This window comes from Vibrio panuliri, from assembly GCF_009938205.1.
Lineage (GTDB): Bacteria > Pseudomonadota > Gammaproteobacteria > Enterobacterales > Vibrionaceae > Vibrio > Vibrio panuliri.
Map to the genome: position 1 here is coordinate 403,700 of NZ_AP019654.1, position 57,671 is coordinate 461,370.

The window sequence follows — 57,671 nt, forward strand, 5'->3', positions numbered from 1 at the left end:
AAGATTCTATCCTTACCGTTTTGCCATCAATAAGAGTGAGTGGCAGGCACCAGCAAGCCAGGGTGATGTGACTTATTTGAGCCAGCCGTTTGCGAATGTTGCTGTCAAAGTGGAAGCAGTGACTTTGGATAGTAAAAACGTCAAAAACTACGATGATTTTTCTAAACCTCTTCAAGCGAAATTCACGCTCTGGCAAGAGAGTAATTCATTCAAGAAAAATGAACTTCAGCTCAACGTCGCGGCTGGTCAATGGCGAGAGGATTCGGATAGCACAAGTCAATATTCTTATTGGGAGCTCGACGATTCGAATGCGAAAGTACTGAGGTATCGCACTTCAGCTCTAAGCGCCCCGTTAGCGACTAAAGAAAATGGTCCTTTTAACACGGGAGCATCTGAGGCGACCTTAACCGATTATGCATTGCAAGTCGATGGTATTGACCCGGTCTTTTTCCTCGATGAGGACGGAAATAAGCTCGACTACCAAGCATTTATCTATCAGCCTAAACTTCGTTATGGAAGAATGGTGTTGGGGCATTTGGGCGGCGTATCTGGGACTAATTTTAACGTACCGTTAAGAGTGGAGTACTGGAATGGATCCAAATTTGTTGTCAATCAATCCGATGATGCATCTGGATTTTTGACGGCAGATAACTATCAATGCAAAAAGCCATTATGGCAATCTACCCCTAGTAATTCGACATCGGAATTAGCGGGAGCAGATAGTTTTACTAAGGTTAAGGATGGTCTCTCCGATGCTCTAATGGCAAATGCTGACAGCGATAAGAGTTTACGAGAGCAAGTGCAGTTTTGGTTAAAGCTTGATGATCTCAGTGATAGTACGCATGCTTCGCCACAAACATTGGACTCAACAGTTAAATGTGGAAGTAAAGGGACAAACCAACCATGGTTGCAATATAACTGGCATGGGCTAGGTGATGAAGATCCATCCACGGTGGTCACCTTCGGTATATATCGCGGTAATGACAAGATCATCTTCCGCAGCGAAGAGGGGCTGACCGGGCTGTAATTTTTATTAAAAAGTGGCGCTACGTAAGGAAACTGTTAGAAATTGCGTGTTTCACTCCATCTTTCTTAGACAATGCCTTGCTGTGATGGCGAGGCATTGGTACATTTAGACCAATTTTTTATCTTCTAATTCTTTCAGGACGAACGAAGAATATGTTCAAAAAACTTCGTGGCATCTTTTCGAATGACCTATCAATCGATTTAGGTACAGCCAACACCCTTATTTATGTCAAAGGTCAAGGCATTGTCCTTGACGAACCTTCAGTAGTCGCAATTCGCCAAGATCGTAACCGCGCAGGAAAAAGCGTAGCGGCTGTCGGCCATGCGGCGAAGCAAATGTTAGGTCGTACGCCAGGAAACATTTCAGCGATCCGTCCTATGAAAGATGGCGTTATTGCCGACTTTTACGTTACTGAGAAAATGTTGCAGCACTTTATTAAGCAAGTGCACGACAATAGCGTATTAAAACCAAGCCCTCGCGTATTGGTTTGTGTTCCTTGTGGTTCAACACAAGTAGAGCGCCGTGCGATTCGTGAATCAGCACTCGGTGCTGGTGCACGCGAAGTGTATTTAATCGACGAACCAATGGCGGCGGCAATTGGCGCAGGCTTGCGTGTATCAGAACCAACGGGCTCAATGGTGGTCGATATTGGTGGCGGTACGACTGAAGTCGCGGTTATCTCATTGAACGGTGTCGTGTACTCATCTTCAGTTCGTATCGGTGGTGACCGCTTTGATGAAGCAATCATCAACTATGTGCGTCGTAACTACGGCAGCTTAATTGGTGAAGCGACGGCTGAGAAGATCAAACATGAAATCGGTTCTGCTTACCCTGGTGACGAAGTTCAAGAGATTGAAGTTCGTGGTCGTAACCTAGCTGAGGGTGTTCCACGCAGCTTTAGCCTAAACTCAAACGAAATCCTTGAAGCGCTACAAGAACCGCTAACAGGTATTGTTTCAGCCGTGATGGTGGCATTGGAACAGTGCCCACCAGAATTGGCGTCAGATATCTCTGAAAATGGTATGGTGCTAACAGGTGGTGGTGCTCTACTAAAAGATCTTGATCGCCTATTAACCGAAGAGACAGGTATTCCAGTCGTTATTGCTGAAGACCCGCTGACTTGTGTTGCTCGTGGTGGTGGTAAAGCTCTTGAAATGATCGACATGCATGGTGGCGATCTATTTAGCGAAGAATAATCGCTGTTGCCCAACCACTAGGTTGGGCAAACATTATAGAAATAAGGAACTCAAACTCAATGAAGCCGATCTTTGGCCGAGGACCTTCACTTCAATTACGCCTATTTTTCGCCGTGATTTTATCAGCCAGCCTTATGCTGGCTGATAGTCGTTTAGGTGCTTTTGCCCAAGTGCGCTATTTATTGAACAGCATTGTTGCGCCAATTCAGTATCTTGCTGATGTGCCCCGAGAGATGTTTGACGGAGTGTACGAACGGTTTAACACTAGCCAAGCGGCGATAGAAAGTAATCGTGCGCTTAAGCGAGAAGTGCTGCGTTTAAAAAATGATTTACTCCTTCTTGATCAATATCGAGAAGAGAACCAACGTCTACGTAAATTACTTGGTTCTTCCTTTGTGCGAGATGAACGTAAAGTCGTCGCAGAAGTGATGGCAGTCGACTCTTCCCCCTATCGCCATCAAGTGGTGATCGATAAAGGGCATATTGACGGCGTTTACGTCGGTCAACCTGTCGCCAATGAGAAAGGAATTGTGGGGCAAGTAACCTTTGTTTCCGCCCACAATAGCCGAGTATTACTATTAATTGACTCTAATAGTGCGATTCCAGTTCAAGTGATTCGCAATGATATTCGTGTGATTGCATCGGGTAACAGTAAAGTAGACAAGATCCACCTAGATCATATCCCAATTAGTACCGATATTCAGGATGGTGACTTATTGGTGACCTCGGGTCTAGGAGGCGTTTATCCTGAAGGATATCCTGTCGCTTATATCGACAAAGTTGAGCGCGACAGTCATCGAGAATTTGCACTGATCGAAGCCGATCCCGTGGTGGACTTTGAACGACTGCGCTACTTGCTATTGATTTGGCCAAGTGACTCTCGCCAAGAAAAAGTACAGTCGGCAGAACCAAGTAATATGGCAGAGGTAACCACCAATGGCGAATAGTGTACTGAAAGGTAAGATGGCAATCTTAGTGTCATTTATCATTGCCTTAACACTTCAGACCATTCCTTGGCCGGGAGTGTTGGATGTGTTGCGCCCGTCTTGGCTGTTACTGGTTACCTGTTATTGGGTATTGGCACTGCCACATCGCGTAAATGTTGGTACTGCTCTAATATTAGGGTTACTCTGGGATTTGCTGTTGGGATCTACCTTGGGTATCCGTGGCATGATGATGTCGATACTGATCTATATTGTGGCACTCAACTTTCTGGTTTTGCGCAATATGGCGCTTTGGCAGCAGGCGCTGGTGATTGGTTTACTCTCGATAGCCCTTGAAGTGATGATATTCTTCGGTGAGTACCTCATTCAAGATATTACTTTTAACCCAATGTCGCTGTGGGCTGGGTTAATTAACTGTATTTTATGGCCGTGGATGTTCTTGCTGATGCGCCGCATAAGACGCCATTGGCATGTGAGGTAGCCATGCAACCATCTATTTTATTGGCCTCTGGCTCCCCAAGACGTAAAGAACTGCTAGAGCAACTTGGTTATCAGTTTTCAATTGTTCGCACCGATGTTGAAGAGGTGCGTCAAACCGATGAAAGTGCTTATGATTATGTTGTGCGCTTATCTAAAGATAAAGCTCTAGCAGGTGTTGCTCTTGCGGCAGACTCGGTTGTCATTGGCTCTGACACCATAGTGGTCTGTGATCAGACTGTATTGGAAAAACCGAATGATTATCAGCATGCAAAAGAGATGCTGATGCGACTATCGGGACGCTCACATCAGGTGATGACGGCAGTAACGGTCGCAAGTAAACAAAAACAAGAAACGGTAGTTGTGACTACCGACGTATGGTTTAAGCCGTTGTCAGAACAAGAAATCGAACAATACTGGCAATCTGGAGAACCATGCGATAAAGCTGGCAGTTATGCGATCCAAGGTATTGGAGGGCGCTTTGTCACTCGAATCGAAGGCAGCTATTCCGCTGTCGTTGGTTTACCGCTATTTGAAACTGACCAGCTCTTGCACAAATTTTTATAATTCAAATTTGAGGTGCGCTCATGAGTGCAGAGTTGTTGATCAATGTGACCCCGAGCGAAACTCGTGTGGCGATGATCGAAGAAGGCGTTTTACAGGAAGTCCATGTTGAGCGCGAAGCAAAACGCGGTATTGTAGGGAACATCTATAAGGGTAAAGTCAGTCGTGTCTTACCCGGTATGCAAGCAGCTTTTGTTGATATTGGCTTGGATAAAGCGGCATTTCTCCATGCGTCCGATATCGTGCCTCACACCGAGTGTGTGGCAGAAAACGAAAAGCAGCAGTTCCAAGTTCGTGATATTTCCGAGTTAGTTCGTCAAGGCCAAGATATTGTTGTTCAAGTGGTGAAAGACCCTCTTGGGACAAAGGGCGCACGGCTAACAACGGACATCACCTTACCTTCTCGTTATTTGGTGTTTATGCCAGGAGCAAGCCATGTCGGTGTCTCTCAGCGCATTGAAAGCGAAAAAGAACGTGAACGTCTAAAGAAAGTCGTGGCGCATTATTGCGATGAAGATGGTGGCTTTATTATTCGTACCGCTGCGGAAGGTGCTGATGAGCAGGAACTATCTCAAGATGCAGCATTCCTAAAACGTCTTTGGTCGAAAGTGAATGAACGTCGTAGTAAGTATAAAACTCGCTCTACTCTGTACGGTGAGTTGGGCTTATCACAGCGTATTCTGCGTGATTTTGTCGGTACAGAACTAACCAAAATCCTCGTCGACTCTCGATTAGAGTTCGAGAATCTTAAAGAGTTTACTAGCGAGTACGTCCCAGAGTTGACCGAAAAGCTTGAGCTGTATGAGGGCGACAAGCCAATCTTTGATATGTACGACACCGAGAACGAAATTCAACGTTCGCTGGATCGTAAGGTGGATCTTAAATCTGGTGGCTATTTGATTATCGATCAAACAGAAGCTATGACCACCATTGATATCAACACTGGGGCTTTTGTTGGTCGTCGTAATCTCGAAGAGACAATCTTTAATACCAATGTAGAGGCGACTCAAGCGATTGCTCGTCAGTTACGCTTACGCAACTTAGGCGGCATTATCATTATTGATTTTATCGATATGCTGTCTGAAGAACATCGTAAACGTGTTGTGGTCTCATTGGAAAATGCGCTCGATAAAGATCGAGTGAAAACCAATATCAATGGATTTACCAGCCTAGGTTTGGTTGAGATGACACGCAAACGAACGCGCGAAAGTATTGAGCATGTTTTATGTTCAACCTGTCCTACATGTGAAGGGCGCGGACGCGTGAAAACCGTTGAAACAGTGTGCTATGAAATTTTACGCGAGATTACGCGCGTAAATCGTGCTTATGATGCTGACAACTTCGTGGTATACGCATCTCCTGCGGTTGCAGACACCCTGCAAGGTGACGAGTCGCATGCATTAGCTGAACTTGAAGTATTCATCGGTAAACAAGTGAAAATCCAATCAGAACCGCTCTATGTTCAAGAGCACTTTGACGTTGTAATGATGTAGAAGGTACGAGTGAACTCAAGATTAAGTCGTATCGCACAAAGCTTACTCTGGGTGTTATTGACAGTAATGGTATTGCTTGCCATTGCTGTCACAACACTGCGTATTGCTTTGCCACAACTGAACCACTTTCAAAAAGAGATCCAAACTTGGGTTAACCAAGGCACAGGCTTTGAGTTTGATATTGGTGATATCAGTGGTTTTTGGCGAAATACCCACCCCTCTATCTCACTGGTGCAAGTGAGAGCAAATACGCCAGAAGGAAGTGGCATCGGCTTTGCGGCTGAAACGGTCGAAGTTGAGTTTGATCTGATTCAATCGGTTTTACAGCTCGAGCCAGTTGTCGCTGACTTAAATGTGCATGGGCTTAAGATTGATATCCGCTCTATTCAATGGGAAAAAAATCTCAATCAAGCGCCAAAACTTGCCCCGAAGGGATCTCAAAAAAGCGTTGTTGAACAAATTGACAAGTTGCTTTTACGCCAACTGGATCACTTTACTTTAAGTGATTCAAGTGTGTTGTTTAACGCTCTCAATGGTGAGGAGCGCACGCTCAATATCGCGCAGTTGAAATGGCATAACCAAGAGAACCATCACGCTGCGGAAGGTGACATTACCATTCCTGAAGCGAAGATTAACTCGCTTAACGTTAAAGCCAACTTTATTGACCACGGCTCATTGGTGGATGTGTCGGGAGAATTCTACCTTTCTGCTGAAAACATTCTGCTAACCAACTGGTTGACTGAGTACATGCAGGATGAGACCGGCATCGAAAAAGGTGAAGTGAGCCTAAATGGTTGGCTGACGGTCAATCATAGTAAGCCTGTTAACGCTTATCTTGAAGTTCTCCCTTCAGAGCTAATTTGGCAAGAAGGTGGGCGACATGAGTTGATGTTTGAGTCAGGTGTGTTCGAACTTGAACCAAGCGGCAATGGTTGGCAAGTAAATGCTCACTCACTTAAATTGCGCACCGATGACACTGAATGGCCAGAGCTTGATATTGCTTTCAATTGGCAAGACGAACGCTGGCAACTCAATGCTTCGCAACTTGATATTAGTGCTATCTCACCGTTGGTTAAGTTAGCGCCCAACTCTAGTCAGATTACCGAGTTACTCCATACTTTCGCTTTAGGTGGAAGCCTAGAAGATATCCGAGTGCAAATGGGGAGTGAGATTGAGTCTATTAAATATTCGGCCAATCTTCGTCAGGGTCGAATGGCACAGTGGGAACTGCTGCCTGGCATTAATCACTTAGAAGCAAAAGTAAGTGGTGACTATCATCAAGCACGTGTGAAAGCGACGCTTCTTGATGACGTATTACCGTATGGCGATGTATTTCAAGCGCCGCTGCGTATTAAACAGGGTGAAGTGGATCTTGTTTGGCAAAACCTTGGTGAACAAGGTTGGCGACTATGGGCTGACAAAGTGACCGCAGCAACACCTGATTTGCAGGTATTAGGGGCGTTTCGATTAGACTTCCCAAGCGGGAAAAGTCCGTTCTTGTCGTTTTATGCTGAAGCTGATCTGTTTAATGCAGGGGAAACCTGGCGTTACCTGCCAACATTAGCGTTGGGTCAGGAGCTGACGGATTATCTCTCGACTGCGATTCAAGGCGGTAAAGTGAATACCGCAAAACTGCTTTGGTATGGTGAACTCAATGAGTTTCCATATGCTAATCACAACGGTATGTTCCAAGCTTGGGTTGGTTTAAAAGATGCGACATTTAGTTTTGATACCACTTGGCCTGCAATAACCAAGTTACAACTGGATTTGCTGTTTCAAAACGATGCAATGTACTTAGACTCACACAGCGCGGTATTGCGCGGGGTTAAGGCGAGTCGAATTACCGGTCGTATTCCAGAGTTGGCAGAAGATGGTCATATAGAAATCGAAGCATCGGTGTCCGGTGATGGCGACAAAGTGCGAGATTACATGATGGCATCACCTTTGGTTGATTCTGTAGGGGCGGCGCTAACCGCTGTGCAGGTAGACGGTAAGGTAACATCAGATTTTCAGCTTAAAGTCCCTTTTGATGATTTTGATACCCGAGCTTGGGGTTATGCGGAGTTGAGTGGTAATGATGTCACCATTGATGCGCCACCAATGGAACTGGATAAGGTCTCAGGTCGTATTGAGTTTGATAATGATGTGGTGAAAGCCGCAGGGCTTTCTGCCAATTTGCTTAGTCAACCTGTCGCGATTGATTTCAGTGGAGAGAGCGCAAAAACAGGCTATAACATTGATATTGATGTTGTAGGGGATTGGGCAACAAAACCTCTAGCACCTTATGTCGGTGACCAGTGGTTAAAACCGATATCAGGCCATGTTCCTTGGCAGACCAACGTCGCGATTCAACTTAACGATATCGGTTTTACTTACCAAATAGATGCCAGTGCCGATATGCAGATGCTGGCCAGCCAATACCCATACCCATTGGGGCGCAAAATTGGAGAGAAAGGTAAGGCAACACTACAGGCATCAGGTAACCAAGAGACTGTTACTGCTCGATTGCAAATGCCAAACTTTAAGTATCAGACTGAAATTGATATTCGACCAGAGACGCCAGTGCTGACTGCGACTAATTTGGTGCTTGGTAAAGGCAGCTTCAAAATTAGCCCAATCGTCGGTCATGATTTGCAAATTAGAACGCAATCCTTTGATTTGGATGCATGGTTAGCGGCTCTAACTCATCCGACAGCCAAACAAACCTATGCATTGGCACAATTAAATACACCGACAATCCCAACGCCTGAGCGGGTGAGTATTAAAGTCGATGAGTTAACGTTGGCGAATGTTGAGTGGAATGATGTTCGTTTTGATGCCAAGCGAAAAAATCTTGGCTGGCATATGGCTTTAAACAGCCAACAAGCGGTGGGTGAGGCGAACTATATATCACCTTATGATCTATCAGTTAAATTACAGCATTTGAACCTGTTCTTCCCTAAACTTGAAGAAGACGCGGTCAAACGACGCAGTCTATTTGAAGCTGAAGACCCAAGCTTACCGCTGGTGGACGATTTTGATCGTAAGTTACATAAACAGCTGCCTAACATCACTTTGTCAATTGATGAACTGTGGGTACAGGGATACAAACTTGGTCAGGCACATCTTGATTTGCAACGTCAAGGTAACCGTCTTTATTGGCGAGATATTTCACTCAAAAGTGGTAGCAGTGAAGTGAAAGTGACCGGCAACTGGTTGTTGGATGGGGATAAGAGTCAGACTAATATGGATTTACTTATCTCAGGCGACAACAACAGTGAAGTTATGGAGCGCTTTGGTATTACATCGGGGATTCAAAAAGCCCCGTTTGATATTGATGCAAAGTTGAGTTGGCGTGGTTCACCTTGGGGAATGCGTGTGAGCAGTCTTTCAGGCAGTGTTAGCACGAAACTTGGCAAGGGTTTGATTTCCGATGTTAGCGGTGCGGCTAGATTGCTGGGCTTATTTAGTCTCGATTCTATCATTCGCAAAATGCAGCTCGATTTTAGTGATGTGTTTGATAAAGGCATGGCGTTTAACTCGATTACCGGCAGCGGTGAGATTAAAAATGGCATTTTCCTCACCAACGATATTCGAATGGATGCCGTCGCGGGTGAGATGAATATCAAAGGCTTAGCGAATCTAAATAATAGAACGGTTGATGCGGAAGTGAATTTTGTGCCGGATATCACGTCAGGTATTCCGGTCTTAAGCGCCTTTGCCGTGGCACCGCAAACGGCACTCTATGTGTTGGCAATTACCACGGTGATCTCTCCGGTAGTTGAGGTCTTTACTCAGGTAGATTATGAAGTAAAAGGACCGTTGGACTCGCCGGTCGTAAAAGAACTCTCCCGCAGTAAAGGTGAGTTCAAACTGCCGAAGAAGTTGCTAGACGCCGTTGATTAAGGAGTACTGCTCATGGAAAGAGTTGGCTTGATTCAGATGACTTCAGGGCCCGATCCTGAGATTAATTTAGCGTACATTGAGCAGCAAGTGGCAGCGCTTGCTGAACAAGGAGCAAAATGGGTAATTACGCCTGAGAACTCAATCGTTTTTGGTTCGCGGCGTGATTACCATCAATATGCTGAGCCATTACAAAGTGGTGCTTTGCAAACTCGTATTAGTGACATAGCGAAGCGCTACGGAGTTTGGTTGTTGATTGGTAGTATGCCCATTCTGCGAGGCACAGATGTAACCACGACCTTATTGGTCTTCAATGACTTAGGTAATTTGGTCGCACATTATGACAAGCTACATATGTTTGATGTCGATGTTGCCGATAGTCATCAGCGCTATCGAGAGTCAGAGACTTTCAAACCAGGGGCGGAGATTGTGACGATAGAGACGCCTTTCGCCCACTTGGGGCTGACTATTTGTTATGATGTGCGCTTCCCACAACTGTATAGTGAGTTAGCTCGCAAAGGCGCGAATATTATCGTCGTTCCCGCAGCCTTCACTGCGGTGACTGGGCAAGCTCATTGGCAACCTTTATTGACTGCTCGCGCGATAGAAACACAGTCTTGGATTGTTGCCGTAAACCAAACAGGTACCCATCAAGGTGGACGACAAACTTGGGGGCACTCCATGGTGATCTCGCCATGGGGCGACGTGTTTGCAAGTTTAGATGACGCTGTGGGTAATCTATTGGTTGAGATAGATTTACAAGCAGTGACTGAAATCAGAGCGACGATGCCGGTGATGAGCCACAACCGCTTTGATAATCGAATTAAAATGTAAGAGCGAAATATGACAATTAATCACGTAGAAGAAGCCCTACTAAAACCTGCTGGTTTATCCGAGCAGGATATCGCGAGCACACTAGAAAGCATTGCGACTCGTCAGATTGACTACGCTGATATCTATTTCCAATCCAGTTGGCATGAGTCTTTGGTATTAGAAGATAGCATTATCAAAGATGGCTCATTCAATATCGATTGCGGTCTTGGTGTCCGTGCAGTGACGGGTGAAAAAACGGGCTTTGCCTACTCAGATCAGATTCAGCTTGAAGGCTTGAAGCAAAGTGCTATTGCCGCACGCGGCATTGCCCAGCAAGGCCAGAATGGCAAAGTGCAAGCTTTCAAACGTTTTGATAATCAAGCTTACTATGCGGCGGTAAACCCGTTAGAAACATGGCAGAAGCAGCAGAAAACAGCCCTGCTTAAAGAGCTTGATGCATACATCCGAACCAAAGAACCACTGGTGCAAGAAGTGTCGATCAGTCTAAGTGGTGTTCATGAGCAAATGCTGGTGGCCGCGACAGATGGCACCTATGCGGGCGATGTGCGTCCGTTGGTTCGCTTGTCTATTACCGTATTGGCACAGCGTGGTGAACGTCGTGAGCGCGGTAGTGCAGGTGGTGGCGGTCGCTATACTTACGATTATTTCTTAACTTCGCAGCAAGGTCAGCAAGTCGCGTATCAATTTGCAGATGAAGCGATTCGTATGGCTTTAGTTAATTTGGAAGCGGATGCGGCACCGGCGGGCACTATGCCAGTGGTATTAGGTTCGGGCTGGCCAGGCGTACTACTGCATGAGGCAGTTGGTCATGGTTTAGAAGGTGATTTTAACCGTAAAGAGTCTTCAGTATTTAGTGGCCGTATTGGTGAACAAGTCACTTCTAAGCACTGTACCATTGTTGATGATGGAACGTTGACAGACCTGCGTGGCTCACTGAACGTTGATGACGAGGGTGTTGCAGGTCAATACAACACGCTGATTGAAAATGGTGTACTAAAAGGTTACATGCAAGATAAGTTAAATGCTCGCTTAATGGGGGTTGCGCCAACAGGTAACGGCCGTCGCGAGTCATACGCACACTTACCAATGCCACGCATGACCAATACTTATATGTTACCAGGTGAGCATACGCCAGAAGAAATTATCTCAACGGTGAAGAAAGGTCTGTATGCGCCAAACTTTGGTGGTGGCCAAGTCGATATCACGTCCGGTAAGTTTGTTTTCTCGACGTCAGAAGCCTACCTTATCGAAGATGGTAAGATTACACGCCCTGTAAAAGGTGCCACACTAATCGGTTCTGGGATTGAAGCCATGCAGCAAGTGTCGATGGTGGGTAATGACCTTAGTATCGACCGCGGCGTTGGTGTGTGCGGGAAAGCTGGGCAAAGTGTACCGGTTGGCGTTGGTCAACCAACCTTGAAACTAGATTCAATCACGGTTGGTGGTACGGAGTAGCAGTTTTAGCAGCGAGAGCACTTCGTTTGATAATTGAAAAGTGCTTGTTCGATTTTCCGCTCTAACAACAAGGCTGACGTAATGACGTCAGCCTTGTTGTTTTTAAGGGAATAAATGCTCATTTTCTTGAATCTAGTTTTTTAGTGCTTCGCTCTCCATTCTAAAATCTCAGCTCTCAGCTCTCATTTCTTCAAGCGTAGCGCCTAAAAACTCAAATTCCCTCTCGCTCAATTGGGCAGCTCATACAGCGAGCGCCACCCCGACCTCTACCCAGTTCATTGCCTGGTATTGGCAATACGGTTATCCCTGCTTTGTCATATTTCTCATTAGTGTAGACATTGCGTTCATAGCCAATGACGACACCGGGTTTGACCGTCAGGACATTGTTGGCGTCATTCCATTGCTCTCGTTCGGCCTCGTAATTATCACCACCTGTTGTGATAATCTTAAGCGCATCTAAGCCAAGCGCTTTTTCGATCGAACCAGTAAGATCATTGGTTTGTTTTATCTGCAACTGACCATCTCCCTTTGGTGTTAAACACCAAGTATTCATATCTTTACGTACGATTTCAGGGTAGAGCGAGAACGTATCAACATCCATATGAGTCATCACAGTATCTAAATGCATGCAAGCGCGATTTTTGGGTAGCTCTGTGACTATCACTTGGTCGGCTTGGCGATGTTTAAACAGCGCAGCCGCCAAATTCTCAATCCCTTGTGAGGTAGTGCGTTCAGACATGCCTATTAGCACTGCACCTTTACCGATAACGAGAACATCTCCGCCCTCTATCGTTGCGTTATCATAATATAGGTCTTCATTGCCAAAGTATTTGATAAAATCTTGTCCGGAAAAAACAGGGTGCCAACGATAAATGGCTCTAAGATGATTGGTTTCACGTTGACGGGCGGGCATCATCATAGGATTAAGAGAAACTCCGCCATATACCCAACATGATGTATCTCGGGTAAAAAGATGATTAGGTAATGGTTCAATCGCGAAATCTAATGCACGGTTAAGTTTCGGTAAGATTGATGCGGATTTAAACGGTAGCTCAGAGTATGCCAACCCGCCGAGTAATACACACGCCAAATGTTCGTTATCCATTTCCGAGAGATAATCACGAAAATCACGTCCAAACATTGGACCGTAGCGAAAGTCTGAAATTTGAGTATCGAGTAACCATTGACGAGCCTCAGCGACTTCTAACGTCTCAACCAGCAAATCATGCAGTAGCAAGACTTCGACATCTTGTTGTTTGAGTGTATTTGCGAAAACATCGTGTTCATCACCGGCCGCATCCACTGCGAGCACATCATCAAACAGCAGCTCGTGGCAATTTGATGGTGTTAAGTGAGTGAGCGCACGCTCAGGTCTATGTAACAGAACTCGCTTTAGTTGACCAACTTCAGAGCCGACATACAACTTACTCATTTTGTATCCTTACTTTGATTCCTGTTCTATTTATGACAATGTTAATGAAAAGATGCAAGCTTGTTTTATGGAATTAACATCTGGCTATTATCGAAATTACAGAAACTTATATGGCAATTGGTGGCTATATTACGAATAAACCTACAGTTAGGATTTCGTAACAACTTAACTTTATGAGTACCTATGCTGGAATTGAATGGTATGGTTTTGCCAGTTTATCCTTGTGAAGTTAATCTTTACCCGGAAATTCTATCAATTGGCGGCAGTTTTTGTTTGATTATGCAAACTTGATGATCTGCATGAAATCGACGTTAGCGCTCATAAATAGGCATTTATCATTAAAATAGGACGATTTGCACAACGATACTTTATCCTGAAGTGGTTGATTCTCATAAAGTGAGCCTTTGATCGTTTTAAGCAGATAAAGCTCAATGAGACACAAGATCGTAAGAAAGATCATACCAAGCAGCGATTCTAGGTAGTATTTTTTGTTGAACCGTGCGATATTTCGTCGCGAGAAATCGTCAAATATTGTTATCACACTCTGGAGCACAACTATGTCTCACGAAGATGAATATCTATCAGTAGAAGAATTAATTGAGATTCAAAAGGAAGAGACTCGCGATATTATCCAAGCATTGCTAGAAGATGGCAGTGATCCAGATGCGTTATACGAAATTGAGCATCACCTTTTTGCTGAAGATTTTGACACACTAGAGAAAGCGGTGGTTGAAGCGTTTAAGATGGGTTTCGAAGTGCTAGAAGCTGAAGAAACTGAAGACGAAGACGGCAACAAGCTATTGTGTTGCGATGCAACAATGGAGTCGGCACTTAATCCAGAAGCAATTGATGCTCAAGTGGAAAAGCTGGTTCATCTGGCTGAAAAATACGACATCATCTACGACGGTTGGGGTACTTACTACGAAGGTGAAGACGCGCTTTATTCTGAAGAAGATGAAGACGACGAAGATTACTAAGTTTGTCCCACAGGTTTAGTGTAATGAATACCAGCTTTCGAGCTGGTATTTTTGTTTCTGGGAGCTATCTATTGAGACGTGTATTCTCTATAATCAACAAAATATTGATCTAGCGCAAGTTTGAATAAGATGGAACTCTCTCTCGCCGGTCTTTGGCAACTCTCTCCTTTGACTGATTTAACGATCCCTCAAGACGATATAACGTTTCCCGCGCCTTTAAGCCAGATTTTACCTAGCTCTCTTGCTCAATCGCAGATAGTGGAGCAAGAATGGCATTTAATGCACGACATTGAAGTTGATGAATCTATGTTGGCGTTCCCCGCTGTTGATCTTGTGATTGGTGGTGTCGATTACCATGCCGAGGTCAGAGTTAATGGCGTCGCTGTATTTGATTGCGATGGTACGCAATCGCTATATAAAAAGGATATCCGCCCATACTTGCAACTAGGACGTAATCGATTTGAAATACTGTTTCTCCATCAAGATGACGATTGGTTAGTTGACGATATCGAACTTGAACGCGTATGTAATTTGGGTAATAAAGATGTGGTTAAGCATGATGAACGTCTTGGGATTTGGGTTGCCCCTTATCTGCAGTTTATACGTCATGTCCGCTTAGATTACGTGGCGACAGAGCAGATTTGGCACCATGGTGGAGGGTGTGAGTTTAAGGTGGATCTCTACTACACCACTTATGCTGCGGGACTGGTATCAGCATCTGTTAAGTTCAATGGTATGACCTATCATCTGCCTATTGATGTGCGTAACAATCAGACCAGCGCATTGTTTCAAGTGGATGCACCTATCTATTTTGATCTTAACCAGCCCAATGCTGATCATTTGTATCAACTTGAGGTGGTTTTAGACGGTCAGACGCAACACTATAAAGTTGGCTTGAGTGAGGATTACTGTGTTCAGCATTACCCCGTTTAATTAATGGGCGCCAGTCAGTTGATAACGTTGCGATTGCTTACGTAACCAGACCTTCTCATGGAAGTAGTAGGCACAGGTGTTAATGGTGGGTTCTATCGCAGCCATAATACCGCCGACAAAGGCATCACCCGTTAATAGATATACTACGCCAAAGGCAACGCTAAAGTGAACGATAGCAAAGCTTGAGGTCTTGATTTTAGGGTTGCGCGAAAGTTGCGTTAGGGCTGGAGTTTTGCTCCACACCAGTTCATGGAAGTAGAAAGCGACAGTGTTCACGCTTGGTTCAAGCATGGCAATCATACTACCAATGATAATATCACCGGTCAGTAGGTATGCTACGGTAAAGGCGATCGAAAAATGAATGCTGGCAAAAGTAAGTGTCTTTTTCATAATTTAAAATCATTGGTCAGTGGTGATGAAACAATTATCACTGATGATTTTAAATAAAGATAATGGCTAGAAATGATTTGTTTGATAGGTATAAACTATTAAAAAGGCGCTCATGAGAGCGCCTTTTGTACTTAGTGGAGTTAACTCTGGGGTTTAACGACTAATACGTTGATCGGTGAAGCTTGTACCACTTTGCTCGCCACTGAACCAAGTACAGCCTTATCGATTTTAGAGCGTTTGTGACTTGGCATAATAATAAGGTCTGAACCGAGTTTTTCGGCATACTTCAAAATGGTTTTGTAAGTTTTACCCTCTGCAATATGCACACGATGTACCACATCAGCGTCAATATGCTTAGTGGCGAATTGTTTTAGCTGCTTTTCCACATCACGTTTCATCACATCGGCGGCATCTTTAGGAAAATAGCTCGCTACCATTGGCATATGAATGCCTGGCAGTACAGTCAACAAGTGCAGCTCGGCGTTTGATTGCTTGGCATGCCAGACCGCTATCTCGATAGCACGATCAGAAAAACCATTTTCATTTAAATCCACAGGGACAAGAATTTTTTTATACATCACTGATTCTCTTTTAGGTCTCGTGTTTGACGTTAAGCATTCAACGCTTGCTTACGAATTCGACGTCTTTGGTTGGCTCCCAAAGCAATCACGATGAGCAGACATGGTAAGAATACCCACTCTTTCATTGGGCGATCGGCATCCTGAACTACCCACTTTATCTGCCAGTCGAAATCGATACCTGATGCCTCGGCTGGGCTGCCAAACTCCACCATATCGACAATCATTTTGCCTTGATTGTCGGTTAACATTAGCCCCATTGAGCTGATGCGTTGCTCGGCAGTCGTTGCTTCATCCTCAAAGGGTAATCTGACAGTTTTTTCCACCATATCACCTTCAAGTGTTTCACCTGCCACGCGCAGTTCTAATGTTTGCCCAATATCGAGTTTTTCGACAATTTGAGCGATTTCCGTCCCAGGAGAAAGCACTTTTGCTGGATAGACCATATCCCACCAAAAACCAGGGCGGAAGAAGGAAAAGGTAAGTGCGAGTAGTAACAAGGTTTCCCACCATTTATTACGGGTAAACCACCACCCCTGTGTGGCTGCGGAGAAGAGCAGCATGGCGATAATAGAAGAAAATACAGTCAGCATTAAATGCCACCATGTATCAATGCCCATCATTAATAGTTGAGTATTGAAGATAAACATAAAGGGCAAAATGGCGGTTCGAATATCGTAAGTAAAGCCTTGAATACCAGTACGAATTGGGTCCGATTTAGCAATAGCTGCGGCAGCAAAAGCAGCCAAGCCTACTGGTGGGGTATCGTCTGCCAAAATACCAAAGTAGAAGACGAAAAGATGGACCGCAATTAATGGAATAATCAAGCCATGTTGAGCGCCCAAGGTGACAATCACTGGCGCCATCAACGTAGAGACGACAATATAGTTAGCTGTAGTCGGCAAGCCCATACCAAGAATTAGACTGATCACTGCGGTGAACAGCAGCATCAGAATAACGTTACCACCGGAAATAAATTCGACGAACTCCGTCATCACTAACCCGATGCCAGTTAATGTCACGACTCCTACCACAGTACCTGCGGCAGCGGTTGCTACACCAATACCAATCATATTGCGAGCGCCTGTGACTAAGCTTTCTGCAAGGTCAACAAAGCCTTGTTTGGTTTGCTCTGTTACGTCACCCGTTTTGCCCATTAATGCTAAGAGTGGGCGTTGCGTGATCAAAATAAAGATCATAAATACGGTTGCCCAGAAAGCAGACAGACCGGGAGAGAAACGTTCAACGGTTAAACACCACACCAGCACGACGATTGGTAACAAATAATGCAAACCAGATTTAACGGTCGGGCCGGGATCTGGAACCTCCGTCAGTTCTGCATCGATCTCGATATTACCGGCATCGGCATATTTTGCTGAGATGCTGAGTAGCCCCAGATAAGCCACAAACAATGCAACTGTCACAATCGGCGTAGCGGCATCACCAAACACATCTTTGGTCCAGCCAATACCGTAGTAAACCACAGCACTGATCACGACTAATCCGAGTATGGTTCCGGTAAATGAAAGTAGATTTTGCAAAAGGGTTGGATTGTGGCGTCGTGGTAAGCCAGTCATGCCAGCCTTACAGGCCTCAAGATGAACAATATAAATCAAGGCGATATAAGAGATTAGCGCTGGTAGTAATGCTGCTTTGATCACTTCTACGTAGGAAATACCGACATACTCAACCATCAAAAACGCGGCAGCGCCCATAATAGGTGGTGTTAACTGACCATTGGTCGAAGCCGCTACCTCTACAGCGCCAGCTTTTGTTCCAGGGAAACCAACTCGTTTCATCAAAGGAATCGTAAACGTACCGGTTGTGACTACGTTGGCAATGGAAGATCCTGAGACTAACCCAGATAGCCCTGATGCCACCACGGCGGCTTTTGCCGGACCACCTTTCATATGACCGAGCATAGAAAAGGCGACTTTAATAAAGTAGGCTCCTGCCCCAGCTCGCTCTAACATGGCACCAAATAGGACAAACAAGAATACAAAGGATGTCGACACCCCTAGAGCAACACCAAATACCCCTTCGGTTGTCAGCCATAGATGAGACATCGCCTTATTCAGGCTCGCCCCTTTATGGGCAATAACATCTGGCATATGAGGGCCTGCAAAGGTATAGAGCAGGAATACTGCAGCGACAACCATCAATGGTGGTCCCAAAGCGCGTCGAGTTGCTTCAAGCAGCAATAACATGCCAATGACGGCTACGACAATATCGGGTTGGGTTGGGGCACCGGATCGTTCGGCAAGACCGGTATAAAATATATAGATGTATGCCGCTGAGAAACTGCCTGCTAATGCCAAGATCCAATCAAGCAGTGGGATATGATCACGAGGTGAATTTTTTAGTGCCGGATAAGCGGTAAAAGCGAGAAACACCGCGAACATTAGATGAATCGAGCGCGCTTCTGTATCGTTAAGTACACCAAAATTAAAAATAAACGGTAATGGGGAGGCATACCAAAGTTGGAAAAGAGACCAACACAGCGGAACAAACCATAAGATACGCCCCGAAATGCCTTTCGGTGAGCGCGCCCCTGTATCGGCTTGGGCTACCATATCCTGCACATCTTGCGATGGTGTAGTAGTCTGCGTCATGGAGGTTATCCTTGTTATATTGGGTTCGTTGTTGTTTGCTTTGAACCTTGCGCTTCTAACAGTGTAGTGACTGACTCCGTGAAGCGTCGGAAAATTTAGATATAAGAAGACAGGAGTTTCATGTTTGAAACCCAAAAAGAGTCTGATATTAAGTTGAGACAGTAGGCAAGGAGCGGGGCTCCTTGCCTAAGTGGACTATTTGAGTAAGCCTACTTCTTTGTAGTATTTCTCTGCACCAGGGTGAAGAGGAATTGAAAGGCCAGCTTGGACCATGTCCTCTTTCTTTAGATTAGCGAATGCAGGGTGAAGACGTTTGAAGGTATCAAAGTTTTCAAATACCGCTTTAGCGACGTTATAAGCAATTTCATCCGACACTTTAGCCGTTGTAACCATTGTTGCAGCCACGCCGAAACTATTTACATCTTGCTCTGTTCCGCGATACATACCGGCAGGTACAGTGCTAAATGCGTAATAAGGGTTGTCGGCAACGATCTTGTCAATGGCTTCACCTGTCGCTGGGATCAGTTTTGCATCACAAGAAGTGGTCGCTTCTTTGATTGAACCGTTTGGATGACCAACGACGTAAACAAATGCGTCAATTTTATTGTCACATAAAGCTTGAGAGCGCTCAGAGCCTTTAAGCTCAGATGCGAGTTTGAAGCTATCGTTTGTCCAACCCATTGCTTCCATTACTACGCCCATCGTTGCGCGGTCACCAGAGCCAGGGTTGCCGATATTCACTCGCTTACCAGCCAGATCAGCGACGCTTTCGATACCAGCATCCGAGCGGGCAATAATGTTGAATGGTTCAGTGTGTAGTGAGAATACAGCGCGTAGATCTTTGTATGCACCTTGGTCTGCAAACTTACTTGTACCGTTGTATCCATGGTATTGCCAGTCAGACTGAACAATGCCGAAGTCTAGTTCGCCAGCTCGAATCGTATTAACGTTGTAAATCGAACCGCCAGTAGACTCTACAGAACAGCGAATATTGTGTTCTTTACGGCCTTTGTTAACAAGCTTACAGATCGCACCACCAGTAGGGTAGTACACACCCGTTACCGAGCCAGTACCAATCGTAATAAACTCTTGTGCATTAACTGCGCCAGCTCCCATGATGGCAGCGGCAATCGCACCTGCTTGAATAAGTTTGTTAAATGCCATGAATGTTCCTTCCTTTATTCATTATTGGTCCTTTAGCAAGTGTAGTTGCTAAAAGAGTTCCCTTAGGGAAACGGCATCTTTTTCAATCCTTTTGTTGAAAAAGTTGCTAAATAATACCAAAAAAACAATAGATAATTACATGATTGTTAAAGTTTTTAGTAAGAATGGCTTTTTTTGGCCGAGGTATTCTATTCGGTCTTTTTAGGGAAAACTCTTTTCCCTCAGATAGTTATCTGAGATGGGATCTAGGTAGGGTTTTTAGTTAAGTTGTGAAGTAAATCACACCAAATAATTGGTGTGATCAATGTCTTAGCTAGGTTTTCCAACAGATTAGCCTGCGTATTCGAATAACTCGCAAACAGAGTTAAACAGTTGCTCAGTACTAATTGTGAGGGTAGGGGTAATGAAAATCGTATCGTCGCCAGCAACCACACCCAAAATGCCTTCTGACTTACCTAATGAGTCAAGTAAGCGGGCAATCAGCTGGGCAGCTCCTGGTCCCGTATGGATAACAACCAATGCTGCGTTGTAATCAATATCTAAAACGAGTTCGCGCAGTGAGCTTGAAACTGTTGGTACACCGAGCTCCGCGGGAAGGCAGTAGACCATTTCCATTTTTGCATTGCGAGTTCGTACAGCACCAAATTTGGTCAACATGCGAGAAACTTTTGACTGATTGATGTTTTCAAACCCTTCGTTTTTAAGTGCCTCAACAATGTCGCCCTGTGAACCAAAACGTTCTTCTTTTAATAACGCTTTGAAAGCGCGCACGAGATTATCTTGTTTTTCTGTATGACGCATAGTTCTTCTTTCAACTTGCCAATGGAAATAAGTGCATATTTTCGCATAAACATGCATTTTGTGCCAGTTGAGTAGGAAAATAACTCGCTGCGGTCACGAAATTTTAAACCTTTAATAGATGCGATTTATATCCGAGATAAGCCGCGTTGAAATGATGATAAATCCTTGCGGAATTAGGGGGTTATCATGCTATCATCCGCCACCTTTTTTTGTGGCACGAAAAAGTCAAATTGCGTAGCGTCGCAAAGCTGACGTTAAATAATTGTAATTGGACGTTAAATGCTATAGTTTGATTTACATAATAATTTACAAATTACCCTACCAAAATATAGAAGAGACTACCTCTCAAGGAGAACTACGATGAAAGTAGCTGTAATTGGTGCCGCTGGTGGCATCGGTCAAGCCCTAGCCCTACTACTTAAGAATCGCCTTCCTGCAGGCTCAGATCTAGCTCTTTATGATATCGCCCCTGTGACTCCGGGTGTTGCTGCGGATCTTAGCCATATCCCAACGCCTGTTTCGATCAAAGGTTACGCTGGTGAAGATCCGACGCCAGCACTTGACGGTGCAGACGTGGTTCTAATTTCAGCTGGTGTTGCACGTAAACCAGGTATGGATCGTGCCGATCTTTTTAATGTTAATGCAGGTATCGTAAAGTCACTTGCGGAGAAGATCGCTGTCGTTTGTCCAACCGCTTGTGTGGGTATCATCACGAATCCAGTCAACACCACAGTGCCTATCGCTGCAGAAGTACTAAAGAATGCTGGCGTATATGACAAGCGCAAGCTATTTGGTGTAACAACGCTTGACGTGATTCGTTCTGAAACCTTTGTTGCTGAGTTGAAAGATAAAGATCCCGGTGAGGTACGCGTTCCTGTGATTGGCGGGCATTCTGGTGTGACTATTTTACCGTTACTTTCTCAGGTGGAAGGTGTTGAGTTTAGCGCTGAAGAAGTCGAAGCACTGACAAAACGTATCCAAAATGCAGGTACTGAAGTGGTTGAAGCTAAAGCGGGCGGTGGTTCTGCGACTCTTTCTATGGGACAAGCGGCATGTCGTTTTGGTTTGGCACTCGTGAAAGCGCTTCAAGGTGAAGAGGGTGTGATTGAGTGTGCCTACGTAGAAGGTGCGGGAGAGCATGCTCCATTCTTTGCTCAACCAGTGAAGCTTGGCAAGGACGGCGTAGAGGAAGTGCTGAGCTATGGCGAACTAAGTGCTTATGAGAAAGCAGCATTAGATGGCATGCTTGAAACACTAAGTGGTGATATCCAAGTTGGTGTCGATTTCGTTAAGTAATCTCCAAACTCCTCAAGAGTAGTAAAAAGCCGATAGTTTGATATCGGCTTTTTTGATCTTTACATACTGCTCTATCGTACCGGATTAGCGAGAGAGGAGAGAGATTATGGAACTATCAGAAATTAAGCGCGGTATGTTGGTTGAGAGTCTTCAGGGAAGTGGTCGAGTGTTGGTCATTGATGAGGTGACTCAGTCATTACTGATTGAAAACAGTGAAAGTCGCGAGCAGTTTGCGGTTGGCATAGATGAAATCGTTGATGAACCTCAGCTTCATCACGGCTGCGATCAATATTACTAACCACTATATACTGTATAGAAAGAAAAGGAGGTAAACCATGTGGCTTACCTCCTTAATTTTTATTAGGCCAATCTATTTGCTGCGATGAACAGATAGATGAGCCAACGTGATGAGCGCTTGCTTGTAATCGGACTCTGGAAGTACATCAAGTTCAGCGATGGCTTTGTCTGCTTCTTCAATCGCTTTTGCTCGGGTGTATTCTAAAGATCCTGTTTGATCCATGGTGCGTAGTATGTCATCAAGACGATCCATGCCGTTGGCTTTTTCAATCGCTTCACGGATCATTGCCGCTTGTTCTGCATTGCCATGTTTCATGGCATGGAGTAGTGGTAATGTCGGTTTGCCTTCCGCGAGGTCATCACCAACATTTTTACCCATCTCTTTACCATCCGCAGTGTAATCCATCACGTCGTCAATCAGTTGGAATGCAGTGCCGAGGTATTTACCGTAGTTTTGCATTGCCAGCTCAACGTCAGCAGAAGAGTCGGTCAGAATTGCCCCTATTTGCGTGGCGGCTTCAAACAGACGCGCTGTTTTAGAGTAGATAACTTGCATGTAGCTATCTTCAGTCGTGTCTGGATCGTTACAGTTCATTAACTGTAACACTTCCCCTTCGGCGATGATGTTGACGGCATCACTCATCAACTTAAGTATCTTCATCGAACCAAGTTCGGTCATCATCTGAAATGAACGAGTGTAGATAAAGTCGCCGACTAACACACTTGCTGCATTACCAAATGCTGCATTCGCGGTTGCTTTGCCTCGACGCATATCTGATTCATCCACGACATCATCGTGCAACAGGGTTGCTGTGTGGATAAACTCTATAAAGGCTGCGGCTGTGGTATGAGCACTTCCTTGATAACCAAGCGCACGAGCCGTCAATACCGCTAACAGTGGGCGAATGCGTTTACCACCGCCACTGACGATATAGAAACCAAGTTGGTTGATTAGAGATACATCAGAGTTTAGCTGGGCTTGAATAGTTTCGTTCACTTTTGCCATGTCATCGGCAGTAAGCGCTTGGATAGCTTTAAAATCCATTGTAATTCCGGCTGAGGTTAGAACCTGTCTGGTATTTTTATCTAAATTGTTAAGTGAATAATACACTAAAAAACGTTGATAAATACATGCTTTAAGGGCATGATCTCGGCACTTTTAATTGGCGACTAGCTTTTCGCCAATTTTTTCAAAATATGGCTTGTCATAGTGGCATCTCTTCTGTAGAATCTGCGCCCTATTGATGATTAGTTTAGCGCACACCCTATTGCTCAAAATGAATGCAACGGCTGTGCGGAAAAAGCGGAGTAAAATATGTACGCTGTTTTCCAATCTGGTGGTAAACAACACCGTGTAAGCGAAGGTCAAACTCTTCGTTTAGAAAAATTAGACGTTGAAACTGGTGCAACTGTTGAATTTGATAAAGTTCTACTTGTTGCTAACGGTGAAGACATTAAAGTTGGCGCTCCTCTTGTAGAGGGCGGTAAAGTTGTAGCTGAGGTTGTACAACACGGTCGTGGCGATAAAGTTAAAATCGTTAAGTTCCGTCGTCGTAAGCACTCTCGTAAGCAACAAGGTCACCGTCAGTGGTTCACAGAAGTGAAAATCACTGGTATCAACGCTTAATCGATTAGGAGAGTTTAACAATGGCACACAAAAAAGCTGGTGGTTCTACTCGTAACGGCCGCGATTCAGAAAGCAAACGTCTAGGTGTTAAGCGTTTCGGTGGTGAATCTGTTCTTGCAGGTAACATCATTGTTCGTCAACGTGGTACTAAGTTCCACGCTGGTAACAACGTAGGCCTTGGTAAAGACCACACTCTATTCGCTCTAACTGACGGTAAAGTTAAGTTTGAAGTGAAAGGTCCTAAAAACCGTAAATTCGTAAGCATCGAATCTGCTGAATAATCAGATTCTTAGCTTAGAAATTAGGTTTCTAGCTGAATTTAAAAGCCCTGCCGATTCGGCGGGGTTTTTTATTTTTAGCAAGGGCAAATATCCAGAGGCTTTTAACGCGGTGTAAGCTTAAGAGAAAACCTCTCGCTATTTGGTCCAAAGTAGAGCGACCCAAGATCTCAGGTGATCGATCTGTAAATGGGATCTGCTAGAATTTATATCATTGTCAATTGGCTTATATAAGCCTTGTAAGTGATATTGCAACGCACACAATGCGGAGTTACAGATGAAATTCGTTGATGAAGCGGTAGTAAAAGTTCAAGCCGGTGATGGCGGTAGTGGTGTCGTCAGTTTTTGGCGTGAGAAATTTATCACTAAAGGTGGTCCTGACGGTGGTGATGGTGGTGATGGCGGTGATATCTATATCCAAGCTGACGAGAACCTCAATACCCTGATTGATTACCGTTTCCAGCGCTTCTATGAAGCAGAACGTGGTGAAAATGGTCGTGGCGGTAACTGTACGGGCAAACGTGGTAAAGACAAAGTGCTACGTGTACCTGTCGGGACTCGTGCGGTTGATATTCACACCAATGAAGTGGTAGCGGAAGTCGCGGAACACGGCAAGAAGATGATGGTTGCAAAAGGCGGCTGGCATGGTCTTGGTAACACGCGTTTCAAATCTTCAGTTAACCGTGCGCCACGCCAGAAAACCTTGGGTACTAAAGGTGAAGTACGTGAACTGCGTCTTGAGCTACTATTGCTAGCAGACGTTGGTATGCTGGGCTTACCAAATGCAGGTAAGTCGACGTTCATTCGCGCGGTATCCGCTGCAAAACCAAAAGTGGCAGATTACCCATTTACAACGCTAATCCCAAGTCTTGGCGTGGTGAGTGTTGTACCTGAGAAGAGCTTTGTAGTGGCTGACATCCCAGGTCTAATTGAAGGTGCTGCTGATGGTGCGGGTCTTGGTATTCGCTTCTTGAAGCACCTAGAGCGTTGTCGCGTGTTATTGCATATGATCGATATTATGCCGATTGATCAATCGGATCCGATCCAAAATGCTCTAACGATCATTGATGAGCTTGAGCAGTACAGTGAGAAGTTGGCTGATAAGCCTCGTTGGTTAGTCTTTAACAAAGTCGATCTGATGCCAGAAGAAGAAGCCGATGAAGTGATTCAAGGCATTCTGGACGCACTAGGTTGGGAAGAAGAATACTTCAAGATTTCTGCCGTTAACAAGCAAGGCACGAAAGAGCTTTGTTATAAACTGGCTGACTTTATGGAATCACTTCCTCGTGGTGAAGAAGAGATCAGCGAAGAAGAGAAAGTCGACTTTATGTGGGACGATTACCATAAAGACGCCATGTCTGGTAAAGACGTGATCACTGAAGATGATGACGATTGGGATGATTGGGACGACGAAGAAGACGACGGGCACGTTGTTTACGTACGTGATTGATCTTCTAATCTAGTTGAAAGCCGCAATTTTCGTTGCGGCTTTTTTACGTCTGAAATCAAACTTGGTTTGAATCAAAGTTATTTGTTGAAATTTTCGTCACAATCAGCCCTTCGAGCATGTGACAGGATTTAGGAGTCGTTAAATTAGTATGGACACAAAGCAACGAGCGGTCTCTCGCTTAATTGCACAAGCAGGTCAAATGCTTCTCGCCCATGGTGCTGAGAGCGCTTTGGTGGGCAGCATTATGGAAAGGATTGGTCTTGCCTGCGGCATGGATGAAGTTGAAGTCTCTCTTTCCTCAAGCTCTTTAGTTGTGACGACAGTAAATCGTGGACACTGTATTACCACGGCGCGACGTTGTGCTGATCGCGGCATTAATATGCGTGTGGTCACTCAAGTACAGCGTATTTGCATTATGCTCGAGCGGGGCATTATTGATGACTATCTCGCCCAACATAAGCTAAATCAAATCAGCCCTGAACGTTATAACCGCTGGCTGGTGGTATTTATGATTGGTCTCTCTTGTGCTGCATTTGCTCGTCTTGCTGGTGGTGATTGGGCCGTATTTGGCATGACGTTCCTAGCGTCAGCTGTTGGCATGATGGTGCGTCAAGAGATTGGTCATCGCCACTTTAACCCTTTACTTAACTTTGCGGTGACAGCATTTGTTACCACCGCTATTTCTGTTCAAGCCTACATTTACGATATTGGTAATGTGCCCACGTTAGTGATGGCATCATCGGTATTAATGTTGGTGCCAGGGGTGCCATTAATTAACTTCGTTGCAGATATGCTTAAAGGTTATGTCAATATGGGTATTGCCCGTTTTGTCATGGCGAGTTTGCTGACGCTCTCAACCTGTCTTGGCATTATCGCTGCAATGAGTGTGTTTGATGTATGGGGATGGTTACTATGAGTTTGATGCAGCTTCTACTCGGTCTCGCCAATGATATGTTCTTTGCCTCCATCCCTGCGGTTGGTTTTGCTTTAGTGTTTAACGTGCCAGTGAAAGCGCTAAAATACTGCGCATTAGGTGGTGCTCTAGGGCATGGTTCTCGTTACTTGATGATGCACTTTGGTATTCCTATCGAGTGGGCGACTTTCTTTGCTGCGACGTTTGTTGGCATGATCGGCGTACATTGGTCACATAAACTTTTGGCTCACCCGAAAGTCTTTACCGTGGCGTCATTAATTCCAATGGTACCCGGAGTCTTTGCTTTTAAGGCGATGATCGCTCTGGTTGAGCTGAATCATCGAGGCTTTGAACCTCAACTACTGGAAATGCTCGCGACAAACTTCCTAAAAGCGATGTTTATTATCGCCGGGCTTGCAGTTGGTTTAGCCATGCCAGGTTTGTTATTCTATCGCCGTCGTCCTATTGTGTAGGTCGAATATAGCTCAACCAGAATGGGATAAATGGATGATTATTAGCATGATTGCCGCGATGGCAAACGAGCGTATTATTGGTAAAGATAACCAAATGCCATGGCACTTGCCCGCAGATTTCGCTTGGTTTAAGCGTTGCACATTGGGTAAACCTGTCGTCATGGGGCGAAAAACATTTGAGTCGATCGGCCGACCGTTGCCTGGCCGTCAAAATATCGTAATTAGCCGTGACAGCACTCTTCACATTGAAGGGGTTGAAACCGCAACATCAATTGAGCAGGCGCTAGAGATTGCTGGCGATGTGGAAGAAGTGATGATTATCGGTGGCGGCGCAATTTACGCAGCATGCTTACCAATTGCTACGCGTCTCTATATCACTCACATAGACGCGCAAATTGAGGGTGATACTCAGTTCCCTGCATGGGGGGAAAGCTTTGTTGAGAGCTATTCTGAGCACTACCATGCGGATGATAAGAACGCTTACGATATGCGCTTTACGGTTCTAGATAGAACTTAAGAGTATTTGGATAACTTAGAATTGAGAGGGAGAGAAATTGTCTCGCCTCTCGATTCTATATTCTCAAAGCGAAGCAGAGCGCTTTTGTCTCAATCTAAACCAATGCAGGTTGAGTGAAAAACTGTTTATCTTCCCAACGCAACATTGTCAAACAACCGCCCCAGACACAGCCAGTATCTAACCCGATCTCTGAATCACTTTGGTACCCTTCAAGCGCCGCCCAATGACCAAAGATCACGGTTTTATCTAATGGGAGCCGGCTTGGCAGTTTAAACCAAGGCATCAGTTCTTCAGTGATGATTTCTTGTGGTGGAAGTTTACACTCCATATCTAAACGAGCATCGGCAAAGCAAAAACGCATTCGGGTAAAGGCATTAATAATATAGCGATAGCGCTCAATACCTTGCAGCTTGTCATCCCACAAATCGGGTTGGTTAGCGTACATGTTTTCGATTAGCCAAGCCCAATCATCGCTTTGTAATATTTGCTCAACTTCTTTCGCGTTAGCTCGGGCAGTGGCTAAATCCCATTGTGGAGAAATACCCGCATGGCACATAACAAACTCATCGTGCTCTGCCATTAGCGGTTGGTGGCGCAACCATTCCAACAGTTCATCTTTATCGTTTGCAGCGAAGATCGGTGCGGTTTGATCTTTATCTTTAACTCGATGAATACCTAATGAAACGGCGAGTAAATGCAAGTCATGGTTTCCTAGAACCACGCGAGCGCTGTCACCGAGCTGTTTGACAAAACGTAGGGTATCCAGAGATTTAGGACCTCGAGCAACGAGGTCTCCAGCTAGCCAAAGTTGATCATTGGATGGATCAAACTGGACGTTATCCAACAGTTGCTTGAGTTCGTCAAAACAACCTTGAATATCACCAACAATGTATGTTGCCACAAATTTTTCCTAATTGAGTACGTTGGGGATAGCGAGACGAAATGGTTCGATTTCGGCTGCGAACTCTTTACCGCTGGCATCGAGCATAATGTATTGACCTTGCATCACCCCGACCGGTGTTTCTATTGCAGTGCCGCTGGTGTAGGTGTATTCGTCATTGCCTTGGATAAATGGTTGCTGTCCAACCACACCTTCGCCTTCAACCGACACTTGTTTACCGTTAGCATCGGTTATCAACCAGCGGCGGCTAATGAGCTGAACCGTCTCGGTGCTGAGGTTTTTGATCGTCACTAGATAAGCAAAGATATAGCGTTTTGCCGCAGGGTCGGATTGTTCTGCGATATAGCGACTGTGGACTTGGACTTTGATACAAGGTTGTAAGACATCCATATAGACTCCTCGTATAAGCATACCAATTAAAAAAGATCACTTCGACTTCTCTAGATTGATATAAACAAAAGGGCGCGAATGCGCCCTTGGGGTTGATTTATGCGTTATGGCTGCTGTTGGCATCTAGCCAGTTTGCCATTGCCACAAATTGCTCTAAGGTGAGATTTTCTGGACGCATCGCTGGGTTTACCCCAAGCTCTTCCAAAATCTCGGCACTCATTAGTGCTTTGTAGCAGTTACGTACGGTTTTACGACGTTGGTTAAAGCCTTCACGGCACACTCGCTCAAGCCATTTTAAGCTGGTTGCTGGGTGTGGTAGCGTTTCATATGGCACCAATCGTACAACTGCTGAGTCGACTTTAGGTGGCGGCACAAAAGCGGTTGGTGGTACTTCTAGTACAGGTACCACCTTACAGTAGTACTGAGCCATAACCGTAAGGCGGCCATAGGCTTTGCTGCCAGGTCCTGCGGCTAGACGATTAACCACTTCTTTTTGCAACATAAAGTGCATGTCTTGAATATCCGCATGGAATTCAAACAGGTGGAACATCAATGGCGTCGAGATGTTGTAAGGTAGATTACCGAAAATACGCAATTTGTTGTTTGGCTTAACCAGTTGAGTAAAGTCGAAGCGCATCGCGTCGCCTTCATGAATGGTTAATTTATCGGCTAAATCTGGATGGTTACGTAAACGCTCCGCTAAGTCACGGTCAAGTTCGATCACAGTAAACTTATCGACTTCACGACCAACAGGCTCGGTAATCGCACCAAGACCTGGTCCAATCTCAACCAAGTTTTGACCTGGTCTTGGATTGATGGCAGAAACGATGCCATCAATAATATAAGGGTCGTTTAGGAAGTTTTGACCAAAACGTTTACGCGCTTTGTGTCCTAAATGGACATCATTTCTCATTGTTTCTTCTCTACTAAATCTATTGCGTACGCCAGTGCTGTTCGGAAGCTCCCTGTATCTGCTGAACCTGTACCAGCAAGATCAAGTGCTGTACCGTGGTCCACCGATGTCCGAATAAATGGTAGGCCCAGTGTGATATTCACTGAACGGCCAAATCCTTTGTATTTTAGCACGGGAAGTACTTGGTCGTGATACATGCCTAAGACGGTGTCTGCATCTTGTAAGTACTTTTCATTAAAGATGGTGTCAGCAGGAAGTGGACCAATCAAGTTGATGCCTTTTTCCAGCTTCATACGCTCTAAAGTTGGCGTAATGGTCTCAATTTCTTCTCTGCCTAAGCAGCCATCTTCCCCTGCGTGAGGATTAAGCCCGCAAACATAGATGTTTGGCTGACGAATAGCAAATTTTTCTACTAGATCGGTATGTAAAATATCAATGATCTTTTCTAGTCGCTCTGCAGTAACGGCTTGAGGAATGTACGCCAATGGAAGGTGTGTGGTCACCAATGCCACTCGAAGTCCTTCAGTGGCAAGCATCATCACTACCAATGGGGTATTGGATTTTTCGGCAAAGAACTCAGTGTGTCCGCTAAATGCCACACCAGCGCGGTTAATGACCCCTTTGTGCACAGGGCCGGTGACTACAGCATCAAACTCACCTGTCATACAACCATTGGTTGCGCGCTCAAGTGTGTGCAAAACATAGTGCCCATTCGCTTCGTTTAGTTCGCCAGCCTTCACTGCATGCGCAACTGGAATATGATCAACAATCAAAGAGCCAGCTTGTTGAGGGGTAATCGGCTGTGAAGCATCGTAATTGACTAGTTCCACCTCAATACCCAATAAATCGGCACGTTGTGCCAACATGTTTTTGTCGGCGCAGACAACAATTTGATGATCCCAAGCCTCTTTAGACAGAGCGAGGACTAAATCTGGGCCAATACCAGCAGGTTCGCCGGCGGTTACAACGATACGTTTAATTGTCATTTTGCTGATCCTTTACCAGTTCAACATAGGCGCCGGCACGAATTTCTTGTAACCAAGCGCTGACTTCTTCATTGAACTTGCGATTAAACAAAATTCGGTAAGCTTTGTTTTTCATTGCAGAGTCAGTACGGTCAACTTCGCGACGATCTAACACTTCAACAATATGCCACCCGTGAACGGTTTTAAATGGCGCGCTGATTTGGCCAACCGGTAGGGTATCAACTTGGTGTTTAAATTCAGGTACATATAGATCCGAAGTTTGATAGCCCAGCTCACCATTCTGTGCCGCAGAGCCAGGGTCTTGACTGTATTGCTGAGCGAGTTCACCGAAAGTTGCTTCACCCGCTTTTACCTGGCGGATGATTTCGTTTAGCTGATTTTGCACCCCTTCATCGCTTAAAATGACGGTCGGTTTGATCAAGATATGGCGCGCATTCACTTCTGTTACTGCGACGGTCTCTAAACCCTTAACATCTTCAATTTTAAGGATGTGGTAGCCGACGCCGCTGCTAAATGGACCGATGATGCTTCCTTTATTTTGCAACTTGATTTGATCGGCGAAAATGGTCGGCATTTCTTCTTTGCGCATCCAACCCCAATCACCACCTTGTAGTGCCTTAGGCCCTTTTGAATAGGTGTATGCCAAAGTTTCAAAGTCTTCACCTTGTTTGAGGCGCTCGACTAATTCATTGGCTTGTTGTTGGACTTTGGTTTTATCTTCACCGTCGTTAACGCGTAGTTGAATGTGCCCAATTTTATATTGAACCGTTGCATTGGTTTCGTTTGCCAAAACTTCAGCTAGGTTATCGACTTCAGCTGGCAAGATATTGACACGGCGACGCACTAGAGTATTACGAGCTTCACTTGCCGCAATCTCTTTGCGAATCTGCTCGCGAAATTCAGGGTAGGTGATGCCTTCGACAGTAAGCGAGGCAATCAACTGTTCAACGCTTTGATTGTTGCTTTTAGCAATATCTTCAATGGCAGCATTAAGACGGGTATCGTCAACTCGAACACCGATACGCTCGGCTTCTTGTTGTTGAATAGTCTCTAGAATGAGTTTTTCTTCAACCTGTCCGATTAAGACATCTTTAGCTGGGAGCGACTGGCCGCTTTTTTGTGCGTTAATTGCCAGTGTTTTTAGTGCGTTATCGATATCACTTTGTAGTACCACGCCATCATTAACAATGATGGCAACTTTGTCCATTTCAACCACATTAGCGTTAGCAACACCGATATGGCATGCCGCTACAAGGGTAAGCAGCGCTTTGTTCCAAATTTTCATCAATAACCCTTCGATGTTTGCCAGCCTAACGGCTGGCGAAAAAATTAGTTGTTTAGGAAGAACGGGCGGCCATAGCCAAGAGAGTTGCCACCATCATCAGAATCCGTACCCATATTGGTACCAAAGCCAACAATACCGAAGTTGATACTGAAGTTATTTTCGTATTCAGCTTCTGCGTTCGGATAGCTTGAAAAATCTGGCTTCCAACCGCGTAACTGGTTGGTGTAGGTAAAGCCAATATACCAACAGTCATCAATATAGTTGAGGCGCGCTAGCCATTCGATCGCCTGACTGGTCGTGAGGTCATAGAAATATTGCGCACTCGCATTCCAGTTTGGTGAGAAGGTATAGCCAGCAAGTAAGCCCGCTTGAGAAATCCCTTTGCGTGTTATGCTGTTAATACCACCATCACCAGCAATACTATTTAAGTCAACAGTCTGTTGGATATAACTCTCGGTAACATAGCGGTAGTTACCCTGTAGGTAGCCGTCAGCGATTCGATATTCCAAGGTACTGTTAGCGACTTGCATTTCGCTTGAGTCAATGTCGTACTGCACACCACCGTGGTAGAAGAGATAATCATCATAGTTGAAGTCCATTTCAATCGACCATGCAGAGTAGCGGGTTGATTCATCTTCAGATGGTGTTGAAACTGAATTTTTGGTCGAACGGTCAAGATAGAAAATTTGACCAAACGAGATATTTAAACGCTCTTTGTACTCATCATCAAAGAAGCGAGTGGAGGCACCATAACTAAACTGGTTGGCCGGTGCGATATAGTCAACACCACTAAACTTACGGCTGCGGAACAAACCATAGTAGTCCGTTTGCAGTAAGGTTGTATCGTACAAAAAGATATCTGATTGATCTTCTTTCGGTACATATAGGTACTGAATTTGCGGCTCAAGGGTTTGGGTGTAGTTGCCCAGTACGTGAGCGTCGCGTTCCAGCACTAAACCTGCATGGCTGCGGAACTCAGGAATAACGCGAGTTACGTTTTCTTTTAGGCCATAGGTGGAATTGTCATTTTTACCATCACCATCAGTATCTCTAAATGAGGTATCAACCCCATCTAAGTCTTGTTGATAGTGAGTGCCTAAAATACGCGCTTCTGTGGTCCAAGAACCCCAAGTACTATGGATTGGTATCGTAATCCCCGGTTCCACATGCACACGAGTTGCCGATGGTTTGGTTTTATCATCGGTATCAAAACGTGATACTTGGCTGATAACATCAAAATCTATATAGGGTGCAATTTCTGGCGAGTAATAGTTAAACGACAACTGCGGCAAGATACGATACGGCAGGTTACCCGCTTCGGTCAGTACTTGAAAATCTCGCGCCAACAACGTTGCGTCCCAGTTCCTTGTACGGTACTGGAATTCGCCTTCTTGAATCAATTGACCATCTTCACGCTTACCGATGTTTGAATCTACATCGGTAAAGTAATCGATATCACTGACTTTGGAGTAATCAATATGGAACTTCCAGTTCTGCTGATAGATGCCATCGTGGGTGTATTGCATCGCCCAGCGATCACCTTTCTCTGGGTGTTTTTTATCATCAGGCAGATACTCTGACTCAACCTCACCTTGTCCAAATGAGGTGAGGTAGCGGAAGGTACTATTTAACTGTGTGCCACGCGCTTCCATATATTTCAGAGTGGTTGCCAAATCGTAATTTGGCGCTAGGTTCCAATAAATTGGCACTTCAAACTCAATACCGTCACTCGAACCGTAGGACGCTGTCGGGTAAAGGAAGCCCGTCTTACGTGTATCACCAATAGGCACAGTTAGGTAAGGTAAGTAGAAAACCGGTACGCGCTGTATTTCAAAACGTGGATTAAAAAATGTGGCTTCTTCTTCGTTTTGGTCGATTTCAATACTGGACGCTTTCATTTGCCAAGAGTTGTCACCCTCAGGGCAAGAAGTAATCGAACCATCTTCAATTTCGTACATCGCTTTACCAGTTTTGGAGACATAAACCGCCTCACCACGCCCTGGCTCACATAAGAATTGATACTTGGTATTGTTCAGCTCAACATACTCGGTGTTTAGGTTGTTGACTGCTTTGTCAGAAACAGTTTTTACCGCGCCATCGCTGAATACAACGTTGCCTTCAGCCACCACAACGTTATCTTGTTGGTGCAAAGTGACACTATCAGCCTTCATGCGCTTTTTGCCTTGTACCACAACGACATTACCGCTATAAGTGGCTTTGTCACCGTTGACACCTTCAAGGCTGTCAGCTTCAACCGTAATTGGCTGCTGATTTGGATTTTCTGCTTCTGGTTGGTCGATCAAGCATTGATCTATAGCGGGCAGTTCCTGCACACTAGCGTCTACTACGGTTTCATTTGCTTGAATCTGAGGCGCAAAAAACGCAGCACTGATTGAAGCGGCTAGTAACGTACGTGGAAAACGTGACATCGAGTTTTACTATCCTGTTGAACTTGATAAATTCGGTGAATAGACAACCGAACAAAGAAAAAACGGTCTTTATCATAAAGGAATTTAAACCATCCGGCACTATCAGACCGCGTAACGATGATAAAATTCATAGATTGAGAGCACATAATGCATATTTTTGGCAAAATTCTCGGTACTTTTTTTGGCTTTCTGTTTGGTGGGCTGTTTGGCGCACTATTTGGTCTTTTCCTTGGCCATCAGTTCGATAAAGCTCGTCGGCTTAGCCAAGCTGGTTTTAACTCCTCGCCTTTTAGTCATGGTCCTAGTCAGGCTCAGAAACAAGATGAGTTCTTCAAAGCTGCATTCGCAGTCATGGGGCATCTAGCTAAAGCTAAAGGTCAAGTGACGCCTGAAGAGATCCAGTTAGCGAGTGCGATGATGGATCGAATGAACTTACATGGTGAGCAACGTAAAGCCGCGCAGGATGCCTTTCGAGAGGGTAAATCAGCCGACTTTCCGCTCGATTCAGTGCTTGAACGCGTCAAAATTTCATCCGGCGGACGTTTTGATTTACTGCAGTTTTTTTTAGAGCTACAGATTTCAGCAGCGTTTGCCGATGGTGAAATTCATCCAAGTGAGCGCGATTTATTGCATCGTGTCGCTCAGCGATTAGGTTTTTCTGCGCAGCAATTGGAACAGCGCCTGCGTATGCAAGAAGCGGCCTTTCGTTTTCAACGAGGTGGTTTTGGCGCTCATGGGGGCGGTCAGCAGCAATCAGGCCAGTGGCAACAAGCTTCTTCTGCCAGCCAACTGAGTGATGCTTATAAAGTACTGGGGGTCGATGAAGATGCCGATGCTAAAACCGTTAAGCGTGCTCACCGTAAACTGATGAATGAACACCATCCAGATAAGCTAATGGCGAAAGGTTTACCACCAGAGATGATGAACGTGGCGAAAGAAAAATCACAAGAGATTCAAAATGCTTACGATTTGATCAAAAAGGTGAAAGGCTTTAAATAGCTGATGGCATGAACGCTAAGGTTAAAAAGGCGAGCTGGATGCTCGCCTTTATTTTGGATGCTATTTACGTATAGCAATCGCTTCAATTTCAATGCCGACATCTTTTGGTAGACGAGCGACTTCGACACAAGAACGAGCAGGGTAGTGAGTCACATCGTGTTCGTCGAAGAAGGCGCCATACACTTCATTAACCGCACCAAAATCATTCAGATCTTTGACAAACACGGTCATTTTCACAATGTCCGCAACACCAAGGCCAGAAGCTTCAACCACGGCTTTTACATTCTCTAAAGATTGGCGAGCTTGCAGGCGGATGTCGGCAGAAACTTCACCTGTAACAGGATTAACCGGGATTTGTCCTGAGGTCATCACCATGTTGCCTAAGTCTACACCTTGAACGTAAGGACCGATTGCGGCAGGTGCCGATTCTGTATGAAGTACTTTTGTCATGTTAATTATCTCATTAAAAAACAAAGGGTTTGAACTACTAGTGTGCCTGTGAATTACCGTACGGTAAAGAGTAAAATACCCCACAATAGTGAGGTATTTTTAAGCAATGTGATGGCGTAGCGAAAATTGGCTTAACGCTCAGTCACGATTTCGCGAGAGAACACTTTTTCACAGTATTTGCACTTTAAACGCACGTCGTGGTTTTTCTCAAACACTTTAAAGCTGCTTTCAACGGGTTCGCCATGAGTAATACAGTTGGTATTTGGGCACGCAAACACATTGTTAACGCGTTCTGGTAACGTCAGTGCAAGCTTTCTAACCACTTGATAATTTTCGATCTGGTTGACTGTCGCATGCGGAGCATACAGGGCAAGTTTGCTTGCTTGCTCTTCACTGATAAAAACATTTTCGATTTTCAGTAAGTCTTTATGCCCCAATGCGGATGACGGCAGGTTTAAGCCAATCGTCACGCGTTGCTTGCTTTTATGCATGCTAAATAGTTTCAGTACTTTAATACCAACTTGAGCGGGAATATGGTCGATGACCGTACCGTTTTTAATTGCTTCAACCTGCAATTGAGTTTCTTTAGCCATAATGATTCTCCCTCGATTACAGTGATTGATTTAAAACTAAAGCTAACAAGGCTTGACGGGCATATACGCCATTTTCAGCTTGTTGGAAGTAGTAAGCATGGGGGGTTTTATCGACATCTGTCGTGATCTCATCAACACGTGGTAGTGGATGTAGCACTTTAAGATTACTGCGAGCTTCTTCCAGCATTGACGCGGTCAAAATATAGGCAGATTTAATGTGGGCATACTCTGACTCATCAAAACGTTCTTTTTGCACGCGTGTCATGTAGAGAATATCCAGTTCTGGAATCACGCTTTCCATATCGGTATGCAAGCTGTATTCAATGCTGGCTTCGTCTAACTCTTCGCAAATATAGTCAGGCATTGCGAGCGCTTCCGGTGCGACAAAGAAGAAACGAACATTGTTGAACTTCGCAAGGGCTTGAGTCAGTGAATGGACGGTACGCCCATACTTTAAGTCACCGACAAAGGCGATATTGATATTGTCTAAGCGACCTTGTGTCTCCGAGATGGTGTATAGGTCTAGTAGAGTTTGTGTCGGGTGCTGGTTGGCCCCATCGCCAGCGTTGATAACGGGTACGCCATTAGAAAACTCAGAAGCTAAGCGCGCGGCTCCCTCGCGCGGGTGGCGCATCACAAACGCATCGACATAGGTAGAAATAACCTGAATAGAGTCTGCTAGGGTTTCGCCTTTGTTCGCCAGCGAGGTATTTCCAGCATTATCAAAACCAATCACATCGCCACCAATGCGTTGAATGGCAGTCTCGAATGAAAGACGAGTACGTGTGGATGGTTCAAAGAAACAGCTTGCTACCACCTTATTTTTTATCAGATTTGGATTGGGTTCAGCTTTAAGCTGGCCGGCGGTTTGAACTATTAACTCGAGCTCTGTACGTGATAGCTCTGGAATCGAAATGATGTGCTTGTTGTAAAGCGTGTTGGTCATAATCGTCATCCCTATCTGACTAGAAAAACTAAAATTTAGGCAATAAAAAAGCCCCCCAATAGGGAGGCTTTAAAAACTGATGGAAAGTGTAAAATAAGCAGCCAGTAAGCTTGCTAGCTCACCGTAAGTAAAGCGCATTGTAGAACACGAATTACGTGGCATTTTTTACAACCTCCAGACAAATTGTCGTGCATTATACGCAGAAGATTGTCGAGCGCAAGCGATTACTTAGCGCTTTTAGAGTGAACAACGTTGCTTTTTAGTTGCCTAGTGTCGCAACCATGACGGCTTTAATCGTATGCATACGGTTTTCCGCTTCATCAAACACAATCGAGTACGGCGATTCAAACACCTCTTCGGTCACCTCTAAGCCTTGTATGCCATATTTTTCTGCGACTTCTTTGCCCACGCTTGTTTCATCATTGTGGAAAGCGGGTAGACAGTGCATAAATTTGACCTGTGGGTTACCCGTTTTGGCGATTACGTCCATATTCACTTGATAAGGTGTCATCAGCGCGACACGCTCATCCCATGCCTCTGGAGCTTCGCCCATCGATACCCACACATCGGTGTATAAAAAGTCGCAGCCTTGCACGCCTTCATCAACACTTTCAGTCAGCGTTATTTTGGCCCCTGTCTGTTTGGCGATAGATTGACAAGTTGTGACCAATTCTTGCTCTGGCCAAAACTGCTGTGGCGCGACGAGGCGAATATCCATCCCCATTTTGGCTGCCCCAACCATCAATGAGTTCCCCATGTTATTGCGCGCGTCACCAAGGTAAGCAAAGCTAATCTCAGACAACTGCTTGCCTTGTCCGTGTTCAAGCATCGTCAGAAAATCAGCCAAAATTTGTGTGGGATGAAACTCATCCGTCAAACCATTCCACACTGGTACACCAGCATGTTCAGCTAACTCTTCGACAATTGGCTGGCCAAACCCACGATATTCGATGCCGTCGTACATACGTCCTAAAACACGTGCGGTGTCTTTCATCGATTCTTTATGGCCAATTTGCGACCCTGAGGGGCCGATATAAGAGACTTGTGCACCTTGATCGAATGCGGCGACTTCAAACGCACAGCGAGTTCGGGTGGAGGCTTTCTCAAAGATCAGTGCGATGTTTTTTCCCTGCAATTTAGGTTGTTCTGTACCTGAGTACTTAGCCATTTTTAGATCGGCAGAAAGATCGAGTAAAAACTGGATCTCTTTTGGTGTGAAGTCGAGTAATTTAACAAAATTACGGTTGCGAAGATTGAACGCCATACTCTAATCCTTGAGTGTGATAAACCATAAAGGTAGTAAAACATAAAAATGGCCTTTTTGTGAATAATTATTTTTAAATAAATGGTGAATTTAATATATAAATTCACCATTGTTAGTTAATTAGTCACCGTTGGGCGTTAGAGATTCTCTTCGGCATATTCTGCAAGGCGGCTGCGAACCACACCATTGAGATGAATGTTGGCACTACCTTCGAAGTTCTTAAAGCGCTCTACCATATACGTTAAACCTGAGGTGACAGGGGTTAAATAGTGAGAGTCTATTTGTGCCAAGTTGCCTGAACAGACGATCTTCGTTCCTTCGCCACATCGAGTAATGATGGTTTTGATTTGTGAAGCCGTTAGGTTTTGACATTCATCCAATAGCACGAAGGCATTCTGAATAGAGCGACCACGCATAAAATTAATCGATTTGAACTGAATGTTGGCTTTGTCACAGATGTATTTTAGGGATCCTTCCGTACAGTGATCATTTTTATGCAGTGCTTCGAGAGTGTCGGTAACCGCCGCTAGCCATGGCAGCATTTTTTCTTCTTCACTGCCGGGTAAAAAACCGATCGATTCGCCAATATCGGGTGTGTTTCGGGTGACGATGATTTTATCAAACATGTTTTTTTCAATGTTTTGCTCCAACGCCGCTGCCAGTGCGAGTAGTGTTTTTCCGCTACCAGCCGCTCCGGTGAGGATCACTAAGTCAATGTCTGGATCAAGCAGGGCATCAAGCGCCATCGCCTGATAGATATTTTTGGGCGTAATATCCCATGCCCGACGATGCATTAGGCGCTCTCGACTGAGATCTTGCAATGTAATCGAGTCAGCATCGACCTGAGCGACTCGCCCGACAAAGTCACTGTCGTCATCAATCACGTATTGATTAAGGTAGGTGGGCTCAAAAGGTTCTCGAGCCAGAGTGTGATAGGTGCGTCCGGCCAGGTTTTTACTTTCAACTTGATCGACATTCGACCAAAAATCCCCTTCAATTTGTTGAAAACCTTTGGTGAGGTACTGCACATCGTCAATTAATTGGTCACTACGATAATCTTCAACAAACCGCACGCCAGCACCTTTCGCGCGTAGACGCATATTGATATCTTTGGTGACTAAAATGACTTCTCGAGGAGCGCGTTTGTTTTGTAAATACAGCGTTGCGTTAAGAATACGGTTGTCACCCGCTTTATCGGCAAACGCTTTGATGGTCTCTTGCAGTTCAAAATCGGCGAGTATCGCGATGTGACCTGTACTTCCCTTGTCGCGACTGATTGGGATACCTTCCGATATCTCATCCGGAGTGGCATCTTTAAATAGGGCTTCTAATGCACGTATCGCAACTCGAGCATCGCGAGCGACATCGCGCTTACTATCTTTAATTCGGTCCAGCTCTTCTAACACTGTCATGGGGATAACCACATCGTGTTCTTGAAAGGAAAAAATGGCGAAAGGTTCGTGAAGTAGAATATTGGTATCGAGAACGAAGAGTTTTCTGTCCGTATCACCCATAAGCGTCTCCTGCCGCTAAGCGGCGCAGTGCTCACTGTTGTGAGGCTGACTAACTGCTTGCTAGCTTAATTGGGACTCAACGCTCTGTTGTCTGACCGAGCGGGAGAGCCAACTAGCAAACCCGTATTGATCGTCTTTTTATACGCATGAGTGGCGCAAAGAGTAAAAATCCATTTCACCCATGCGTTAATAAAAGTATATACCTGATTTTGTTAAAGTTGCATTTGTTAACCTTATTCTCGCTGACTGTAAGTGGGGGCGTTGGTCTGATTTTTCGGCGCAAATAGGCTTTTACTGTGTAACTTTGGTTAATCCAATCAGTGTTTTTAGTTGTGCCACTGCTTTCTTACACTTTGATGTCAGGAGCAAATAGGTTGAAAATTTGTTTGGAAATGCGCGCTAGGCACGTGACCAATGTCACAGCTTCGAGTACTATTAGCGACCTTTTTCCGCGCCAAAGCTGACCGTTAAATTTCCCCGTCAGCCGCCTTTGAAATGGCGTGAGAGCAGCTAAAATATACCCAAGTAACGTTGATATAACTCTATTGCGTCATTGTTATCCTGAGAAAGGAACTGGTGATGAGGCTTTGTACTTTTGTCATTCTGTTGCTTGTATATAAAAACGATTTATTAAATGAGGTAGTCGATTCATGACATTTGCTTTGGGCCAACGCTGGATTAGCGATACGGAAAGTGATCTAGGTTTAGGAACCGTGGTGGCATTGGATGCTCGTACAGTAACATTAATGTTTGCTGCATCAGAAGAGAACCGTGTATATGCCCGTAGCGATGCGCCCGTAACTCGAGTGATATTCAATGTTGGTGATGTCGTTGAAAGCCAGCAGGGTTGGTCGCTAAAAGTGGAGCAAGTGGTTGAAGAGCAAGGACTACTTTCATACGTTGGTCAACGTGAAGATAACGAAGAGGAAACGGTTCTGCGTGAAATCATGCTGAGCAACCAAATTCGTTTCAATAAGCCACAAGACAAGTTGTTTGCGGGGCAAATTGATCGCATGGACAACTTTGTCTTACGTTACCGAGCACTAAAAAACCAATATGAGCAACATAAGAGCCCAATGCGTGGTCTTTGCGGCATGCGTGCAGGTTTGATCCCTCATCAGCTTTATATTGCTCATGAAGTTGGTCGCCGTCACGCACCTCGCGTATTGCTAGCTGATGAAGTGGGTCTAGGTAAGACTATCGAAGCGGGTATGATTATCCATCAACAAGTGTTGGCGGGTCGTGCTGAGCGCATCCTTATTGTCGTACCTGAAACGCTCCAGCACCAATGGCTGGTGGAGATGATGCGTCGCTTCAACCTGCACTTCTCTATTTTTGATGAAGAACGCTGTATCGAAGCATTTGCTGAGTCAGATAACCCATTTGATACTCAGCAATATGTGTTGTGCTCACTCGATTTCTTACGTAAAAGCCGCAAGCGTTATGACCAAGCACTCGAAGGTGAATGGGATCTGCTGGTTGTCGATGAAGCGCACCACCTTGAGTGGAGCCAAGATAAACCGAGCCGCGAATACCAAGTAGTGGAAGGTTTAGCAGAGCGCACTCCGGGTGTTCTACTGCTAACCGCTACTCCAGAGCAATTGGGTCGTGAGAGTCACTTTGCCCGTCTGCGTCTGCTCGATTCAGACCGTTTCTACGATTACCAAGCATTTGTCAAAGAAGAAGAGCAATACGCACCTGTTGCCGACTCGGTAAGCATGCTGTTCTCTGGTCAGGCACTGCCTGATGAAGCGAAAAACCAAATTACTGAGTTGCTATCAGAACAAGACGTTGAGCCGTTGTTCCGCATTATTGAAAGCAACAGTGATGAGGCAGAAAAAGCTGCCGCGCGCCAAGAGCTGATTGACAATCTAATGGATCGCCATGGTACTGGTCGTGTGTTGTTCCGTAACACGCGTGCTGCGATCAAAGGTTTCCCAACCCGCAATGTTCATCTACTGCCAATGGCGATTCCTCAGCAATACACGACGTCAATGCGTGTTGCTGGCATGATCGGTGGCAAGATGAGTCCAGAAGCTCGTGCATTGAAAAATCTTTACCCAGAAGAGATCTTCCAAGAGTTTGAAGGAGAAGACTCAAGCTGGTGGCAGTTTGACTCGCGTGTTAACTGGCTATTAGAAAAAATCAAAGATAAGCGCAGTGACAAAATCTTGGTGATTGCATCGCGTGCCAGCACAGCACTGCAATTGGAGCAAGCACTGCGTGAGCGTGAAGGTATCCGTGCGACCGTATTCCATGAAGGAATGTCGATTCTTGAGCGTGATAAAGCGGCGGCTTACTTTGCTCAAGAAGAAGGCGGTGCACAGGTATTGATCTGTAGTGAAATCGGCTCTGAAGGTCGTAACTTCCAGTTTGCGAACCAACTTGTGATGTTCGATTTGCCATTTAACCCAGATTTACTTGAACAACGTATTGGTCGTTTGGATCGTATTGGCCAAAGTCGTGATATCGACGTGCATGTGCCGTACCTAGAAGGTACATCTCAGGCGATTTTGGCTCGTTGGTTCGATGAAGGTTTGAATGCGTTTGCAGAAACCTGCCCAACTGGACGCGCGGTATACGACCGCTTCTCTGACCGTTTGATTGAAATTTTGGCGTCGGGTACTAGCGAAGGTTTAGATGAGGTGATTGAAGAATCCGCTCAAATGAACAAAGAGCTCAAAGCGCAACTTGAACAAGGACGTGACCGTCTGCTTGAGATGCACTCAAATGGTGGTGAGCGAGCACAAGAGATTGTTGAGAAAATTTCAGCGACGGATGGTGATACCAACCTAGTGACGTTCGCGCTTAGTCTGTTTGATACCATCGGTTTGGATCAAGATGACAAAGGTGAAAACGCACTGGTTGTAACTCCTTCTGGTCACATGATGGTGCCTAGCTATCCAGGTTTGCCATACGAAGGTGCGACGATCACTTTTGACCGTGACACTGCGTTATCGCGCGAAGATATGCACTTTATTAGCTGGGAACACCCAATGATCCAAGGTGGCATTGACTTGTTGATGAGTGAAGGTGTGGGCACTGCTGCAGTATCGCTATTGAAAAACAAAGCGCTACCAGTCGGTACTATGTTGCTTGAGTTGGTTTACAAGGTTGATGCACAAGCACCGAAACGCAGTGGAATCAGCCGTTTTCTACCACAAACACCAATTCGCATGATGTTAGATGGTAAAGGTAACGATCTTTCTGAACAGGTGGAATTTGAAAGCTTTAACCGTCAGCTAAGCCCTGTTGGTCGTCATATTGCGGCTAAGTTGGTAACGTCTGTGCAAGCGCAAGTCCATCAACTTATTGGTGCGGGCGATAAGTTGGTTGAAAGCAAAGTTGAAGCGATTCGAGTTCAAGCTCAGCAAGAGATGCAAGTGAGCCTGAACGGTGAGCTAGAGCGTCTTCAAGCGTTGAAAGCGGTCAACCCAAACATCCGTGACGAAGAGATTGAAGCGATTGATGCACAAATCAAAGAGCTAACGGGTTACATAAGCAAAGCGCAGTTCCAACTAGACTCACTGCGTATGATCGTGGTTTCTCACCAATAATCTCAGCTATACCGAGCGATAGGTACAAGTCTATCGCTCGTCTCTTGGAGTAAGTAACATGGCAATGCTGGAATACAACCCGCCTCGCGAACCTTGGGTTGAAATCGTCTATGAAGATGAGCATATCCTAGCGATCAATAAACCATCAGGGTTACTGTCAGTGCCGGGCCGTTTACCTGAGCACCATGACAGTGCTTGGAGCCGCGTACAAGAAACGCATCCTGATGCTCAGATCGTTCATCGCCTTGATATGGACACGTCAGGTCTAATGGTTCTAGCAAAGCACAAGCGTGCCGAGAGTGCGCTGAAAAAGCAGTTTCAATACCGTTTAACGCACAAGGTTTACTATGCTCGAGTATGGGGACATGTTGAACAAAGCGAAGGTGTGCTAGAGTTTCCACTGATTTGTGATTGGGAAAACAGGCCGAGACAGAAAGTGTGTTATGAGACAGGGAAACCGTCAAAAACGCTTTTTCAAGTAGCGAAATACGAAGAGAAAACGACTATCGTAAGATTATTGCCTGTCACTGGTCGCTCTCATCAACTTCGTGTCCATATGCAGGCGTTAGGACACCCCATAGTCGGTGATGAGTTCTACTCAGAGGGGGAAGCATTTAGCTGTTCTGACCGATTGGCCCTGCATGCTGCTGAGCTCAGCTTTTATCATCCACGTAGTCATTGGCTTCGAAGCATCTTTGTTCCATGTGACTTTTATCCGGAAGCAGAAGAGATGCTGTTTAACTATTTCGACCCTGTGCGAAAATTACCGGACTACAAAACGCTGCCAAGACCATAGTGACGTGAGAAATGCAACGCCAATTACTTTCACGTAGGTTGGATTATGGGCAGTGAACTAAGGAGAAATTTATGTCACTGCCTACTGTTGTCTTTCTTGATCGTTCGACCATTCCTTCTCATATAGAATTTCCCCATTTACCCTTTGATCACCAATGGGTGGAGTACGATAGCACCGAGCAACACCAAGTGGTTGAACGCTTGAGTAACGCGCAAATCGTTATTACCAACAAAGTCGTGCTGGAACGGAGCACCCTCTCTCTACTGCCTAATTTAGAGTTAATCGCGGTTTCAGCGACAGGCTATAACAACGTAGATATCGATTACTGCCGTGAGGCTGGAATTGCTGTGGCAAATGTACGCGGCTACGCTACTCAATCAGTACCTGAGCATGTTATCGGGTTGATGTTTGCGTTAAGACGCAACTTGATTGGCTACCATAGAGATATTGCTGCTGGAGAATGGCAGCGTAAACAGCAGTTTTGTTTTTTCACTCATCCTATTGGCGACATCGTCGGTTCAACGCTTGGTGTGATTGGCAGTGGTGAACTCGGACAGGCGACAGCCACTTTAGCTAAAGCGTTAGGGATGAATGTGATTTTTGCCGAACGCAAAGGAGTGAGTCGTTGTCGAGAGGGGTATTTACCTTTTGAGCGGGTGCTGATGCTATCGGATGTCGTCACCTTACATTGCCCGCTTACTGAAGAGACCTGTGATCTGATTGGAGCCAACGAGTTGGCTAAGATGAAACCGAACGCATTGGTGATTAATACCGGACGGGGTGGCTTAGTCAATGAGCAGGCATTAGTTGATGCGTTGAAAGCGCGACAGATTGGTGGTGCAGGTGTGGATGTCTTTAGCCAAGAGCCTGCCGACGAGAGCAATCCGTTACTAGCCAATAGTCACTTGCCTAACTTATTATTCACGCCTCATATTGCTTGGGGAAGCGATTCGGCAATTGAAAAATTAACCCATATTTTGATGGATAATATTCGCGCTTATATGGATGGTGAGCAGCAAAATCGAGTGGTGTGATATTTTCTGTATCTGAGATAAAAAAAGACCGGTCATCAGACCGGTCTTTCTGTTGTGCGTTCGCTTAAACTACAGTGCAGCAATAGTCGCTTTTTGCTCTTCAAGTTTCGCTAGTGTCTCTTGGTAGCCAACTAGCTTTTCACGCTCTTGCGCAACAACCGCTTCAGGTGCTTTAGCAACGAAACCTTGGTTGCCTAGTTTACCTTCTAGACGTTTGATCTCGCCGTGCGTCTTCTTGATTTCGCCATCAAGACGAGCAAGCTCTGCATCTTTGTCGATCAGACCCGCCATTGGGATCATTAGCTCAGACTTAGCTACTAGTGCAGTTGCACACGCTGGTGTTTCTTCACCTGCTGCTAGCACGCGTACCGATTCTAGTTTCGCTAGAGACATCAGTACTTGCTTGTTCGCTTCAAGGCGCGCAGCATCTTTCTCGTCAGCTTTCAGCATCACTTCCAGAGGTTTACCTGGGTTGATGTCGTATTCTGCTCGTAGGTTACGGATGCTTGTGATGAACGCTTTTACCCACTCGATATCGTCTAGCGCTTCTTGGTTGAAGTTCGCTTCGTCGTATTGAGGTAGTGCTTGTAGCATGATGGTCTCGCCTTCAACACCTTCTACTAGTGGCTTGATGCTTTGCCAGATAGTTTCGGTGATGTAAGGGATCACTGGGTGAGCTAGACGTAGCGTCTTCTCAAGTACCGTGATTAGCGTGCGACGAGTACCACGTTGTTGTGCTTCAGTGCCTTTCCATAGAACCGGTTTAGTTAGCTCTAGGTACCAGTCACAGAATTGGTTCCAGATGAACTCATATAGCGTGTTTGCAGCCATATCTAGACGGAAGTTGTCGATATGGTTGTTGAACGATTTCGCTGCTAGTTCAAACTGAGACTCGATCCATTTGTCCGCTAGTGAGTATTCAATCTCACCACCGTTGAAGCCACAATCTTGCTCTTCTGTGTTCATCATTACGTAACGGCTTGCGTTCCATAGTTTGTTACAGAAGTTGCGGTAACCTTCAAGACGCTTCATATCCCAGTTGATATCACGACCCGTTGATGCCATCGCAGCAAGTGTAAAGCGCAGCGCGTCTGTACCGTAGGCTTCGATACCGTTTTCAAATGTCTTACGCGTGTTCTTCTCGATCTTCGCTGCTAGTTGAGGCTGCATCATGTTGCCACAGCGTTTTTCAACTAGAGACTCAAGGTCGATACCATCGATCATATCGATTGGGTCAAGCACGTTACCTTTTGACTTAGACATCTTGTCGCCGTTTTCGTCACGGATAAGACCAGTAACGTAAACCGTTTTGAATGGTACTTGTGGTTTGCCGTTTTCGTCTTTAACGAAGTGCATGGTCATCATGATCATGCGCGCAACCCAGAAGAAGATGATGTCAAAGCCAGTTACTAGCACGTCTGAAGGGTGGAATACTTTCAGATCATCAGTTTGCTCTGGCCAGCCTTGTGTACCAAATGTCCAAAGTGCAGAAGAGAACCATGTATCCAGTACATCTTCGTCTTGGTGTAGTTCGATAACTGACTCTAGGTTATTGTTTTGACGAACTTCGTCTTCACTGCGACCTACGTAAACATTGCCTTGGTTGTCGTACCATGCCGGGATGCGGTGACCCCACCATAGCTGACGAGAGATACACCAGTCTTGAACGTCACGCATCCAAGAGAAGTACATGTTTTCGTATTGCTTAGGTACGAATTGGATATCGCCGTTTTCAACCGCTTCAACGGCTGTTTTCGCTAGCGGTGCAGTACGTACGTACCATTGGTCTGTTAGCATTGGTTCAATAACCACGCCGCCACGGTCGCCGTAAGGGACTTGTAGGTCGTGATCTTTCACTTCTTCAAGTAGACCTAGCTCATCAAATTCAGCCACGATTGCTTTACGCGCAGCAAAACGCTCCATACCGTGGTATTTCGCAGGTAGTTCAGTACCGTAAACATCAGACGCTTCGCCGTTAGTATTGAATACTTCAGCTGCATCACGGATGTTGGCATCGAAAGTCAGAATGTTGATCATTGGTAGCTGGTGGCGTTTACCCACTTCGTAGTCGTTGAAGTCGTGCGCAGGTGTGATTTTCACACAGCCAGTACCTTTTTCCATATCTGCGTGCTCATCGCCCACGATAAGGATGCGACGATCAACCAGAGGAAGAATAATTTCTTTACCAATTAGATCTTTGTAGCGAGGGTCTTCAGGGTTAACTGCAACACCAGTATCGCCAAGCATGGTTTCAGGACGCGTGGTTGCAACCACGATGTAGTCTTTGCCATCAGCTGTTTTCACGCCGTCTGCTAGCGGGTAGCGGAAGTGCCACATGTGGCCTTTAGTATCTTTGTTCTCGACTTCAAGATCAGAGATAGCGGTGTGCAGTTTAGGGTCCCAGTTAACTAGACGCTTACCACGGTAGATAAGGTCGTCTTGGTAAAGGCGTACGAATACTTCTTGCACGGCATTTGATAGACCGTCATCCATCGTAAAGCGCTCACGATCCCAGTCTACTGATGCACCAAGACGGCGCAACTGCTTAGTGATAGTACCGCCAGATTCGCCTTTCCATTCCCAGATTTTGTCGATGAAAGCTTCACGACCGTAATCGTGTTTGGTTTTGCCTTCTTCAGCTGCGATCTTACGCTCAACAACCATCTGAGTGGCGATACCAGCGTGGTCAGTACCCACTTGCCAAAGGGTGTTTTTACCCTTCATACGCTCACAACGGATAAGAGTATCCATGATCGTGTCTTGGAACGCGTGGCCCATATGTAGGCTACCAGTGACGTTCGGTGGCGGGATCATGATGCTGTAAGCTTCTTTAGTCGTGTCACCGTGTGGCTTGAAGTAGCCTTGCTCTTCCCAAGTCTGATACAGAGCTTGTTCGATTGAAGTTGGGTTGTATGTTTTTTCCATAGCGCTCTTTCTCCTCATCATATTTGGGCTGATAGCGGCGTTAACTGCATTCATAAAGCTCAATCACATACTTATGTATGCTCATGAGTTTACTCACTGGTTGCCTTGCTCTAAGCCCAACTATTTCGAGGACTGGTTCTGGTTAATCATGGTCAATTCTTATAAGTGAACTCTCTGGAAGGAGAGCTTAACTATAAGGATTGACCGTTACGGATGTTCGATCTCGATCGTTTGTAGCTGGTAGCCAGCTTGACGGTAGATTTTATACCTTTCGCGTGCGAGCTGTTTAGCTTTTTCTTCGCAAGGAACGAAGTCTACCACCTCTGCAAACTTGTTCGCAAAGGTTGTCTCATTTTCCGCCAAATTAATTACCAATTGACGGTTCCATGAGGGTTTAACCCCTTGATGACCGATTTCGATATTGGTGGCGTAGCGTGGTCCTTCACCAACAAGATTATGCGCGACAAACTTATCTGCATCGACTTGCCAAAATAGCTCTGCCATGGCTTCTGCATGATGTTTATCATTGCAGTTTAGATAAACTTTAGCGCCTTGGCGGGCAAAGTGTTGGCTGAGAAATACCGCATATGCGGCAAACCCCGCCGAGACTGCTTGCGGGCTTTCTGGTTTTACAATGTAGAAAGTGGCTGTTTGCATCACGCTCTCTCTTGCCAAAGTATCGAGACTCACCTTGTTTGGTCAGTCTATTAAAAAAGGGCCTTGCGGCCCTTTTTCTAATTTTACAGAAATTATTCTTCTGTCTCTTGGCCGCTGCGGTTCAACAGGAATTGGACAAGCATTGAGACCGGACGACCCGTCGAGCCTTTTGCTGCGCCAGACTTCCAAGCTGTACCTGCGATATCAATGTGTGCCCAGTTATATTTCTTAGCAAACTTAGATAGGAAGCAGCCCGCAGTGATGGTACCTGCTGGTCGACCACCGATGTTTGCCATATCAGCAAACGGGCTCTTTAGCTGTTCGTGGTATTCGTCAGCCATTGGTAGACGCCACGCACGGTCACTGGCTTGCTCTGAAGCATTGACTAGCTCGTGAGATAGTGGGTTGTGGTTTGATAGAACACCACTGATGTGATGACCTAGAGCAATCACACATGCGCCAGTGAGTGTTGCAACATCAATCACGCAATCTGGTTCAAAACGTTCAACGTAGGTGAGTGCATCACAAAGCACCAAACGACCTTCTGCGTCGGTGTTAAGCACTTCAACGGTTTGACCTGACATCGTCGTTAGAATATCACCTGGGCGATAAGCATTACTGCCTGGCATGTTTTCACAACCGGCGAGTACACCGATAACGTTCAATGGTAGATTCAGTTTCGCCAGTGCTTTCATGGTGCCGAATACGGAAGCCGCACCACACATGTCGTACTTCATCTCGTCCATGCCTTCACTTGGCTTAATTGAGATACCGCCAGAGTCGAAGGTTAGGCCTTTACCAACAAGAACAATCGGTTTTGCTTCTGGATCTGGATTACCTTTGTACTCGATGATTGACATCATCGACTCGTTCTTAGAACCACGGCCAACGGCTAGGTATGAAGTCATACCCAGTTTTTCCATCTCTTGCTCACCAATGATTTTTGATGTGATTGACTCATAATCATCGGCAAGGCGACGGGCTTGAGAGGCAAGGTAAGCAGGGTTAGCAACGTTTGGTGGCATGTTACCAAGATCTTTGGATGCTTTTACGCCTGAAGCAACAGCAAGACCGTGTGCAATCGCACGTTCACCAAGGTTAAGCTCACGACGAGTTGGTACGTTGAACACTAGCTTGCGAAGTGGGCGACGAGTTTCCGGTTTAACGGTTTTGAACTGATCAAATGTGTACAAACCATCTTTAGTCGCTTCAACCGCTTGACGCACTTTCCAGTAAGTATCGCGTCCTTTTACGTGTAGTTCTGTTAAGAAGCAAACCGCTTCCATTGAACCAGTTTCGTTTAGCGTGTTGATTGTTTTTTGAATGATTTCTTTATATTGACGTTCACCAAGCTCGCGCTCTTTACCACAGCCAACCAGCAATACACGCTCTGAAAGCACACCTGGTACTTGATGCAATAGCAACATTTGACCTGGTTTACCTTCTAAATCACCGCGGCGAAGCAGTGAGCTGATATAGCCATCGCTGATTTTATCTAGTTGTTCGGCAACTGGAGAAAGGCGACGTGGCTCGAATACGCCCACGACGATACAAGCGCTGCGTTGTTTCTCAGGGCTACCACTTTTTACACTGAACTCCATGCGTACTCCTACATCCTGAAGACAAATAGAACTAAATGTTAGATAATGCCTGCTTACTTGTTGATTCCTTAAACGGAACTACCTTTAAATTAAGCAAGCTAACACTCAGTTAGAAATTTTTAAAAATAAAGGGTTCAACGGGAAATTATAGTGATTCAATTAAAAAAACAAGTTTTGTATAGGTAATTTCAGCGTGATTATTGTTAGATATTTGATCCGCGAGACACTCAAAAGCCAATTTGCGATATTCTTTATCCTCTTTCTGGTGTTTTTGAGCCAAAAACTGATTCGTGTTTTGGCCGAGGCCTCTGATGGTGAAATTCCAGCTGGATTAGTGATGCACTACGTTGGCTTGAGTATGCCATCGATGGGCTTGCTAATGCTGCCTTTGAGTCTGTTCTTGGGGATCTTGCTTACCTTTGGGCGTCTGTATGCGGAAAGTGAAATTACCGTAATGAACGCGACGGGTATTGGTAATAAGTTTCTTATTCGTGCCGCGCTCTATTTGGCGGTGATCACTGGTGTAGCTGCGGGATTTAACGCTTTTGTGTTGTCACCGTATAGCCAAGAGAAGATCATTCAGCTTGAAGAAAAGATGCAAGCTGAAAACAGTGTTGATCTACTAAAAAAAGGTCACTTTCAAGGCACACCAGATGGTTCATCGATTGTCTTTATTGATGACATTGATGACGACAAGTTAGAGGGAGTATTTGTTGCTCAAATGCGCCCAAGAGACTCTATTTTGCCAAGTGTCGCTTTTGCTCAGTCAGGTGAAGTTAAAGAGTTGAGTGATGGGCGCCAAGTCATTCGAATGTTTGATGGTACTCGCTATGAAGGCGTACCAACACGCATTGATTATATGGTGACTCAGTTTGAACAGTACCAAGGCGTTATCGGGCAAAGTGAAGTAAAACGCAAAGGTCGCGATTGGGAAGCGATTCCTACCATGGATCTGTTTAAAAACCCGGATCCCAAAGCGCAAGCCGAATTGCAGTGGCGTATTTCACTGGTGGTTTGTATTCCATTGCTGACAATGTTAGTTGTGCCACTTTCTGCGGTGAACCCTCGCCAAGGACGCTTTGCGAAAATGGGACCTGCAATCTTGATTTATTTGGCTTATTTCCTTGCAATTAGTGCGACGAAATCAGCGTTAGAAGATGGCGCGATTCCGTCCTTTATCGGGATGTGGCCAATCAACTTTGCTTTGTTAGTGACCGCCGTGGCGATCAACTTAATGGATAGTATTCCAGTGCGACGCTTTAAAGATAAACTGAGACAAAAAAAGAAGGCAGCCTAAGTCGTGTTTAAGATTTTAGACCTTTACATCGGTAGAACGATTATTGCGACCTCCTCATTGGTACTGGCTACCTTTGTCGGGCTTTCTGCCATCATCAAGTATGTAGAACAGTTGCGTAAAGTTGGCGAAGGTACCTATGACCTATTGCAAGCGCTGTTGTTCGTATTGCTCAGTATTCCACGCGATATCGAGATGTTTTTCCCGATGGCAGCGTTGCTTGGCGCGTTGATTGGTTTGGGAATGTTAGCATCCAGTTCAGAGCTCGTGGTGATGCAAGCGGCAGGCTTTTCTAAGTTGGATATCGGTCTATCTGTGTTGAAAACCGCAGTACCTCTGATGATCATTGTGACCTTGCTTGGTCAGTGGGGGGCTCCTCAGGCGCAAAAAATGGCCCGTGACCTTCGTGCATTTGCCACTTCAAACGGCGCGATTATGTCAGTGAGGACGGGTGTCTGGGCACGTGATGCCAATGATTTTATCTTTATTGGTAAGATTGAAGACGACAAACTATACGGCCTAAATATGTGGCGCTTTGATGAGCAAAAGAAGCTAACCAAAGTATTTTTTGCTAAAGAGGTTGAATACTCGGCTGATAACCAGTGGGTAATGAAAGATGTTGAAGTATCGAATATGGATAACGATGTACAACTTTCTAAAACTCAGTTGCCTGAGTATCGTTGGACTACATCATTGGAGCCGGACAAGCTGGCCGTCGTGACGGTTAAACCTGAAGAGTTATCCTTAAGTGGTCTGTATGATTACGTGGATTATTTGAAAGCCTCTGAGCAGGATGCTTCTCGTTATGAGCTAGCTTTCTGGCGTAAAGTGACGCAGCCATTTTCGATTGCTGTGATGATGTTGATGGCGTTGTCATTTATCTTTGGTCCATTGCGAAGTGTGACCATGGGCGCGCGGATTTTATCTGGCGTGGTGGCTGGATTTACGTTCTATATCTCTAGTGAGTTTTTCGGGCCATTAAGTTTGGTATACAACATTCCACCGGCTTTTGGCGCGATAATGCCAAGTATTGTGTTCCTTTCCATCGCGGTGATGTTACTCAGACGGAAGCTCTAAAATAAGCAACGCCCTCTTATCGAGGGCGTTTTACTATCTAGAGTACGCGATCTGTTTAGTCAAAATCGCCGTGCACTTTACGGTTGAGATCGTCAGCGACAGATTTCACACCTTCATCAAAGGTCGCGCAGCCAGATAGAGCGAGAAACGCTAAAATTACCGCGAGGTATTTTTTCATTATCAGATCCTTGGCAAAGCAGTGTAATGATAGAGCATAAACTAATATCGACTTGTTTTTAAGATATTAAAAAGGCTACTCCCAAGAGTAGCCTGAGCGAACGTAGAACCTGCTCTACTTAAAGCGCATGGAAAGATCCATGGCTTTCAGGTGCTTCGTTAACGCACCCACTGAGATGTAATCAACCCCAGTTTCTGCATATTCACGAATCGTTTCAAGGGTGACATTCCCAGAGTTTTCTAGTGCCGCACGACCAGCGTTAATAGCCACCGCCTCACGCATCATATCCGTGGTAAAGTTATCCAGCATAATGATGTCAGCTCCCGCCTCAATTGCTTCACGCAGCTCATCTAGGCTTTCTGTTTCAACTTCAACCGGTTTGCCAGGGTTTAATTCTTGAGCGGTTTTGATTGCTTGAGAGATGCCGCCACAAGCAATGATATGGTTCTCTTTAATCAGGTAAGCATCAAATACACCGATACGGTGATTGTAACCACCACCACAAGCCACGGCATACTTTAATGCACTACGTAGGCCGGGAATGGTTTTGCGTGTGTCGAGCAGGCGACACTCGGTTCCCTCAAGTTGTTTGGCATACTCAGCAGTGATAGTGGCACAGCCAGATAGCGTCTGGATAAAGTTCATGGCATTGCGCTCACCGGTTAATAACGCACGAGCAGGGCCAGAAAGCGTGCACAGTACTTGGTTTGGCTCAACTTTATCGCCATCTTGAACATGCCATTCAATCGTTACTTCACCGCCAAGCTGCTTAAACACTTCATCAGCCCAAGCTTGACCACAGAAGACACCGTGTTCGCGGGTGATGATGGTCGCTACATTGTGCGCCTCTGCAGGAATTAGACTTGCGGTAATGTCGGTTGCAGCATCCAGTGTGCCACCTAAATCTTCTCTTAGCGTTTCACTGACTGCTCGAGTAATTTCTAAAGGCAGTTGTTGCTTCAAATATTCAAGACGCTCTTGGCTGTTGTGTGTGTTTTTCATCGCAAATCTAATACGCAGTTGAACAGAGGAGGGCATGATACGCTGACTGCGTGTGAAATTCAGCCATTAATCTCGCATTTTAATGGCAAAAAGTTAAAATTAACCCCTGTTTATGGATGGTGAGAAAGCACTCAATGATAGATTCTCAAGGTTGGTACAAACAAGCCCGTCATGTCCCGTCGCCTTTTTTTGATCAGCGCAGCGACAAGCAAGATATCTCGCTATTGGTGATTCATAATATCAGCTTGCCACCCGGTCAGTTTGGCGGTCCATACATTGAGCAGTTTTTTCTTGGCAATCTTGACCCTGAAGAGCATCCATTTTTCCGCGTGATCCACACGATGGGGGTGTCAGCGCACTGTTTGATCCGCCGTGATGGTGAAATAGTGCAATTTGTCTCGTTTCTTGACCGTGCTTGGCATGCGGGTGCCTCCAGTTTTGCTGGGCGTGAGCGCTGCAATGATTATTCGATTGGGATTGAAATGGAAGGCAGTGACTATGTCGCCTATACCGATGAGCAATATCAAGCACTCACCACACTGACACAGAGCTTAATGATGCGCTATCCACAGATTACGATTCCACGCATTACTGGACACCAATATATTGCGCCGCTGCGTAAGACTGATCCGGGGTTGGTATTTGATTGGACAAGATATAGAGATGCGCTGCGCTAAGAATTGAGAATTGAGAATTGAGAATTGAGAATTGAGAATTGAGAATTGAGAATTGAGAATTGAGAATTGAGAAGTGAGAAGTGAGAAGTGAGAAGTGAGAAGTGAGAAGTGAGAGGGGAAGAGTTTGGATGCGAGAGGTTGAGATTTTATGTCGCGAGTTTCCTCGCGACTCTCGAAGCTTGGGTTAAAAACGCAAGCGTTCCCGACTCTCGCAGTGAAGCGTTTTTAAATCTTATAAAGATTCGTGATATTCGGTGAGCACTTGCTCAATCCAAGTAGCAATACGCTCGTCGCTGAGATCGTATTGTGAATCTTCATCAAGCGCTAAGCCAACAAACATGCTGCCATCTTCCGTTAACGCTTTAGAAGCTTCGAACTGATACTGTTCATCGTTCGGCCAGTAACCAATCACCGTTGCGCCCGCGAGTTTGACTTGCTCATGCAGAAGGCCCATTGCATCAAGGTACCACTCTCCATAGCCTTCTTGATCGCCTAAACCAAACAGTGCCACGGTTTTTCCTTGTAGTGACACCGTGCCAATAGTCTCCCAAATCGCTTGCCAATCTTCTTGGATTTCGCCGAAATCCCATGTTGAGATCCCGAGTAATAACAGATCGTAGTCTGCCATTGTTTCTAATGGTGTTTCTTTTACATTGTGAATGTCGACCAACTCTTCACCAATGATGGCGCGCATCTTCTCTGCTGCCATTTCGGTGTAGCAAGTGGTTGAACCATAAAATAGACCGATTTTCATCATTGTGTATCTTTGTTATTGAGCGGTTGGCGAATTCTAACCATAAAACGATCAGCTTTGCAGTGAATATCGGTGGAAAATGAGTTTTTTATGGCTTTGTTTGCTGTATGCATTTACAGTAACGATAAATAGAGAACACCAGAATTAGAGAGTTATTGTGTCAGAATTTGTCTCGCCCGATCACGGTATTGTTGAACAGTTTCTGGATGCGATGTGGATGGAACGTGGTCTTTCAGAGAATACGCTCTCTTCTTACCGCACCGATTTAGTCAAGCTATTGGCTTGGATGCAAGAGCACAATTATCGACTCGACTTTATTAGCTTATCTGGTTTGCAGGAGTACCAAACTTGGTTAGTTGACCAAGACTACAAGCAAACATCACGAGCAAGAATGTTGTCGGCAATTCGACGACTGTTTCAGTATCTACATCGAGAAAAGATTCGAAGTGACGATCCAAGTGCGTTGCTGGTGAGCCCTAAGTTGCCTAAACGACTGCCCAAAGATCTGACTGAAACACAAGTGGATGCTTTGCTTAATGCACCGGACCCAAATGATGCAATGGAGTTACGCGACAAAGCAATGCTTGAGTTGCTCTACGCGACTGGGCTGCGTGTGACTGAGTTGGTGAGTTTAACCATGGAAAATATCAGTTTACGCCAAGGCGTTGTGCGCGTCACAGGTAAAGGTGGTAAAGAGCGTTTGGTGCCAATGGGTGAAAACGCGATTGAGTGGATTGAAACTTTTCTGCAGCAAGGACGGTCTGAGTTACTTGGGGAGCAAACCTCGGATGTGGTTTTCCCCAGTAAACGTGCGCGACAGATGACCCGTCAGACGTTTTGGCATCGTATCAAGTACTATGCGGTCATTGCGGGAATCGATACCGAGTTACTCTCTCCTCACGTTTTGCGCCACGCCTTTGCTACGCACTTGCTAAACTATGGCGCAGATCTCCGTGTTGTGCAGATGTTGCTTGGACATAGTGACTTGTCGACGACACAAATTTATACTCACGTCGCAACTGAGCGATTGAAGCAGCTTCATAGCGAACACCACCCAAGGGCATAAGCCTTTGCTTTGGCAACTACTTAAGGTGAAAACAATGAGCGTATTACGCCGAATGACATTACTTGCACTGCCATTTTTAGCAGTCTCTTCTTTTGCAAGCGCGAGTGTTGACAGTGATTTTAACAAAGCTGAGCTCACAGAGCGTTTTGCTAAACTTGGTCTACAAGTTGACGACGTAGTACCTGCCGATATTAACGGCTTGGTTGAAATTCAAACTAACGGCGGAGTTCTATTTGCTTCACCAGATGGACAGTATTTCTTGGCAGGAACGCTTTATAAGCTCGATCAAAATGGTCAGTATCAAGATGTACTTGCACAGCGCCAAGCGCCAATTAATGCCGCTAAAATTGAGGCGATGAAAGACTCAACTATTGAGTTTAAAGCGAAAGATGAAAAATACGTGGTGACGGTATTTACTGACATCACTTGTGGCTATTGCGTAAAACTACACAATGAAATGCAAGACTATAACGATCTTGGCATTACTGTGCGCTATATGGCATTCCCTCGTCAGGGACCTGTAGGCGGTGTTGCAGATCAAATGGCTTCTATCTGGTGTGCCGACGATCAACAAGCAGCGATGCATGATGGTAAAGTTAACCGTAAGTTCCCGGCAAAAGGTGAGAACTTTGCTCAGTGTCAGGATACTATCCAGAAGCAATATATGTTAGGTCGCGAACTTGGTATTAGTGGCACGCCAGCGATTTTCTTACCGAGTGGTGAGATGGTAGGTGGCTATCTACCCGCTGAGCAGTTACTGAAACGACTAGAAC

52 protein-coding genes (2 of these 52 running past the window's edge) are annotated in these 57,671 nt (G+C 45.4%); 28 read left to right on the top strand and 24 right to left on the bottom strand.

Going from position 1 to position 57,671, the window contains the following annotated elements; translation table 11 throughout:
* The 9 genes from GZK95_RS01975 to tldD form a co-directional block, all read left to right on the top strand.
* Positions 1 to 1,027, top strand: the 3' end of a protein-coding gene (locus GZK95_RS01975) for a DUF6701 domain-containing protein (protein WP_075713957.1). Its footprint begins 2,462 nt before the window's first position; the window shows 1,027 of its 3,489 coding nt (coding positions 2,463-3,489); its start codon lies off the left edge, out of view; it ends in the stop codon at positions 1,025 to 1,027.
* 152 nt (positions 1,028 to 1,179) lie between these two features.
* Entirely contained in the window at positions 1,180 to 2,223 is a 1,044-nt protein-coding gene (locus tag GZK95_RS01980; protein ID WP_075649431.1) for a rod shape-determining protein, read from the top strand.
* A gap of 59 nt (positions 2,224 to 2,282) precedes the next feature.
* Positions 2,283 to 3,170 (top strand): rod shape-determining protein MreC, encoded by an 888-nt coding sequence (gene mreC, locus GZK95_RS01985; protein ID WP_075709785.1) that lies wholly within the window; start codon positions 2,283 to 2,285, stop codon positions 3,168 to 3,170.
* Positions 3,160 to 3,648, top strand: a complete 489-nt coding sequence (gene mreD / locus GZK95_RS01990; protein WP_075709786.1) for a rod shape-determining protein MreD — start codon at positions 3,160 to 3,162, stop codon at positions 3,646 to 3,648. Before mreC ends, mreD begins: the two co-directional genes overlap by 11 nt.
* A 2-nt stretch (positions 3,649 to 3,650) precedes the next feature.
* Positions 3,651 to 4,211 (top strand): Maf family protein, encoded by a 561-nt coding sequence (locus GZK95_RS01995; protein ID WP_075713955.1) that lies wholly within the window; start codon positions 3,651 to 3,653, stop codon positions 4,209 to 4,211.
* Positions 4,212 to 4,231: 20 nt separating this feature from the next.
* Complete coding sequence (gene rng / locus GZK95_RS02000; protein WP_075709788.1) at positions 4,232 to 5,701, top strand: ribonuclease G; 1,470 nt, start codon at positions 4,232 to 4,234, stop codon at positions 5,699 to 5,701.
* 9 nt (positions 5,702 to 5,710) lie between these two features.
* Positions 5,711 to 9,586: a YhdP family protein gene (locus tag GZK95_RS02005; RefSeq protein WP_075713953.1), complete on the top strand. Its 3,876-nt coding sequence runs from the start codon at positions 5,711 to 5,713 to the stop codon at positions 9,584 to 9,586.
* Between the two features lie 12 nt (positions 9,587 to 9,598).
* Positions 9,599 to 10,417: a carbon-nitrogen hydrolase family protein gene (locus tag GZK95_RS02010; RefSeq protein ID WP_075713951.1), complete on the top strand. Its 819-nt coding sequence runs from the start codon at positions 9,599 to 9,601 to the stop codon at positions 10,415 to 10,417.
* 9 nt (positions 10,418 to 10,426) lie between these two features.
* Positions 10,427 to 11,872 carry a metalloprotease TldD gene (tldD, locus tag GZK95_RS02015; RefSeq protein WP_075713949.1) on the top strand — a complete coding sequence of 482 codons (1,446 nt, stop codon included), beginning with the start codon at positions 10,427 to 10,429 and terminating at the stop codon, positions 11,870 to 11,872.
* A 211-nt stretch (positions 11,873 to 12,083) separates the two neighbouring features.
* Here tldD and arcA read toward each other — a convergent pair whose 3' ends face one another.
* Positions 12,084 to 13,304 (bottom strand): arginine deiminase, encoded by a 1,221-nt coding sequence (gene arcA / locus GZK95_RS02020; RefSeq protein WP_075713947.1) that lies wholly within the window; start codon positions 13,302 to 13,304, stop codon positions 12,084 to 12,086.
* Between the two features lie 557 nt (positions 13,305 to 13,861).
* On the opposite strand from arcA, the gene rraB reads away from it, so the two are divergent.
* Positions 13,862 to 14,281, top strand: coding sequence for a ribonuclease E inhibitor RraB (gene rraB, locus GZK95_RS02025; RefSeq protein ID WP_075709794.1), 420 nt, complete (start codon positions 13,862 to 13,864; stop codon positions 14,279 to 14,281).
* Between the two features lie 129 nt (positions 14,282 to 14,410).
* The gene (locus GZK95_RS02030) at positions 14,411 to 15,214 is read left to right on the top strand and encodes a glycosyl hydrolase 2 galactose-binding domain-containing protein (protein ID WP_075713943.1); all 804 of its coding nucleotides are present in this window, start codon (positions 14,411 to 14,413) and stop codon (positions 15,212 to 15,214) included.
* Here GZK95_RS02030 and GZK95_RS02035 read toward each other — a convergent pair whose 3' ends face one another.
* From GZK95_RS02035 to argR, 5 genes are all read right to left on the bottom strand, one after another.
* A complete protein-coding gene (locus GZK95_RS02035; protein ID WP_075713941.1) occupies positions 15,215 to 15,604 on the bottom strand; it encodes a DUF2061 domain-containing protein in 390 nt (129 codons plus the stop codon). It abuts the gene before it with no gap.
* Between the two features lie 140 nt (positions 15,605 to 15,744).
* Positions 15,745 to 16,182, bottom strand: coding sequence for a universal stress protein (locus GZK95_RS02040; protein WP_075709797.1), 438 nt, complete (start codon positions 16,180 to 16,182; stop codon positions 15,745 to 15,747).
* A 32-nt stretch (positions 16,183 to 16,214) separates the two neighbouring features.
* Complete coding sequence (locus GZK95_RS02045) at positions 16,215 to 18,794, bottom strand: TRAP transporter permease (RefSeq protein WP_075713939.1); 2,580 nt, start codon at positions 18,792 to 18,794, stop codon at positions 16,215 to 16,217.
* Positions 18,795 to 18,989: 195 nt separating this feature from the next.
* Entirely contained in the window at positions 18,990 to 19,958 is a 969-nt protein-coding gene (locus tag GZK95_RS02050) for a TAXI family TRAP transporter solute-binding subunit (RefSeq protein ID WP_075709799.1), read from the bottom strand.
* A 330-nt stretch (positions 19,959 to 20,288) separates the two neighbouring features.
* A complete protein-coding gene (gene argR, locus GZK95_RS02055; protein ID WP_075709800.1) occupies positions 20,289 to 20,759 on the bottom strand; it encodes a transcriptional regulator ArgR in 471 nt (156 codons plus the stop codon).
* Between the two features lie 360 nt (positions 20,760 to 21,119).
* On the opposite strand from argR, the gene mdh reads away from it, so the two are divergent.
* The gene (mdh, locus tag GZK95_RS02060; RefSeq protein ID WP_075709801.1) at positions 21,120 to 22,055 is read left to right on the top strand and encodes a malate dehydrogenase; all 936 of its coding nucleotides are present in this window, start codon (positions 21,120 to 21,122) and stop codon (positions 22,053 to 22,055) included.
* A 106-nt stretch (positions 22,056 to 22,161) separates the two neighbouring features.
* Positions 22,162 to 22,353, top strand: coding sequence for a hypothetical protein (locus GZK95_RS02065; RefSeq protein WP_075709802.1), 192 nt, complete (start codon positions 22,162 to 22,164; stop codon positions 22,351 to 22,353).
* 72 nt (positions 22,354 to 22,425) lie between these two features.
* Here GZK95_RS02065 and ispB read toward each other — a convergent pair whose 3' ends face one another.
* Positions 22,426 to 23,397: an octaprenyl diphosphate synthase gene (gene ispB / locus GZK95_RS02070; protein WP_075709803.1), complete on the bottom strand. Its 972-nt coding sequence runs from the start codon at positions 23,395 to 23,397 to the stop codon at positions 22,426 to 22,428.
* Positions 23,398 to 23,667: 270 nt separating this feature from the next.
* Here ispB and rplU point away from each other — a divergent pair, with 270 nt between their 5' ends.
* From rplU to folA, 6 genes are all read left to right on the top strand, one after another.
* The gene (gene rplU / locus GZK95_RS02075; RefSeq protein WP_000271393.1) at positions 23,668 to 23,979 is read left to right on the top strand and encodes a 50S ribosomal protein L21; all 312 of its coding nucleotides are present in this window, start codon (positions 23,668 to 23,670) and stop codon (positions 23,977 to 23,979) included.
* 20 nt (positions 23,980 to 23,999) lie between these two features.
* The gene (gene rpmA, locus GZK95_RS02080) at positions 24,000 to 24,260 is read left to right on the top strand and encodes a 50S ribosomal protein L27 (protein WP_027251812.1); all 261 of its coding nucleotides are present in this window, start codon (positions 24,000 to 24,002) and stop codon (positions 24,258 to 24,260) included.
* Positions 24,261 to 24,534: 274 nt separating this feature from the next.
* Positions 24,535 to 25,707 carry an Obg family GTPase CgtA gene (gene cgtA, locus GZK95_RS02085; protein ID WP_075709804.1) on the top strand — a complete coding sequence of 391 codons (1,173 nt, stop codon included), beginning with the start codon at positions 24,535 to 24,537 and terminating at the stop codon, positions 25,705 to 25,707.
* Between the two features lie 148 nt (positions 25,708 to 25,855).
* Positions 25,856 to 26,623, top strand: a complete 768-nt coding sequence (locus GZK95_RS02090; protein ID WP_075709805.1) for a threonine/serine exporter family protein — start codon at positions 25,856 to 25,858, stop codon at positions 26,621 to 26,623.
* Entirely contained in the window at positions 26,620 to 27,093 is a 474-nt protein-coding gene (locus GZK95_RS02095) for a threonine/serine exporter family protein (protein ID WP_083626137.1), read from the top strand. Before GZK95_RS02090 ends, GZK95_RS02095 begins: the two co-directional genes overlap by 4 nt.
* 34 nt (positions 27,094 to 27,127) lie before the next feature.
* The gene (gene folA / locus GZK95_RS02100; protein WP_075713937.1) at positions 27,128 to 27,610 is read left to right on the top strand and encodes a type 3 dihydrofolate reductase; all 483 of its coding nucleotides are present in this window, start codon (positions 27,128 to 27,130) and stop codon (positions 27,608 to 27,610) included.
* 94 nt (positions 27,611 to 27,704) lie between these two features.
* Here folA and apaH read toward each other — a convergent pair whose 3' ends face one another.
* From apaH to lptD, 6 genes are all read right to left on the bottom strand, one after another.
* A complete protein-coding gene (gene apaH, locus GZK95_RS02105; protein ID WP_075713935.1) occupies positions 27,705 to 28,511 on the bottom strand; it encodes a bis(5'-nucleosyl)-tetraphosphatase (symmetrical) ApaH in 807 nt (268 codons plus the stop codon).
* Positions 28,512 to 28,520: 9 nt separating this feature from the next.
* On the bottom strand, positions 28,521 to 28,901 hold the full coding sequence (gene apaG / locus GZK95_RS02110; protein WP_075709809.1) for a Co2+/Mg2+ efflux protein ApaG: 381 nt from the start codon (positions 28,899 to 28,901) through the stop codon (positions 28,521 to 28,523).
* A 97-nt stretch (positions 28,902 to 28,998) separates the two neighbouring features.
* Positions 28,999 to 29,814 (bottom strand): 16S rRNA (adenine(1518)-N(6)/adenine(1519)-N(6))-dimethyltransferase RsmA, encoded by an 816-nt coding sequence (gene rsmA, locus GZK95_RS02115; protein WP_075709810.1) that lies wholly within the window; start codon positions 29,812 to 29,814, stop codon positions 28,999 to 29,001.
* Positions 29,811 to 30,800, bottom strand: coding sequence for a 4-hydroxythreonine-4-phosphate dehydrogenase PdxA (gene pdxA, locus GZK95_RS02120; RefSeq protein WP_075713933.1), 990 nt, complete (start codon positions 30,798 to 30,800; stop codon positions 29,811 to 29,813). The genes rsmA and pdxA overlap by 4 nt, the downstream gene beginning before the upstream one ends.
* The gene (gene surA / locus GZK95_RS02125; protein ID WP_075709812.1) at positions 30,790 to 32,085 is read right to left on the bottom strand and encodes a peptidylprolyl isomerase SurA; all 1,296 of its coding nucleotides are present in this window, start codon (positions 32,083 to 32,085) and stop codon (positions 30,790 to 30,792) included. The genes pdxA and surA overlap by 11 nt, the downstream gene beginning before the upstream one ends.
* Positions 32,086 to 32,129: 44 nt before the next feature.
* Complete coding sequence (lptD, locus tag GZK95_RS02130) at positions 32,130 to 34,514, bottom strand: LPS assembly protein LptD (protein WP_075713931.1); 2,385 nt, start codon at positions 34,512 to 34,514, stop codon at positions 32,130 to 32,132.
* Positions 34,515 to 34,661: 147 nt separating this feature from the next.
* Between lptD and djlA the strand changes: the two genes are divergently transcribed.
* On the top strand, positions 34,662 to 35,513 hold the full coding sequence (gene djlA, locus GZK95_RS02135) for a co-chaperone DjlA (RefSeq protein ID WP_075709814.1): 852 nt from the start codon (positions 34,662 to 34,664) through the stop codon (positions 35,511 to 35,513).
* Between the two features lie 60 nt (positions 35,514 to 35,573).
* On the opposite strand, the gene GZK95_RS02140 is transcribed toward djlA, so the two are convergent.
* The 5 genes from GZK95_RS02140 to GZK95_RS02160 form a co-directional block, all read right to left on the bottom strand.
* On the bottom strand, positions 35,574 to 35,963 hold the full coding sequence (locus GZK95_RS02140; protein WP_075713929.1) for a RidA family protein: 390 nt from the start codon (positions 35,961 to 35,963) through the stop codon (positions 35,574 to 35,576).
* A 131-nt stretch (positions 35,964 to 36,094) separates the two neighbouring features.
* Entirely contained in the window at positions 36,095 to 36,556 is a 462-nt protein-coding gene (gene pyrI / locus GZK95_RS02145) for an aspartate carbamoyltransferase regulatory subunit (RefSeq protein ID WP_075709816.1), read from the bottom strand.
* Positions 36,557 to 36,572: 16 nt separating this feature from the next.
* Positions 36,573 to 37,502 (bottom strand): aspartate carbamoyltransferase, encoded by a 930-nt coding sequence (gene pyrB / locus GZK95_RS02150; protein WP_075713927.1) that lies wholly within the window; start codon positions 37,500 to 37,502, stop codon positions 36,573 to 36,575.
* 259 nt (positions 37,503 to 37,761) lie between these two features.
* Positions 37,762 to 38,766, bottom strand: a complete 1,005-nt coding sequence (locus tag GZK95_RS02155; RefSeq protein WP_075713925.1) for an ornithine carbamoyltransferase — start codon at positions 38,764 to 38,766, stop codon at positions 37,762 to 37,764.
* 137 nt (positions 38,767 to 38,903) lie between these two features.
* Positions 38,904 to 40,280, bottom strand: coding sequence for a PhoH family protein (locus GZK95_RS02160; protein ID WP_151148872.1), 1,377 nt, complete (start codon positions 40,278 to 40,280; stop codon positions 38,904 to 38,906).
* A 650-nt stretch (positions 40,281 to 40,930) separates the two neighbouring features.
* On the opposite strand from GZK95_RS02160, the gene rapA reads away from it, so the two are divergent.
* From rapA to GZK95_RS02175, 3 genes are all read left to right on the top strand, one after another.
* Complete coding sequence (rapA, locus tag GZK95_RS02165; RefSeq protein ID WP_075716293.1) at positions 40,931 to 43,837, top strand: RNA polymerase-associated protein RapA; 2,907 nt, start codon at positions 40,931 to 40,933, stop codon at positions 43,835 to 43,837.
* Between the two features lie 58 nt (positions 43,838 to 43,895).
* Entirely contained in the window at positions 43,896 to 44,633 is a 738-nt protein-coding gene (rluA, locus tag GZK95_RS02170) for a bifunctional tRNA pseudouridine(32) synthase/23S rRNA pseudouridine(746) synthase RluA (protein ID WP_075709821.1), read from the top strand.
* Between the two features lie 71 nt (positions 44,634 to 44,704).
* Positions 44,705 to 45,667, top strand: a complete 963-nt coding sequence (locus GZK95_RS02175) for a D-2-hydroxyacid dehydrogenase (RefSeq protein WP_075716292.1) — start codon at positions 44,705 to 44,707, stop codon at positions 45,665 to 45,667.
* 69 nt (positions 45,668 to 45,736) lie between these two features.
* On the opposite strand, the gene GZK95_RS02180 is transcribed toward GZK95_RS02175, so the two are convergent.
* The 3 genes from GZK95_RS02180 to pepA all read right to left on the bottom strand — a co-directional run bounded on the left by GZK95_RS02180 (position 45,737) and on the right by pepA (position 50,850).
* Positions 45,737 to 48,592, bottom strand: coding sequence for a valine--tRNA ligase (locus GZK95_RS02180; RefSeq protein ID WP_075716291.1), 2,856 nt, complete (start codon positions 48,590 to 48,592; stop codon positions 45,737 to 45,739).
* A gap of 207 nt (positions 48,593 to 48,799) precedes the next feature.
* Positions 48,800 to 49,249, bottom strand: a complete 450-nt coding sequence (locus tag GZK95_RS02185) for a DNA polymerase III subunit chi (RefSeq protein ID WP_075716290.1) — start codon at positions 49,247 to 49,249, stop codon at positions 48,800 to 48,802.
* A gap of 92 nt (positions 49,250 to 49,341) precedes the next feature.
* Positions 49,342 to 50,850, bottom strand: a complete 1,509-nt coding sequence (gene pepA / locus GZK95_RS02190) for a leucyl aminopeptidase (protein WP_075716289.1) — start codon at positions 50,848 to 50,850, stop codon at positions 49,342 to 49,344.
* Between the two features lie 193 nt (positions 50,851 to 51,043).
* On the opposite strand from pepA, the gene lptF reads away from it, so the two are divergent.
* Positions 51,044 to 52,147: an LPS export ABC transporter permease LptF gene (gene lptF, locus GZK95_RS02195; protein ID WP_075709826.1), complete on the top strand. Its 1,104-nt coding sequence runs from the start codon at positions 51,044 to 51,046 to the stop codon at positions 52,145 to 52,147.
* A 3-nt stretch (positions 52,148 to 52,150) separates the two neighbouring features.
* Entirely contained in the window at positions 52,151 to 53,221 is a 1,071-nt protein-coding gene (gene lptG, locus GZK95_RS02200; protein ID WP_075709827.1) for an LPS export ABC transporter permease LptG, read from the top strand.
* 55 nt (positions 53,222 to 53,276) lie between these two features.
* On the opposite strand, the gene GZK95_RS02205 is transcribed toward lptG, so the two are convergent.
* Positions 53,277 to 53,399, bottom strand: coding sequence for a lipoprotein (locus GZK95_RS02205; RefSeq protein WP_161987191.1), 123 nt, complete (start codon positions 53,397 to 53,399; stop codon positions 53,277 to 53,279).
* Positions 53,400 to 53,513: 114 nt separating this feature from the next.
* Positions 53,514 to 54,401, bottom strand: a complete 888-nt coding sequence (gene nadC / locus GZK95_RS02210; protein WP_075709828.1) for a carboxylating nicotinate-nucleotide diphosphorylase — start codon at positions 54,399 to 54,401, stop codon at positions 53,514 to 53,516.
* 134 nt (positions 54,402 to 54,535) lie between these two features.
* Between nadC and ampD the strand changes: the two genes are divergently transcribed.
* Positions 54,536 to 55,078, top strand: a complete 543-nt coding sequence (gene ampD / locus GZK95_RS02215) for a 1,6-anhydro-N-acetylmuramyl-L-alanine amidase AmpD (protein WP_075716288.1) — start codon at positions 54,536 to 54,538, stop codon at positions 55,076 to 55,078.
* A 232-nt stretch (positions 55,079 to 55,310) separates the two neighbouring features.
* On the opposite strand, the gene fldB is transcribed toward ampD, so the two are convergent.
* Complete coding sequence (fldB, locus tag GZK95_RS02220) at positions 55,311 to 55,832, bottom strand: flavodoxin FldB (protein WP_075716295.1); 522 nt, start codon at positions 55,830 to 55,832, stop codon at positions 55,311 to 55,313.
* A gap of 157 nt (positions 55,833 to 55,989) precedes the next feature.
* Between fldB and xerD the strand changes: the two genes are divergently transcribed.
* Positions 55,990 to 56,898: a site-specific tyrosine recombinase XerD gene (gene xerD, locus GZK95_RS02225; RefSeq protein WP_075716287.1), complete on the top strand. Its 909-nt coding sequence runs from the start codon at positions 55,990 to 55,992 to the stop codon at positions 56,896 to 56,898.
* Between the two features lie 34 nt (positions 56,899 to 56,932).
* Positions 56,933 to 57,671 carry the 5' portion of a bifunctional protein-disulfide isomerase/oxidoreductase DsbC gene (gene dsbC / locus GZK95_RS02230; RefSeq protein ID WP_075709831.1) on the top strand. The gene runs 8 nt beyond the window's last position, so only the first 739 of its 747 coding nucleotides appear in the window; it begins with the start codon at positions 56,933 to 56,935; the stop codon falls past the right edge of the window.

Bases quoted from the DNA above. Each gene is read 5' to 3' on its own strand.
- GZK95_RS01980 (WP_075649431.1), top strand. From the start codon at position 1,180: ATGTTCAAAAAACTTCGTGGCATCTTTTCGAATGACCTATCAATCGAT.
- mreC (WP_075709785.1), top strand. From the start codon at position 2,283: ATGAAGCCGATCTTTGGCCGAGGACCTTCACTTCAATTACGCCTATTT.
- mreD (WP_075709786.1), top strand. From the start codon at position 3,160: ATGGCGAATAGTGTACTGAAAGGTAAGATGGCAATCTTAGTGTCATTT.
- GZK95_RS01995 (WP_075713955.1), top strand. From the start codon at position 3,651: ATGCAACCATCTATTTTATTGGCCTCTGGCTCCCCAAGACGTAAAGAA.
- rng (WP_075709788.1), top strand. From the start codon at position 4,232: ATGAGTGCAGAGTTGTTGATCAATGTGACCCCGAGCGAAACTCGTGTG.
- GZK95_RS02010 (WP_075713951.1), top strand. From the start codon at position 9,599: ATGGAAAGAGTTGGCTTGATTCAGATGACTTCAGGGCCCGATCCTGAG.
- tldD (WP_075713949.1), top strand. From the start codon at position 10,427: ATGACAATTAATCACGTAGAAGAAGCCCTACTAAAACCTGCTGGTTTA.
- arcA (WP_075713947.1), bottom strand. From the start codon at position 13,304: ATGAGTAAGTTGTATGTCGGCTCTGAAGTTGGTCAACTAAAGCGAGTT.
- rraB (WP_075709794.1), top strand. From the start codon at position 13,862: ATGTCTCACGAAGATGAATATCTATCAGTAGAAGAATTAATTGAGATT.
- GZK95_RS02030 (WP_075713943.1), top strand. From the start codon at position 14,411: ATGGAACTCTCTCTCGCCGGTCTTTGGCAACTCTCTCCTTTGACTGAT.
- GZK95_RS02035 (WP_075713941.1), bottom strand. From the start codon at position 15,604: ATGAAAAAGACACTTACTTTTGCCAGCATTCATTTTTCGATCGCCTTT.
- GZK95_RS02040 (WP_075709797.1), bottom strand. From the start codon at position 16,182: ATGTATAAAAAAATTCTTGTCCCTGTGGATTTAAATGAAAATGGTTTT.
- GZK95_RS02045 (WP_075713939.1), bottom strand. From the start codon at position 18,794: ATGACGCAGACTACTACACCATCGCAAGATGTGCAGGATATGGTAGCC.
- GZK95_RS02050 (WP_075709799.1), bottom strand. From the start codon at position 19,958: ATGGCATTTAACAAACTTATTCAAGCAGGTGCGATTGCCGCTGCCATC.
- argR (WP_075709800.1), bottom strand. From the start codon at position 20,759: ATGCGTCATACAGAAAAACAAGATAATCTCGTGCGCGCTTTCAAAGCG.
- mdh (WP_075709801.1), top strand. From the start codon at position 21,120: ATGAAAGTAGCTGTAATTGGTGCCGCTGGTGGCATCGGTCAAGCCCTA.
- GZK95_RS02065 (WP_075709802.1), top strand. From the start codon at position 22,162: ATGGAACTATCAGAAATTAAGCGCGGTATGTTGGTTGAGAGTCTTCAG.
- ispB (WP_075709803.1), bottom strand. From the start codon at position 23,397: ATGGATTTTAAAGCTATCCAAGCGCTTACTGCCGATGACATGGCAAAA.
- rplU (WP_000271393.1), top strand. From the start codon at position 23,668: ATGTACGCTGTTTTCCAATCTGGTGGTAAACAACACCGTGTAAGCGAA.
- rpmA (WP_027251812.1), top strand. From the start codon at position 24,000: ATGGCACACAAAAAAGCTGGTGGTTCTACTCGTAACGGCCGCGATTCA.
- cgtA (WP_075709804.1), top strand. From the start codon at position 24,535: ATGAAATTCGTTGATGAAGCGGTAGTAAAAGTTCAAGCCGGTGATGGC.
- GZK95_RS02090 (WP_075709805.1), top strand. From the start codon at position 25,856: ATGGACACAAAGCAACGAGCGGTCTCTCGCTTAATTGCACAAGCAGGT.
- GZK95_RS02095 (WP_083626137.1), top strand. From the start codon at position 26,620: ATGAGTTTGATGCAGCTTCTACTCGGTCTCGCCAATGATATGTTCTTT.
- folA (WP_075713937.1), top strand. From the start codon at position 27,128: ATGATTATTAGCATGATTGCCGCGATGGCAAACGAGCGTATTATTGGT.
- apaG (WP_075709809.1), bottom strand. From the start codon at position 28,901: ATGGATGTCTTACAACCTTGTATCAAAGTCCAAGTCCACAGTCGCTAT.
- rsmA (WP_075709810.1), bottom strand. From the start codon at position 29,814: ATGAGAAATGATGTCCATTTAGGACACAAAGCGCGTAAACGTTTTGGT.
- pdxA (WP_075713933.1), bottom strand. From the start codon at position 30,800: ATGACAATTAAACGTATCGTTGTAACCGCCGGCGAACCTGCTGGTATT.
- surA (WP_075709812.1), bottom strand. From the start codon at position 32,085: ATGAAAATTTGGAACAAAGCGCTGCTTACCCTTGTAGCGGCATGCCAT.
- lptD (WP_075713931.1), bottom strand. From the start codon at position 34,514: ATGTCACGTTTTCCACGTACGTTACTAGCCGCTTCAATCAGTGCTGCG.
- djlA (WP_075709814.1), top strand. From the start codon at position 34,662: ATGCATATTTTTGGCAAAATTCTCGGTACTTTTTTTGGCTTTCTGTTT.
- GZK95_RS02140 (WP_075713929.1), bottom strand. From the start codon at position 35,963: ATGACAAAAGTACTTCATACAGAATCGGCACCTGCCGCAATCGGTCCT.
- pyrI (WP_075709816.1), bottom strand. From the start codon at position 36,556: ATGGCTAAAGAAACTCAATTGCAGGTTGAAGCAATTAAAAACGGTACG.
- pyrB (WP_075713927.1), bottom strand. From the start codon at position 37,502: ATGACCAACACGCTTTACAACAAGCACATCATTTCGATTCCAGAGCTA.
- GZK95_RS02155 (WP_075713925.1), bottom strand. From the start codon at position 38,766: ATGGCGTTCAATCTTCGCAACCGTAATTTTGTTAAATTACTCGACTTC.
- GZK95_RS02160 (WP_151148872.1), bottom strand. From the start codon at position 40,280: ATGGGTGATACGGACAGAAAACTCTTCGTTCTCGATACCAATATTCTA.
- rapA (WP_075716293.1), top strand. From the start codon at position 40,931: ATGACATTTGCTTTGGGCCAACGCTGGATTAGCGATACGGAAAGTGAT.
- rluA (WP_075709821.1), top strand. From the start codon at position 43,896: ATGGCAATGCTGGAATACAACCCGCCTCGCGAACCTTGGGTTGAAATC.
- GZK95_RS02175 (WP_075716292.1), top strand. From the start codon at position 44,705: ATGTCACTGCCTACTGTTGTCTTTCTTGATCGTTCGACCATTCCTTCT.
- GZK95_RS02180 (WP_075716291.1), bottom strand. From the start codon at position 48,592: ATGGAAAAAACATACAACCCAACTTCAATCGAACAAGCTCTGTATCAG.
- GZK95_RS02185 (WP_075716290.1), bottom strand. From the start codon at position 49,249: ATGCAAACAGCCACTTTCTACATTGTAAAACCAGAAAGCCCGCAAGCA.
- pepA (WP_075716289.1), bottom strand. From the start codon at position 50,850: ATGGAGTTCAGTGTAAAAAGTGGTAGCCCTGAGAAACAACGCAGCGCT.
- GZK95_RS02205 (WP_161987191.1), bottom strand. From the start codon at position 53,399: ATGAAAAAATACCTCGCGGTAATTTTAGCGTTTCTCGCTCTATCTGGC.
- nadC (WP_075709828.1), bottom strand. From the start codon at position 54,401: ATGAAAAACACACACAACAGCCAAGAGCGTCTTGAATATTTGAAGCAA.
- ampD (WP_075716288.1), top strand. From the start codon at position 54,536: ATGATAGATTCTCAAGGTTGGTACAAACAAGCCCGTCATGTCCCGTCG.
- fldB (WP_075716295.1), bottom strand. From the start codon at position 55,832: ATGAAAATCGGTCTATTTTATGGTTCAACCACTTGCTACACCGAAATG.